This is a genomic window from Azonexus sp. MM2026_4, assembly GCF_055901855.1.
The window spans coordinates 169,306-225,259 of record NZ_CM148380.1 but is presented as its reverse complement, the minus strand read 5'-3'; the positions used below and the strand labels follow the sequence as shown (position 1 = coordinate 225,259).

General features: G+C 66.3%; 54 protein-coding genes (2 of these 54 running past the window's edge). 37 read left to right on the top strand and 17 right to left on the bottom strand.

All coding sequences use genetic code 11. The annotated features are described in order from the left end of the window. Positions 1–396 carry the 5' portion of an amino acid kinase family protein gene (locus AC0KWY_RS01005; RefSeq protein WP_474027796.1) on the bottom strand. 417 nt of this gene lie to the left of the window's left edge, so the window shows 396 of its 813 coding nt (coding positions 1–396); the start codon lies at positions 394–396; its stop codon lies beyond the left edge, outside the window. A 472-nt stretch (positions 397–868) separates the two neighbouring features. Between AC0KWY_RS01005 and AC0KWY_RS01000 the strand changes: the two genes are divergently transcribed. From AC0KWY_RS01000 to AC0KWY_RS00945, 12 genes are all read left to right on the top strand, one after another. Continuing rightward, positions 869–2,962 carry a TonB-dependent receptor gene (locus AC0KWY_RS01000; RefSeq protein WP_474027795.1) on the top strand — a complete coding sequence of 698 codons (2,094 nt, stop codon included), beginning with the start codon at positions 869–871 and terminating at the stop codon, positions 2,960–2,962. A 2-nt stretch (positions 2,963–2,964) separates the two neighbouring features. After that, entirely contained in the window at positions 2,965–3,996 is a 1,032-nt protein-coding gene (locus AC0KWY_RS00995; protein ID WP_474027794.1) for an ABC transporter substrate-binding protein, read from the top strand. A gap of 13 nt (positions 3,997–4,009) precedes the next feature. Beyond that, positions 4,010–4,633, top strand: coding sequence for a MotA/TolQ/ExbB proton channel family protein (locus AC0KWY_RS00990; protein WP_474027793.1), 624 nt, complete (start codon positions 4,010–4,012; stop codon positions 4,631–4,633). Continuing rightward, positions 4,630–5,055 carry an ExbD/TolR family protein gene (locus AC0KWY_RS00985; RefSeq protein WP_474027792.1) on the top strand — a complete coding sequence of 142 codons (426 nt, stop codon included), beginning with the start codon at positions 4,630–4,632 and terminating at the stop codon, positions 5,053–5,055. Before AC0KWY_RS00990 ends, AC0KWY_RS00985 begins: the two co-directional genes overlap by 4 nt. Beyond that, positions 5,052–6,122 carry a FecCD family ABC transporter permease gene (locus tag AC0KWY_RS00980; protein ID WP_474027791.1) on the top strand — a complete coding sequence of 357 codons (1,071 nt, stop codon included), beginning with the start codon at positions 5,052–5,054 and terminating at the stop codon, positions 6,120–6,122. Before AC0KWY_RS00985 ends, AC0KWY_RS00980 begins: the two co-directional genes overlap by 4 nt. Positions 6,123–6,133: 11 nt before the next feature. Continuing rightward, on the top strand, positions 6,134–6,928 hold the full coding sequence (locus AC0KWY_RS00975) for an ABC transporter ATP-binding protein (protein ID WP_474027790.1): 795 nt from the start codon (positions 6,134–6,136) through the stop codon (positions 6,926–6,928). Further along, positions 6,925–7,563, top strand: coding sequence for an energy transducer TonB (locus AC0KWY_RS00970; RefSeq protein WP_474027789.1), 639 nt, complete (start codon positions 6,925–6,927; stop codon positions 7,561–7,563). Before AC0KWY_RS00975 ends, AC0KWY_RS00970 begins: the two co-directional genes overlap by 4 nt. A 272-nt stretch (positions 7,564–7,835) precedes the next feature. Then, positions 7,836–9,263, top strand: a complete 1,428-nt coding sequence (gene vnfD, locus AC0KWY_RS00965; protein WP_474027788.1) for a nitrogenase vanadium-iron protein, alpha chain — start codon at positions 7,836–7,838, stop codon at positions 9,261–9,263. Next, positions 9,260–9,604, top strand: coding sequence for a V-containing nitrogenase subunit delta (vnfG, locus tag AC0KWY_RS00960; protein ID WP_474027787.1), 345 nt, complete (start codon positions 9,260–9,262; stop codon positions 9,602–9,604). The genes vnfD and vnfG overlap by 4 nt, the downstream gene beginning before the upstream one ends. 25 nt (positions 9,605–9,629) lie before the next feature. Then, positions 9,630–11,051 carry a V-containing nitrogenase subunit beta gene (vnfK, locus tag AC0KWY_RS00955; protein WP_474027786.1) on the top strand — a complete coding sequence of 474 codons (1,422 nt, stop codon included), beginning with the start codon at positions 9,630–9,632 and terminating at the stop codon, positions 11,049–11,051. Positions 11,052–11,153: 102 nt separating this feature from the next. After that, positions 11,154–12,041, top strand: a complete 888-nt coding sequence (locus tag AC0KWY_RS00950; protein ID WP_474027785.1) for a hypothetical protein — start codon at positions 11,154–11,156, stop codon at positions 12,039–12,041. Between the two features lie 23 nt (positions 12,042–12,064). Beyond that, a complete protein-coding gene (locus tag AC0KWY_RS00945) occupies positions 12,065–12,550 on the top strand; it encodes a NifB/NifX family molybdenum-iron cluster-binding protein (RefSeq protein ID WP_474027784.1) in 486 nt (161 codons plus the stop codon). A gap of 32 nt (positions 12,551–12,582) precedes the next feature. Here AC0KWY_RS00945 and modC read toward each other — a convergent pair whose 3' ends face one another. From modC to modA, 3 genes are read right to left on the bottom strand one after another with little or no spacing between them, the layout of a single operon-like run. Then, entirely contained in the window at positions 12,583–13,650 is a 1,068-nt protein-coding gene (gene modC / locus AC0KWY_RS00940) for a molybdenum ABC transporter ATP-binding protein (protein WP_474027783.1), read from the bottom strand. 1 nt (position 13,651) lies between these two features. Then, positions 13,652–14,341: a molybdate ABC transporter permease subunit gene (gene modB, locus AC0KWY_RS00935; protein ID WP_474027782.1), complete on the bottom strand. Its 690-nt coding sequence runs from the start codon at positions 14,339–14,341 to the stop codon at positions 13,652–13,654. Between the two features lie 22 nt (positions 14,342–14,363). Then, positions 14,364–15,134 carry a molybdate ABC transporter substrate-binding protein gene (gene modA / locus AC0KWY_RS00930; protein ID WP_474027781.1) on the bottom strand — a complete coding sequence of 257 codons (771 nt, stop codon included), beginning with the start codon at positions 15,132–15,134 and terminating at the stop codon, positions 14,364–14,366. Between the two features lie 330 nt (positions 15,135–15,464). Here modA and AC0KWY_RS00925 point away from each other — a divergent pair, with 330 nt between their 5' ends. Next, positions 15,465–15,659: a Nif11-like leader peptide family natural product precursor gene (locus tag AC0KWY_RS00925; RefSeq protein WP_474027780.1), complete on the top strand. Its 195-nt coding sequence runs from the start codon at positions 15,465–15,467 to the stop codon at positions 15,657–15,659. Between the two features lie 27 nt (positions 15,660–15,686). Next, positions 15,687–16,046, top strand: a complete 360-nt coding sequence (locus AC0KWY_RS00920; RefSeq protein WP_474027779.1) for a NifB/NifX family molybdenum-iron cluster-binding protein — start codon at positions 15,687–15,689, stop codon at positions 16,044–16,046. Between the two features lie 57 nt (positions 16,047–16,103). Here AC0KWY_RS00920 and AC0KWY_RS00915 read toward each other — a convergent pair whose 3' ends face one another. Next, a complete protein-coding gene (locus AC0KWY_RS00915; RefSeq protein ID WP_474027778.1) occupies positions 16,104–17,066 on the bottom strand; it encodes a LysR family transcriptional regulator in 963 nt (320 codons plus the stop codon). Positions 17,067–17,188: 122 nt separating this feature from the next. Between AC0KWY_RS00915 and AC0KWY_RS00910 the strand changes: the two genes are divergently transcribed. The 14 genes from AC0KWY_RS00910 to AC0KWY_RS00845 all read left to right on the top strand — a co-directional run bounded on the left by AC0KWY_RS00910 (position 17,189) and on the right by AC0KWY_RS00845 (position 28,325). Beyond that, positions 17,189–18,337: an iron-containing alcohol dehydrogenase gene (locus AC0KWY_RS00910; protein ID WP_474027777.1), complete on the top strand. Its 1,149-nt coding sequence runs from the start codon at positions 17,189–17,191 to the stop codon at positions 18,335–18,337. Between the two features lie 138 nt (positions 18,338–18,475). After that, entirely contained in the window at positions 18,476–18,934 is a 459-nt protein-coding gene (locus AC0KWY_RS00905; RefSeq protein WP_474027776.1) for an acyl-CoA thioesterase, read from the top strand. Positions 18,935–19,063: 129 nt separating this feature from the next. Next, positions 19,064–19,996: an MBL fold metallo-hydrolase gene (locus AC0KWY_RS00900; RefSeq protein WP_474027775.1), complete on the top strand. Its 933-nt coding sequence runs from the start codon at positions 19,064–19,066 to the stop codon at positions 19,994–19,996. Positions 19,997–20,100: 104 nt separating this feature from the next. Then, positions 20,101–20,376, top strand: coding sequence for a carboxymuconolactone decarboxylase family protein (locus AC0KWY_RS00895; RefSeq protein WP_474027774.1), 276 nt, complete (start codon positions 20,101–20,103; stop codon positions 20,374–20,376). After that, positions 20,367–21,077, top strand: a complete 711-nt coding sequence (locus tag AC0KWY_RS00890) for an RNA polymerase sigma factor (RefSeq protein WP_474027773.1) — start codon at positions 20,367–20,369, stop codon at positions 21,075–21,077. Before AC0KWY_RS00895 ends, AC0KWY_RS00890 begins: the two co-directional genes overlap by 10 nt. Positions 21,078–21,230: 153 nt before the next feature. Further along, entirely contained in the window at positions 21,231–21,386 is a 156-nt protein-coding gene (locus tag AC0KWY_RS00885) for a hypothetical protein (protein WP_474027772.1), read from the top strand. A gap of 161 nt (positions 21,387–21,547) precedes the next feature. After that, on the top strand, positions 21,548–21,724 hold the full coding sequence (locus tag AC0KWY_RS00880) for a hypothetical protein (RefSeq protein ID WP_474027771.1): 177 nt from the start codon (positions 21,548–21,550) through the stop codon (positions 21,722–21,724). Then, positions 21,721–23,175, top strand: a complete 1,455-nt coding sequence (locus AC0KWY_RS00875) for a diguanylate cyclase domain-containing protein (protein WP_474027770.1) — start codon at positions 21,721–21,723, stop codon at positions 23,173–23,175. The genes AC0KWY_RS00880 and AC0KWY_RS00875 overlap by 4 nt, the downstream gene beginning before the upstream one ends. Before the next feature lie 308 nt (positions 23,176–23,483). Continuing rightward, positions 23,484–24,047: a cyclin-dependent kinase inhibitor 3 family protein gene (locus AC0KWY_RS00870; protein WP_474027769.1), complete on the top strand. Its 564-nt coding sequence runs from the start codon at positions 23,484–23,486 to the stop codon at positions 24,045–24,047. Beyond that, positions 24,047–24,730 carry a hypothetical protein gene (locus AC0KWY_RS00865; RefSeq protein ID WP_474027768.1) on the top strand — a complete coding sequence of 228 codons (684 nt, stop codon included), beginning with the start codon at positions 24,047–24,049 and terminating at the stop codon, positions 24,728–24,730. Before AC0KWY_RS00870 ends, AC0KWY_RS00865 begins: the two co-directional genes overlap by 1 nt. Before the next feature lie 502 nt (positions 24,731–25,232). Then, entirely contained in the window at positions 25,233–26,033 is an 801-nt protein-coding gene (hpaI, locus tag AC0KWY_RS00860) for a 4-hydroxy-2-oxoheptanedioate aldolase (protein ID WP_474027767.1), read from the top strand. A gap of 64 nt (positions 26,034–26,097) precedes the next feature. Beyond that, positions 26,098–27,033 carry a catechol 2,3-dioxygenase gene (locus AC0KWY_RS00855; RefSeq protein ID WP_474027766.1) on the top strand — a complete coding sequence of 312 codons (936 nt, stop codon included), beginning with the start codon at positions 26,098–26,100 and terminating at the stop codon, positions 27,031–27,033. Positions 27,034–27,111: 78 nt separating this feature from the next. Then, positions 27,112–27,876 (top strand): SDR family NAD(P)-dependent oxidoreductase, encoded by a 765-nt coding sequence (locus tag AC0KWY_RS00850; RefSeq protein WP_474027765.1) that lies wholly within the window; start codon positions 27,112–27,114, stop codon positions 27,874–27,876. A 17-nt stretch (positions 27,877–27,893) separates the two neighbouring features. Continuing rightward, positions 27,894–28,325 carry a tautomerase family protein gene (locus AC0KWY_RS00845; RefSeq protein WP_474027764.1) on the top strand — a complete coding sequence of 144 codons (432 nt, stop codon included), beginning with the start codon at positions 27,894–27,896 and terminating at the stop codon, positions 28,323–28,325. 10 nt (positions 28,326–28,335) lie between these two features. On the opposite strand, the gene AC0KWY_RS00840 is transcribed toward AC0KWY_RS00845, so the two are convergent. Further along, on the bottom strand, positions 28,336–28,875 hold the full coding sequence (locus tag AC0KWY_RS00840; RefSeq protein WP_474027763.1) for an antibiotic biosynthesis monooxygenase: 540 nt from the start codon (positions 28,873–28,875) through the stop codon (positions 28,336–28,338). 33 nt (positions 28,876–28,908) lie between these two features. Next, positions 28,909–30,405 carry a class II fumarate hydratase gene (gene fumC / locus AC0KWY_RS00835; protein WP_474027762.1) on the bottom strand — a complete coding sequence of 499 codons (1,497 nt, stop codon included), beginning with the start codon at positions 30,403–30,405 and terminating at the stop codon, positions 28,909–28,911. 515 nt (positions 30,406–30,920) lie between these two features. Here fumC and AC0KWY_RS00830 point away from each other — a divergent pair. The 4 genes from AC0KWY_RS00830 (at position 30,921) to AC0KWY_RS00815 (ending at position 35,168) form a co-directional block, all read left to right on the top strand. Continuing rightward, entirely contained in the window at positions 30,921–32,204 is a 1,284-nt protein-coding gene (locus tag AC0KWY_RS00830; protein ID WP_474027761.1) for a helix-turn-helix domain-containing protein, read from the top strand. Between the two features lie 81 nt (positions 32,205–32,285). Next, complete coding sequence (locus AC0KWY_RS00825) at positions 32,286–32,546, top strand: DUF1840 domain-containing protein (RefSeq protein WP_474027760.1); 261 nt, start codon at positions 32,286–32,288, stop codon at positions 32,544–32,546. 7 nt (positions 32,547–32,553) lie between these two features. Then, positions 32,554–34,677, top strand: coding sequence for a chemotaxis protein CheB (locus tag AC0KWY_RS00820; RefSeq protein WP_474027759.1), 2,124 nt, complete (start codon positions 32,554–32,556; stop codon positions 34,675–34,677). Further along, positions 34,590–35,168 (top strand): PAS domain-containing protein, encoded by a 579-nt coding sequence (locus AC0KWY_RS00815; protein WP_474029689.1) that lies wholly within the window; start codon positions 34,590–34,592, stop codon positions 35,166–35,168. Before AC0KWY_RS00820 ends, AC0KWY_RS00815 begins: the two co-directional genes overlap by 88 nt. Here AC0KWY_RS00815 and AC0KWY_RS00810 read toward each other — a convergent pair. The 4 genes from AC0KWY_RS00810 to AC0KWY_RS00795 all read right to left on the bottom strand — a co-directional run bounded on the left by AC0KWY_RS00810 (position 35,151) and on the right by AC0KWY_RS00795 (position 47,302). After that, the gene (locus AC0KWY_RS00810) at positions 35,151–43,931 is read right to left on the bottom strand and encodes a GH36-type glycosyl hydrolase domain-containing protein (protein ID WP_474027758.1); all 8,781 of its coding nucleotides are present in this window, start codon (positions 43,929–43,931) and stop codon (positions 35,151–35,153) included. The genes AC0KWY_RS00815 and AC0KWY_RS00810 overlap by 18 nt on opposite strands. Positions 43,932–44,056: 125 nt before the next feature. Next, positions 44,057–44,371, bottom strand: a complete 315-nt coding sequence (locus AC0KWY_RS00805; RefSeq protein ID WP_474027757.1) for a BON domain-containing protein — start codon at positions 44,369–44,371, stop codon at positions 44,057–44,059. Positions 44,372–44,504: 133 nt separating this feature from the next. Then, positions 44,505–46,982 (bottom strand): sensor domain-containing protein, encoded by a 2,478-nt coding sequence (locus AC0KWY_RS00800; protein ID WP_474027756.1) that lies wholly within the window; start codon positions 46,980–46,982, stop codon positions 44,505–44,507. 41 nt (positions 46,983–47,023) lie between these two features. Then, on the bottom strand, positions 47,024–47,302 hold the full coding sequence (locus tag AC0KWY_RS00795) for an ElaB/YgaM/YqjD family protein (protein WP_474027755.1): 279 nt from the start codon (positions 47,300–47,302) through the stop codon (positions 47,024–47,026). A gap of 200 nt (positions 47,303–47,502) precedes the next feature. On the opposite strand from AC0KWY_RS00795, the gene AC0KWY_RS00790 reads away from it, so the two are divergent. The 4 genes from AC0KWY_RS00790 (at position 47,503) to AC0KWY_RS00775 (ending at position 49,416) form a co-directional block, all read left to right on the top strand. After that, entirely contained in the window at positions 47,503–47,661 is a 159-nt protein-coding gene (locus tag AC0KWY_RS00790) for a DUF3309 family protein (protein WP_474027754.1), read from the top strand. 29 nt (positions 47,662–47,690) lie between these two features. Beyond that, entirely contained in the window at positions 47,691–48,110 is a 420-nt protein-coding gene (locus tag AC0KWY_RS00785) for a BON domain-containing protein (protein ID WP_474027753.1), read from the top strand. Positions 48,111–48,144: 34 nt separating this feature from the next. After that, a complete protein-coding gene (locus tag AC0KWY_RS00780) occupies positions 48,145–48,432 on the top strand; it encodes a sll1863 family stress response protein (protein WP_474027752.1) in 288 nt (95 codons plus the stop codon). A 93-nt stretch (positions 48,433–48,525) separates the two neighbouring features. Then, entirely contained in the window at positions 48,526–49,416 is an 891-nt protein-coding gene (locus AC0KWY_RS00775; protein ID WP_474027751.1) for a hypothetical protein, read from the top strand. A 99-nt stretch (positions 49,417–49,515) separates the two neighbouring features. Here AC0KWY_RS00775 and AC0KWY_RS00770 read toward each other — a convergent pair whose 3' ends face one another. Further along, positions 49,516–50,079 (bottom strand): lipid-binding SYLF domain-containing protein, encoded by a 564-nt coding sequence (locus tag AC0KWY_RS00770; RefSeq protein ID WP_474027750.1) that lies wholly within the window; start codon positions 50,077–50,079, stop codon positions 49,516–49,518. 221 nt (positions 50,080–50,300) lie between these two features. Here AC0KWY_RS00770 and AC0KWY_RS00765 point away from each other — a divergent pair, with 221 nt between their 5' ends. After that, positions 50,301–51,029 carry a S1 family peptidase gene (locus tag AC0KWY_RS00765; protein WP_474027749.1) on the top strand — a complete coding sequence of 243 codons (729 nt, stop codon included), beginning with the start codon at positions 50,301–50,303 and terminating at the stop codon, positions 51,027–51,029. Positions 51,030–51,041: 12 nt separating this feature from the next. On the opposite strand, the gene AC0KWY_RS00760 is transcribed toward AC0KWY_RS00765, so the two are convergent. The 5 genes from AC0KWY_RS00760 to AC0KWY_RS00740 form a co-directional block, all read right to left on the bottom strand. Next, complete coding sequence (locus AC0KWY_RS00760) at positions 51,042–51,890, bottom strand: OmpA family protein (RefSeq protein WP_474027748.1); 849 nt, start codon at positions 51,888–51,890, stop codon at positions 51,042–51,044. Positions 51,891–52,000: 110 nt separating this feature from the next. After that, positions 52,001–52,384, bottom strand: coding sequence for a DUF4398 domain-containing protein (locus AC0KWY_RS00755; RefSeq protein WP_474027747.1), 384 nt, complete (start codon positions 52,382–52,384; stop codon positions 52,001–52,003). Positions 52,385–52,560: 176 nt separating this feature from the next. Further along, on the bottom strand, positions 52,561–53,265 hold the full coding sequence (locus AC0KWY_RS00750) for an alpha/beta fold hydrolase (protein WP_474027746.1): 705 nt from the start codon (positions 53,263–53,265) through the stop codon (positions 52,561–52,563). Between the two features lie 42 nt (positions 53,266–53,307). Further along, positions 53,308–55,707, bottom strand: coding sequence for a phosphoketolase family protein (locus tag AC0KWY_RS00745; RefSeq protein ID WP_474027745.1), 2,400 nt, complete (start codon positions 55,705–55,707; stop codon positions 53,308–53,310). Continuing rightward, on the bottom strand, positions 55,704–55,954 hold the 3' portion of the coding sequence (locus tag AC0KWY_RS00740; RefSeq protein WP_474027744.1) for a chaperone modulator CbpM. The gene runs 70 nt beyond the window's last position; 251 of the gene's 321 nt are visible here — the last part of the coding sequence; its start codon lies beyond the right edge, outside the window; the stop codon is at positions 55,704–55,706. The genes AC0KWY_RS00745 and AC0KWY_RS00740 overlap by 4 nt, the downstream gene beginning before the upstream one ends.

The following is a 55,954-nucleotide window of genomic DNA, read 5'->3' as shown; positions in this document are numbered from 1 at the left end:
GGACAGGCCGGCCCCGCCGACGACGGGAATGCCGTACTGGGCGAGCAACTGACCGAGCATGGCGGCGTTCTGGTCGGCGACCGAGGAGCCGAGCTGGGCGAGCACGCCGGCCGGCAGGTTGAGGCCGGCGGCGATGGAATAGAGGTGACGGGCGCGGGTGCCGGCACCGGTGCCGATGAGCAGCTTGTGCTGCTGGCGGGCGGCGACGATTTCCTCGATCAGCGGATAGACGGCGGCACGGCCGCGGTCGATGACGCTCTGGCCGCCGATCTTGAGGACGGTGGCGCTCGGCAGGATGCGGTAATCCGGCGCTGCCTCGGCAGCCGCCAGCAACTGCGGATCGGAGAGCGCGCGCTGCATGAGGAGCTGTTCGAGCTCAGTGGTCGTGATGCTCATGTTCTTCCTTTCAAAATTATTCCGGTCTTTTTCTTGATCGCCGCGCCCCCCCTCTGCCAAAACCCGGCCTGCCGGTGAGGGTTGATTTCGTCGCGGCGCAAAACGTCTAAAACTCTGCAACAGAGCGGACGATAGGACGATTCGTTATATAAATTCAACCACAGGCCGAAAATAACGCATATACGCCAAGACGCATCATGCCGGGGCCGACGGCGCAAGCTCGCCTGAGGCCACCCGCCGACTGCGGCTACCCATGCCCCGCCAGCGTACCGTTGCGTACCTTCGCGTGTTTCCCTGTCCCCCGGCGAACAGCCGTCCGCCGCCCGGGTAGCGCCGCCAGCGCGTTTTTCCGTTCCGCCAGGTACCAAGCCGAGGCTCCGTTCCGTCGGGTACGCCGGTCCGCCATGGCATGCCGCTTGCGCCATTGACCGGCGAGCGCCGCTCCGGCGCGGATCAAGACGAGGACTGCCAGATGCCTACCCCCCACTCCATGAACTGGGCTACCAGCGCGCTGATGCTGCTCGGCGCATCGCCAACCTGGGCCGCCGACGCCGAACTGTCGCCGGTCGTCGTCGAGGAGCAGCGCGTCGTCGCGCTGCCGGCCGCCGCGACCCCGGCCCACGCCCGCACCGCCCTGCCGACCAGCGTCGAGGCGACGCAGACCTTCACCCAGGAAGAAATCCGGGCGCTGCGCCCGCGCGACCTCTACGACCTGATGGAAACCGCGCTCGGCATGGGCATCAGCCGCCAGGGCTCGCGCATCAACAACTTCTCGACCAACCGGGGCGGCGCTGTCAGCTTCCTGATCGACGGCGTCTACCTGACCGCGACGCAGGCGCAGCGCATCGTCGGCGACATTCCGGTCGATATCGTCGAATCGATCCAGTTCGTCCGCGACTCGTCGGTACTCGGCATCCTGCCGGTGATGGGCTTCGGCAGCCGGGTCGGCACCCCGAACCAGGGCGTCGTCGTCATCAACACCCTGCGCCAGCCGGGCGGCCCGAGCGGCGGCCGGGTGCTCGCCGGCTACGCCAGCTTCGACACCTGGAAGGCGGGCGGCAGCTTCCATCACAGTTGGGCGGACGGCCGCCTGCAACTGAACGGCGGCTACCAGCACGGCGAAAGCCAGGGCCGCAAGCACTGGAACAACGGCTACACCAGCGACAGCCTGACCCTGAGCGGCGGCTGGAAGGACCGCGACTACATGGCCATGGCCTCGCTCTTCCTGAACCAGGGTGAGCGCGAGATCCAGCGCTACGTCGGCGTCAGCAACGCCGCGACCTCGGGGCTGAAGAAGGGCCAGTTGGGCGCCGAACTCTGGCGCTACGACCCGCGCGACACCCGGGTCCTGACGCTGAACCTGGCCCGCTACTGGAACGACCGCCATACCACGGCGCTGACCTGGGGCAGCAGCAAGGCCGACGGCAAGGGCTGGTTCATCACGACCAGCGCCAGCGATGTCCCGCCTCGCCGCTTCCGGGACGAATCGACCGACCTCAATCTCTCGCACACCGTCAGCGGCAGCAGCAACACCTTCAAGGCCGGCTTGCAGCGGATCGCCTACACGCAGGTCACGGAATACCTGCCGACGGCCCAGCCCGCCCCGCGCGAAGAGGAAATCTACGGCCTCTACCTGTGGGACGAATACCGCCTGACGCCGGCCTGGTCGATCGACGGCAGCGCCCGTATCGACCGCAAGCACATCAGCAAGGGCGGCGACAAGTACGGCGCCGACGGCAGCACGATGAAGCTCTCCGACGATAGCTGGACCGACCGCGCCACCCTGTTCTCGCTCGGCAGCGCCTGGCAGATCAACCCGGTCTGGCGCCTGAGCGGCCGTTACGCGTGGAGCCAAACGCCGACGCCGGACACCATCACCACGGTCGATGACCGGAGCCTGCCGGACGAACGCCTCAGCCGCTGGGAACTGGGCGTGGACGCCAGCCTGCATGCGGCCGTCAATCTCTCCTTCACGCCGTTCTACTACACCATCCGCAACGCCAAGGTGGTCGACAGCAGCGCCTCCAACATCCAGGTCTACAACCCCGAGACCGGCAACTACGAAAGCCTCGCCGTCTATACCACGGCGAGCAAGGTGAACCGGCGCGGCTTCGAACTCAGCCTGAAGGGACGCTTCGCCAGCGACATCCTCGGCTACGAGATCGGCTGGAGCCGCTTCAAGGATGATTCGGTCGGACTCGGGACGAGCAGCCTGGAGACGCCGAAGAACCGCTACAGCGCCAGCCTGAACGCCGCCTACGGCGCCTGGCGCGGCAGCCTCAGCGCGCTGCGCGTCAACCAGTACTGCCACTACTACAAGACCGGCAGCACGGGCAGCGCGCCGAACGGCGTCTGCCTGCCGACCGGCGACTTCACGACGGTCAATCTCAATGTCAGCCGCCGCTTCAGCCATGGCGTGACCCTGTCGCTCTACGGCCAGAACATCACCGACCAGCATTATTTCACCCGCCACAAGACCGGCTCCGGCGCCTCCTGGGCGACCACCAACGGCGCCATCGTCAACCCCGGCGCCACCTGGGGCGTCGATCTCAGCATGGAGTTCTGATCATGAAACAAGCCCGCCCCATCCTCCTTCTCGTGCTCGCGCTGCTCGCCGCCGCGCCCGCCCACGCCGAACGCCTGGTCACCGACCTGGCCGGGCGCCAGGTCCGCATCCCCGACCAGGTCCGGCGCGTCTTCGCCGTCGGCCACTGCGTGCCGGCCGTCGCCGCGCTGGCGCCGGACAAGCTGGTCAACGGCAGCAAGCTGACGGACGCCGCGCGGCGCTTCCTTGGCCCGGCGTTGCAGGCGGAGAAGGCCACGCCGCTGGCCGGCAAGATGTATTCCGACGAGGAAATCCTGCGCCTGGCGCCCGACCTGGTGGTCATGGAAAGCGCCAGCGTCGAGCAGGCGAAACGCATGGAAGCCCGCCTGCACCTGCCGGTGGTCCTGATCGACCAGGACCTGAACCGCTTCAAGGAAAGCTTCGCCTTCCTCGGCCAGGTTCTCGGCAGCGAGGCGCAGGCGCAACGTCTCAACGACTTCATCGTCCGCCGCCTGGAACCGGTCGGCGCCGCGGCGCGCCGGCTGCCCGCCGAGCGGAAGATCCGCGTCTATTACGCCGAAGGTCCGGACGGCCTGGCGACCAACCCGGCCGGTTCCAGCCATACCCAGGTGCTCGACTTCGTCGGCGGCATCAACGTCGCCCAGGTCGACAAACTGCCCGGCGAGGCGAGCAACACGGTGAATCTCGAACAGCTCCACCTCTGGCAGCCCGAGCTGATCCTGGTGTGGACGCCGGCGGCCGACCGCCTGACCACCTGGCACGCCATCATGGACAGCCCGCTGTGGCGCAAGCTCAAGGCGGTGCAGGAAAAACGCGTGCTGCAGATTCCCTGGCTGCCGTACAGCTGGTTCGACCGCCCGCCCGGCAGCAACCGCATCCTCGGCGTCTTCTGGCTGGCCAAGCGGCTCTATCCGGATTACTACGACTTCGACCTGGTCGCCGTCACCCGGGAGTATTTCCGCCTCTTCTACCACCGCGAACTGAACCCGGCCGAAGTGCGCGAGCTGCTCGCGCTGGCCGACCCGCAAAGCTGACCGGAGGCGCGCCATGCTCGACGATTCCCTGCCCGCGCTGCTGGCCAGCGCCACCCCGGTGGTCAAGGGGGTACTGTTCGTGCTGATCGCCGCTTCCGTGCTGGGCTGGGCGATCATCGTGGAGAAGGCCTGGCTGGTCTGGCGCCTGCGCCGCCAGGCGAAGCGCCTGGAAGGCGCCGGCGGCCCGCCGACGCCGGGACTGGCCGCCGACCTGCGCGCCACGGCGCAGGCCGAAGCCGGCCGCGCCCTGTCCGGCGAAGCGCCGGCGCAGCGCCGCGAACGCATCGAGCGGGCCCTGCGCGAGGATCTGGCGGCGGCGATGATGTACGCCGAACAACGCCTGAACCACCTGGCGACGATCGGTTCGGCGGCCCCCTTCGTCGGCCTGTTCGGTACCGTGTGGGGCATCATGCACGCCTTCACCGGCATCGCCAGCCGCCAGGACAACAGCCTGGCCGCCGTCGCCCCGGGCATCGCCGAGGCTTTGGCGGCCACCGCCATCGGCCTGCTGGCGGCGATCCCGGCGGCGATCGCCTACAACAAGCTGGCCGGCGACCTGGCCCTGCTCTCGCGCCGCCTGCACCTGGCGGCGTCGCGCCTGGCCGGGCGCCTGACGCTGCCGGAGGAAAAATCATGATGCCGCTGGACCACGTTGGCGACGGCTTGCGGCCAGTCGCCGAAATCAACGTCACGCCCTTCATCGACGTCGTTCTCGTGCTGCTGATCGTCTTCATGATCGCGGCGCCGCTGGCGATGGCCGAGGTGCCGCTCAAGCTGCCGCGCAGCGACGCCCGCCCGGCGCGCCAACCGGCGACGCCGGTGGTGGTCAGCCTGACCGGCGACGGCCGCCTCTTCCTCGACGCCGAGGAAATCGCCGCCGACGCCATCGGCGAGCGCGTCGGCCAACTACTGGCGGGCGACCCGGAACGCCTGTTCCAGGTGCGCGCCAACCAGGGCATCGCCTACGGCGAAGTGGTCGCCCTGCTCGGCCGCCTCGGCCAGGCTGGCGTCAGCCGGCTGGCGTTGCTCAGCCAGCCGGCGGCAGGAGCGCGGCCATGAACCCGGGCAGCGCTTCGTCCGCCCTGCCGCTGGCCGCTGCCGACGACGAACGCCGCCCCAGCTTCCGTCGTCAGCTCGGCGGACTGCTGGTGCTGCTGCTCGCCGTCGCCCTGATCTCCTTCGCCGTCGGCCGCTACCCGGTGACGCCGGGAACGGTGATCGGCGTACTCGCCGCCAGCGTTCTGCCGCTCACTGCCGACTGGCCGCCGGAGGTCGCCACCGTCGTCCTCGACATCCGCCTGCCGCGCATCCTCGCCGCGCTGCTCGTCGGCGGCGCGCTGTCGATCGCCGGCGCCGCCTACCAGGGGCTGTTCCGCAACCCCATGGTGTCGCCCGGCATCCTCGGCGTCTCGGCCGGCGCCAGCCTCGGCGCCGCCGTCGCCATCCTGCTCGGCTGGAGCATGGCGGGCATCCAGGCCGGCGCCTTCGCCAGCGGCCTGCTGGCGGTCGGCATCACCTGGGCGATCGGCGCCAGCTTCGCCCGCCGCGGCGACCCGGTGTTGCTCATGGTGCTGGCCGGCATCATCGTCGGCACGCTGTTCACCGCCTTCGTCTCGCTGACCAAGTTCGTCGCCGACCCCAACAACACGCTGCCGACCATCACCTTCTGGCTGATGGGCAGCCTCGCCTCGGTCACCACCGACGACCTGGCGCTGGCCGCGCTGCCGGTGCTCGGCGGCATGCTCCTGCTGCTGGCCATGGGCTGGACCCTGAACGTGCTCAGTTTCGGCGACGAGGAAGCGCGCGCCCTCGGCCTGGCGACCGGCCGCCTGCGCTTCCTGGTGATCGTCGGCGCTACGCTGGTCACCGCCGGCGCCGTGGCGATCAGCGGCATCATCGGCCTGGTCGGCCTGATCGTCCCGCACGTCGCGCGGTTGCTGGTCGGCCCCGACCACCGCCGCCTGCTACCGGTCTCGGCGCTGCTCGGCGCCACCTTCCTGCTCGCCGTCGACGACCTGGCACGCGCCCTGTTCGCGGTCGAGATTCCGCTCGGCATCGTCACTTCGGTGATCGGCGCCCCCTTCTTCCTCTACCTGCTGCAACGCAGCCGGCAGGCCTGGCACTGAGAAAGGCGAAGATGCTCGAAATCGACCGACTGCATTGTGGCTACGGCCGGCGCACCGTGCTCGCCGGCGTCTCCTTCACGCTCGCCGCCGGCGAACTGCTGTGCCTGCTCGGCCCCAACGGCGTCGGCAAGACGACGCTGTTCAAGACCCTGCTCGGCTTCCTGCCGGCGCTCGGCGGCGAGGTCCGCATCGCTGGCAGCAACGTCGCCGGCTGGTCGCGCCGGCAGTTCGCCCGCCGCGTCGCCTACGTGCCGCAGGCGCACACGCCGCCGTTCCCGTTCGCCGTCGCCGACGTCGTCGCCATGGGCCGCGTCGCCCACCTCGGCAGCTTCGCCGCGCCCGGCCCGGGCGACCGGCGGATCGCCGCGGCGGCGCTCGAACGGCTGGGCATCGCCCATCTCGCCGACGCCGCCTGTACCGAGATCAGCGGCGGCGAACGCCAGCTCGCGCTGATCGCCCGCGCACTGGCGCAGGAGGCGCCGATCCTGGTCATGGACGAACCGACCGCCAACCTCGATTACGGCAACCAGACCCGGGTCATGGCGCAGGTCCGCGACCTCGTCCGGCACGGCGAACGCGCCGTGCTGCTCACCACCCACCATCCCGATCACGCGCTGCTGCACGCGACGCGCGCGCTCTTGCTGGACCGGCACGGCGCTTGCACGATCGGCCCGCCGGCCGAGGTGATCAACGAGGACTACCTGCACCGGACCTACGGCATTGCCGCCGAAATCCACGAAATCGTCCGCCGCAACGGGCAGCCCGCCCGCCTCTGCGTACCCGGCGCGGCGCTGGCCACGCCATGAAGGCGGCGGCATCGCCTTTCGGCCGCCTGCTGCTGGCCTCGTCGCTGGCGCATGGCATCCTCCTCGCCTGGCCTGGCGCCGCCCCGCCCGGCACCCCGCCGCCAGCGCCGGCGATCGAGGTGGCGCTGGGCGTGGCACCGACCGCCAGCCCCCCGGCGACGCCGGCCCGCCGCGTCGCACCTACGGCAAAGCGCCTGCCAACGGCGGCAAAACCGCCGCCGCTGGCCGCGGCCGACGCGCTGGCGCCCACCGAACCGCCTGCAGAAACCACCGGCGACAAGGCGCCGACAGCGCCCGCCAGCGGCGACAGCGCCGCCCCGCAGGCCGCCGCCGCGACCCCGTCTGCCGGCGCCACACCGTCGCCGGACCAGTTGCCGTATGCGCGCTACGCACCGCGCCCGCCCTATCCGGAAACGGCACGCCAGCAGGCGCGCCAGGGCAAGGTCCGGGTCCGCGTGCTGATCGCCGCCGACGGCACGGTGTCCACGCTTAGCCTGGCCACCAGCTCGGGCGACGCAAGCCTTGACCGCGCCGCGCTGGAAACCCTGCCGCGCTGGCGTTTCTCGCCCGCCCTGCGCGACGGCGAGGCGGTCAGCGCCTGGGTCGTCGTTCCCGTCGTCTTCAACCTGCGTTGAGCCGGGCACGGCGCGTACGCGCCTGAACACCCAAGAACACTTCACCCAGGAAAGTACGCGGGCGAACCGGCGGCCGCCTGGCGAAGCCGTCGCCGCTCTCGCGCAAAATCGAGAAAACCCGGAAAAATCGCTGATTTTCAATGACTTGCAAAACAGCAAGGCGCCAAAAAATGGCTTGGCACGCTCCCTGCTGAACAGGTTTGCCGACGAATCAAAGCACTGGCAGCCAACCCTGATCCCCGCAAGGGGTTCCTTCTGCAAGGAGAACGAAAATGCCCATGGTCCTTTTGAAGTGCGACAAGGACATTCCGGAGCGCGAGAAGCACATCTACCTCAAAGCGCCCAACGAGGATACCCGCGAGTTCCTCCCCATCGCCAACGCCGCCACCATTCCCGGCACCCTGTCCGAACGCGGCTGCGCCTTCTGCGGCGCCAAGCTGGTGATCGGCGGCGTGCTCAAGGACACCATCCAGATGATCCACGGCCCGCTCGGCTGCGCCTACGACACCTGGCACACCAAGCGCTACCCGACCGACAACGGCCACTTCAACATGAAGTACGTGTGGTCAACCGACATGAAGGAATCGCATGTCGTGTTCGGTGGTGAAAAGCGCCTGGAACAGAGCATCAACGAAGCCTTCGACGAGATGCCCGAGATCAAGCGCATGATCGTCTATACCACCTGCCCGACGGCGCTGATCGGCGACGACATCAAGGCGGTGACCAAGAAGGTGATGAGCGAGCGTCCCGACGTCGATATCTTCACCGTCGAATGCCCGGGCTTCGCCGGCGTCTCGCAGTCGAAGGGCCACCACGTGCTCAACATCGGCTGGATCAACGAGAAGGTCAACACGCTGGAGAAGGAGATCACCAGCGAATACACGATCAACTTCATCGGCGACTTCAACATCCAGGGCGACACCCAGTTGCTGCAAACCTACTGGGACAAGCTCGGCATCCAGGTCGTCGCCCACTTCACCGGCAACGGCACCTACGACGACCTGCGCTGCATGCACCAGGCCAAGCTGAACGTGGTGAACTGCGCCCGTTCCTCCGGCTACATCGCCAACGAACTGAAGAAGCGCTACGGCATCCCGCGCTTGGACATCGACTCCTGGGGCTTCAACTACATGGCCGAAGGCATCCGCAAAATCTGCGCCTTCTTCGGCATCGAAGAGAAGGGCGAAGCCCTGATCGCCGAGGAAGAAGCGAAGTGGAAGCCGAAGCTCGACTGGTACAAGGAACGCCTGCAGGGCAAGAAGATGGCGATCTGGACCGGCGGCCCGCGCCTCTGGCACTGGACCAAGTCGGTCGAGGACGACCTCGGCGTGCACGTCGTCGCCATGTCCTCCAAGTTCGGCCATGAAGAAGACTTCGAGAAGGTCATCGCGCGCGGCCAGGAAGGCACCTACTACATCGACGACGGCAACGAGCTGGAGTTCTTCGAGATCATCGACCTGGTCAAGCCGGACGTCATCTTCACCGGCCCGCGCGTCGGCGAACTGGTGAAGAAGCTGCACATTCCCTACGTCAATGGCCACGCCTACCACAACGGCCCGTACATGGGCTTCGAAGGTTTCGTCAATCTCGCCCGCGACATGTACAACGCGGTCTACAACCCCCTCCGCCACCTGGCCGCGGTCGATATCCGCGACGCCAACCCCTACCAGGTGCCGGAACGCATCCGGGAGGCCGCATGATGCTCGAAGACAAACTCGACGACCTGTACGACTACGTCCAGGAACGCTGCCTGTGGCAGTTCTTTTCCCGCACCTGGGACCGTCAGGAAAACATCGACGGCGTCCTCGGCCAGGTGGAAACCCTGCTCACCGGCGGCCAGCCGGCGCGGACGACGCCGCTGGAAAAGCTCTTCTACTCCGACGCGGTGATCGTGGTGCGTGATTTCAGGGCGCGTTTCCCCTGGATCAACAGCAGCACCAAAGCCGAGGTCAAGCAACTGATGGACGGTCTCAAGGCCCGCCTGGTGGAAACGGTGATCACCAAATCCACCAACCGCGAACTGAATCACCACCTGTATTGATCGTCCGCCGAGAAAAGGAAAAATCATGACTACCTGTGACATTGCCGCGCAGAAGCCGGCCGAGGTCAAGCTGGTACCGCGCGAGCGGGCCGGCATCATCAACCCGATGTACGACTGTCAGCCGGCCGGCGCGCAGTATGCCGGCATCGGCGTCAAGGACTGCATCCCGCTGGTGCACGGCGGCCAGGGCTGCACGATGTTCGTCCGCCTGCTCTTCGCCCAGCACTTCAAGGAAAACTTCGACGTCGCGTCAACCTCGCTGCACGAGGATTCAGCCGTCTTCGGCGGTGCCAAGCGGGTCGAGGAAGGGGTGCTGGTGCTTGCCCGGCGCTATCCCGAGCTGCGCCTGATCCCGATCATCACCACCTGCTCGACCGAAGTCATCGGCGACGACATCGAAGGCTGCATCCGCAACTGCCAGAAGGCGCTCAAGGAAGAATTCCCGGACCGCGAAATCTTCCTCGCCCCGGTCCATACGCCGAGCTTCAAGGGCAGCCACGTCACCGGCTACGCCGAGTGCATGAAGTCTATGGTCAAGACGGTGGCCACCACCAAGGTCGCGCCGACCGGCAAGCTCAACGTCTTCCCGGGCTGGGTCAATCCGGGCGATGTCGTGCTGCTCAAGCACTACCTGAACGAGATGGGCGTCCCGCACCACATCTTCATGGACACCGAGGACTTCGACTCGCCGATGCTGCCGACCAAGGACATCGAAACGCACGGCCTGACGACGATCGAGGACATCCAGGAGAGCACCGGGGCGATCGGCTCGCTGTCGCTGGCCCGCTACGAGAGCTACTCGACCAGCAAGTACCTGAAGGACGAGTTCGAGGTTCCCGATCATCAGCTCGACACGCCTTACGGCATCGCCAACACCGACGCCATGCTGCGCAAGATCGTCAACATCACCGGCAAGCCGATTCCCGACTCGCTGGTCAAGGAACGCGGCATCGCCCTCGACGCGCTGGCCGACCTCGCCCATATGTTCTTCGCCAACAAGAAGGTTGCCATCTTCGGTCACCCCGACCTTGTCCTCGGCCTTGCCGAGTTCTGCCTCGAAGTCGAGCTGGAACCCGTGCTGCTGCTGATCGGCGACGATCAGGGCAGCAAGTACAAGAAGGACCCGCGGATCAAGACCTTGATGGAGAAGGCGCACTTCGACATGGAGATCGTCCATAACGCCGACCTCTGGGAACTGGAGAAACGGATCAAGGACGGCCTCAAGCTCGACCTCATCATGGGCCATTCCAAGGGGCGTTACGTCGCCATCGACGCCAACATCCCGATGGTTCGCGTCGGCTTCCCGACCTTCGACCGCGCCGGCCTCTACCGCAAGCCGACGATGGGTTACCGGGGGGCGATGGAACTGGGCGAGGCGATCGCCAACGCGATGTTCGCGCACATGGAATACACCCGAAACAAGGAGTGGATCCTGAACACGTGGTAAGCGGACAGCCTCCGGGCTGCCGTCCGCTTCCCGCGGACGGCAGCCACCGCCTTCCTTCGACAACCGCCGGGCACGCGCCCGGCGCCAGCCCAGGCGCATCCCATGCATACGCACCTCACCGCTTTCGCGGCGCTCGCCGGACAAGGCTTGCCGCGCACCGAATACCGGCAGATCGAGCTGTATTCCAAGAAGCGCAAGCTGGAATTCCTGCCGCCGCCGGCAACGACTGACGATCCGCTGCCGCAGTTGACGCTGGCCCGCCTCGCCGGGCAATGCCTGGACGAGCATTTCGCTGCCGCCGATCCCCTGCTGCAGGAAGGCAAGGGAAGCTGGCAGCGCTACCTCGACCTGCCCCGGCGCCACACCGGCGAGCGCGTCGTCGCCGAGCTTTACCGCATCCTGCGCATCATCCGCATCGCCAGCCTGCACGCCGACGCCCACCGCGAATGGCGCGAGGGCCAATACCGGCTGGCCTGCAATTTCAAGCGCTGCGCGCTGTCGCTGCACATCACCCCAGCCGGCCTGGAAATCCTGGTCGGCGCCGTCGCCTGCTATCTCGACAGCCGACGCCAGCCCTACCCCGACGCCTACGTCGAGGCGCTGCTGCTGCAGTACTTCTTCGACCTGGTCGGCGAAATCCGCAAGTTCGCCGACGAGGACCGCGTCCTCTACCAGTTCCGCCAGAAATATCCCTACTTCAACCGGCATTTCCGCTACGACTGCGACAACCCGAAGTTCAGCCGCGACGAATCGCGGCTCGTGCTCGAGATCGGCAACGGACAACGCGACGCCGCCCGCTTCCCGATCGACTTCTATCTGTCGCTCGGCGACCACCTGCACATCGTTCCCGTCGAAGCCCTGCAGGAACGGACGATCGCCCTCGCCGACCTCGAAGCCTGGCGCATCCGCGCCGGCGGCAACGCGCTGCCCGCCGATTTCGCCCGTCGTTTCAGCCGCGAGGAAATGATCGTCGGCCTGCCGATGACCTGACCCCACCCCACCAGGAGCCCATCATGACCCAGCCCGGACACGTCAAGATCGCCATCACCACCAACGGCCTGACCAAGGTCGATGCCAATTTCATCAGCACGCGGCAGATCGTCATCTACGACATCGGCCCCGACAGCGCCGACTTTCTCGACTGCCTGCAGTTCAAGGGCGGCAAGGGTGGCGGCGGCGGCAAAGGCAAGGCCGGCGGCGGCTGCTGGATGGAAGAGATGGCCGCCGACGAAGCCGCCGGCGGCGAAGACCCGCTGAGCGCCCGCGTCGATGCGGTCAGCGGCTGCCAGATCCTGTTCACCAAGGCGCTGAGCGACCCGGCGGCGGTGCGCGTGTTCGAGCGCAAGGTTTTCCCGGTGAAGATGGAGTTGGCGCGCGACATCGACGAAGTCATCAGCAGCCTGCAGAGCATGATGAAGGCACCGCCGCTGTGGCTGCGCAAGGCGATGGGCCTGCACGTGCGCAACGCCGAATTCGACCTCGAAACGCAAGCGGTCTGAGTCAGCCCGCCCCCGGCCCGGCCGGGGGTGTCTCAGCCGAGCGCCACGCCCTTGATCAGCGCGTACAGCGACTGCCCGGGCTGCAGCTTCAGACGCCGCGCCGAATGGACCGAGATGCGCGAGAGCAGCACCTGCTCGCCGAGTTGCAGGCGCACCAGCAACTGGGCCGGAACCAAGCCAGGCTGCAGGTCGAGCAGCCTGACTGCCAGGCAGTTGAGGAAACTGGTGTCGGCCGGCGGCTGCAGCGCCAGGCCGACGTCGCGTGCCATGATCTTGAGTCGCAGGCGGCTGCCTGCCGCCAGCGGCTGACGCGCCATCAGCAGCCGCTGGCCGGCGAGCGACAGCTCCATCAGTCCGTCGCCGGCATCGTCCCGGAGCAGCTCGCCATGTAGCATGGCCGAGGCGGCCTCGGTGCGGACGAAGGGCAATTCACGGTTGATCAGCAGTTCCTGCAACCCGCCCTGGGCGATCACCTCGCCGTTGTCGATCAGCACCATGTGGTCGGCGAGGCGGATCACTTCGTCGATCGAATGGCTGACGTAGATGATCGGGATCGCCAGTTCGTCGCGCAGCCGTTCGAGGAAAGGCAGGATTTCCTCCTTGCTGGCGGCGTCGAGCGAAGCCAGCGGTTCGTCCATCAGCAGGAGGCGCGGACTGGTCAGCAGCGCCCGGCCGAGCGCGACGCGCTGCCGCTGGCCGCCGGAAATCTCGTCGGGATAACGGTCGAGCAGCGTCTGCAGGCTGAGCAGGCGGACCACTTCTTCGACGTGGATGCGGCGCTCGGCCGCCGGGACGCGCCGGTAGCCGTAGCTCAGGTTCTGGTGCACCCGCAGATGGGGAAAGAGGCTCGCTTCCTGGAAGACGTAGCCGATCGGCCGTTGCCAGGTCGGCCGGTTGTAGCGACCTTGCTGCCAGACTTCGCCCTTGAAGCGCAGGAAGCCGCCCGGCTGCCGCTTGAGCCCGGCAATGCAGCGCAGCAGCGTGGTCTTGCCGGAGCCGGAGCGGCCGAACAGGGCGCTCACGCCCTGGCTGGGCAGGGTCAGACTGGCGCGCAGGATGAAACTGCCGCGATCCACCGTGAAGTCGAGTTCGAGGCTCATCTCAGGCGGCTCCGACAACCTTGAAGCGGCGGTTGAGCGCGAAGATCAGCAGCAGCATGGCGAAGGAAGAGATCACCAGGACCGCCGACAGGGCATGGGCGCCGCCGTAGTTCATCGCCTCGACGTGGTCGTAGATGGCGATCGAGGCGACCTTGGTGGCGCCGGGAATGCTGCCGCCGATCATCAGGATCATGCCGAATTCGCCGAAGGCGTGGGCGAAGGAGAGCACGAAGGCGGTCAGGAAGCCGCGCCGCGCCAGGGGAACGATGACCGTGAAGAAGCGGTCGAGGGGCGACGCGCGCAGCGTGTTGGCGACCTCGGAGACGCGGATGCCGGTGGCGGCAAAGGCGTTCTGCAACGGCTGCACGACGAAGGGCAGCGAGAAGAACATCGAACCGACGACGATGCCGGTGAAGGTGAAGGCCAGGTGGTGGAAGCCGAGCGCTTCGAGCAGGCCGCCGACCCAGCCGCGCGGGCCGAGCAGGACGAGCAGGTAGAAGCCCATCACCGTCGGCGGCATCACCAGCGGCAGCGCGACCAGGGTCTCGACCAGCAACTTGAGTCGCGACTTGCTCCGGGCGAGCCACCAGGCGAGCGGCGTCGCCAGCAGCAGCAACAGGATGGTGCCGACTGCCGCCAGCTTGAAGGTGATCCAGAAGGCGACCAGGTCGCTGTCGCTGAGACCGAACATGGGAAACTCCGCCGCGCCGCGCTTACTTACCGGGCACGCTGTAGCCGGCCGCCTTGATCACCCGGGTCGCTTCCGGGCCCTTGATCCAGGCCATGAACGCCTGGGCCAGCGCCGGCTCCCGGGTCGATTTGACGATCAGTGCCTGCTGCACGATCGGCGCGTAGCTGGCGGACGGCGGAAACCAGGACGAACCGGGAATCGAACCGTCCTTCTGGATGACCTGGGAGAGCGCGACGAAACCGAGGTCGGCGGCGCCGGAAGCGGTCTGGCTATAAACCTGGCCGACGCTGTTGGGCTGGACGATGCGCTGCTCGGCCTTGTACTTGTCGAGCACGCCGGCCTTCTGCATGACCTGGTGGGCGGCGAAACCATAGGGGGCGATCTCCGGGTTGGAGACGGCGATATGGCGCCATAGCTGATCCTGACGCAGGATTTCCCCCTGGTCGTCGACCAGGCCGGGTTTCGCCGACCACAGGACGAGCACGCCGACCGCGTAGTCGAAGCGCGAACCGGGCAGCGCCAGGCCATCCTTGAGGTCGAGGGTTTCCGGATTCCGGACGTCGGCGGAGAACCAGACGTCGTAGGGGGCGCCATTGACGATCTGGGCGTAGGCCGGACCGGCGGAAACCCCGCTCAGGGTGATCGTGTGCCCGGTCTTTTCCTCGAACATCCGCGACAGGGTCTGCAGGGTTCCCTGGAAATTCGTGGCAACCACCACCTTCAATTCCCCGGCCTGGACCGACGCGCTACAGAGCAGGGCACACAGCAGGGTGGCAAACAGTTTTTTCTTCATGGCGACAACTCCTCGGATGGACAGACAGACCAGTGTTCCGCCAGCCTCGGCGCAAGGCGCATGCCATCGCCCACGGGCGTACCGCCGGGTACGAAGCCGGCATTTCGCACGCCTTCGTCGGCCGAACGGCGGGTGCCGGCCGGCTCGGCGCCCGGCGCCCTGTCCCGATCCGTAGTTTTGGCAACGCAAACGTACCAAACCGAACAAGACCAGCGGCGCAAACCCGGACTGCCACGTCGCTCCCGACATGGCACGCATTTCGCTGCGCACGGCAGGCGGGCGCCGCGCCGGTGCCCATCGAATCAACCCTCAGCCCAGGAGCCAAACACCATGTCCGTGGAATCCGCAATCGACTACATCAAACGCATGCGCAGCGACGATGCCTTCCGCCAGACCGTCAACGGATTCGACGGCAGCGATGCCGGCTGGGAATTCCTGAAGCAGGAAGGCTACGCATTCACGATGGAAGAATTCCGCAAGGGCCAGGACGCCATCTACGCCGAATACGGCATCACCCCGATGTAAGCCGCCTCCCCTACCCGAAAGCCAACCATGAGCACTTCCCCCTCCCCGCTTCGCGTCGCCGTCGCCACCAAGAACCAGAGCCAGATCGACCTGCACTTCGGTCACGCCGACGAATTCAGCATCTACCTCATCGATCAAGGCCAACCCGTGTTTTCGGAAAAACGCCTGGTCGAGCACTACTGCCAGGGCGGCCACGGCGACGAGGACAAGCGCGAGGTCATCCTGCGCGCCCTCGCCGATTGCCGCGCGCTGTTCGCCGCCCGCATCGGCGACGGCCCGAAATCGCGCCTGGCGGATGCCGGGATCGAACCGGTAGACGACTATCCCTATGGCGCGATCGAGGAATCGATCAGCTTGTGGCTGGATTCCCGTGTCGATCCCGCGTAGGACCGATGCCCCAGCTCGCCGCCAGGACGCCGGCACCGCCGGCAAGACCTTCGCCCATCAAGCCGGCGTTGCTGCGCGGGCCTGCGCCGCTGCCAGCTCGGCGGCGGCGAGCACGAATTCGCGGCTGTCGCTGAGGCGCTCGACGGCGAGGTCGATGAAGCGGCGCACGCGTGCCGGCTGGGCGGTACGGCTGCCGTAATAGAGGTAAAGCTGGTAGTTGTCGGTCAGATGCTCGAGCAGCAAGGGCACCAGGCGGCCGGCGCGCAGGTGGGCGGCGGCGGTGGGTACGGCGAGCTGGCCGATGACCTCGCCGGCGAGCACGGCGCGCAGCTCGAAGGCCTCGTCGTTGGTACATAACGCCGGGCGCACCGGCTGCTCCTGCAGGTTGCCGTCGACGCGCACCAGCCAGGGAACGATGCGGCCATCGCTGGCGCGGCGGAAGGCGCTGCAGCGGTGGCCGTCGAGTTCGCCCAGCGATTGCGGCGCGCCGTAGCGCCGCAGGTAGCTCGGTGCGGCGCAGATGACCAATTGCATCGGAAACAGGCGACGGGCGATCAGCCCTTCGCCGGGCGGGCTGCCCAGGCGAAAACCGACATCGACGCGGTCGCGCACCCAGTCGCCGGGGCGGTCGTCGAGCTGCACGTCCGGCTGCACTTCCGGGTACAGCCGGCAATACTCGTCGAGCACCGGCCCGATCACCGCCTGCAGCACCGTGCGCGGGCCGACGATGCGCAGCGGCCCGTCCAGATCCTCGCGCGTCTGCCGCGCCGCCTGCAGTGCCTGGTGCACGCCGGCCAGCGAGGGCTGTACCGCCTCGAAGAAACGCTGCCCCTCCTCGGTCAGCGCCATGCTGCGCGTGGTGCGGTGGAAGAGGCGGACGCCCAGATACTGCTCCAGCTGGGCCAGCGCCTTGCTCGCCGCCTGCGGCGAAATCTGCTGCGCGGTCGCCGCCTTGCTCAGGCTGCCGAGTTCGACCGTACGCACGAAGGTGCTGATCGAACGCAGTTCGTTGATGGCCATCGCCGCCTCCATTTACATCATATGGTTGTAAATAATACAAGCGATTTGCCGCTAGTTTGCGGGCAGGGCAGCGCCTAAAGTTCGTCCATCGCTTCTTTCCACTTCTTCACCAAGGACAGCACATGCACAACTTCACTTTCCACAACCCGACCCGCATCGAATTCGGCACCGGCAGGGAAACCGAGATCGGCCGCCATCTCGCCGAGCACGGCAGCAGGAAGGTGCTGCTCTGCTACGGCAGCGAGCGCATCAAGCGCGACGGCCTGTTCGCCGTGGTCAGCAAGAGCCTCGCCGAACACGCCATCGCCTGCGTCGAAGTCGGCGGCATCGTCAGCAACCCGGTCATCTCCAAGGTCCGCGAAGCCATCGCCATCGCCCGCGCCGAGCAGGTCGACGCCATCCTCGCCGTCGGCGGCGGCTCCGTCCTCGACAGTTGCAAGGCCATCGCCGCCGGCGTCGTACACGGCGGCGATGTCTGGGAACTGTTCATCGGCCAGGCCAAAATCAACGGCGCCCTGCCCGTCTTCGACATCCTCACGCTGGCCGCCACCGGTAGCGAGATGAACGCCGGCGCCGTCGTCACCAACGAGGAAACCCGGGAGAAGTTCGCCATCTTCTCCAGTCACCTTTTCCCCAAGGTGTCGATCGTCAACCCGGCGCTGATGAAGACGGTCTCGCGCGATTACCTGGTCTATTCCGCCGCCGACGTCATCGCCCACTGCATCGAAGGCTATTTCACCGCCAGCGTGCAGCCGCGCTTCCAGTCGCGCCTGGTCGAGGCGATCATCAAGACGGTCATCGACAGCACCGGCATCCTCCTCGCCGACCCCGACGACTACGCCGCCCGCGCCGAATTCGCCTGGGCCGCGACGCAGGCGCTGAACGGCCTGACCTACGCCGGCACCACCGGCTACGGCTATCCCAACCACATGATCGAGCACTCGCTGTCGGCGCTGTTCAACGTGCCGCACGGTGCCGGCCTGTCGGTGGTGATGCCGGCCTGGATGCGCTGGTATCAAAGCCGCAACCCCGGCCAGTTCGAGCGCTTCGCCCGGGAAGTGTTCGGCGTCGACGGCGGCGAACAAGGCATCGCCGCGCTGGAAAAATGGTTCGACCAGATCGGCACGCCGACCCGCCTGAGCCAGCTCGGCATCGGCGCCGACGACCTGCCGGCGGTGGTCGACAACGCCTTGCGCAGCGCCGCCCACTTCGGCCTGGCCGAGCTGTACACCGCCGAGGTGATCGACGACATCCTGCGCCGCGCCCTGTAAGTCCGGCGCCCGGCACGGCGCAAGCCGCAGCCGAGGGGATGTGCGGCAACGCCCATCCCCCTTGCCATTGCAAACCGTCACAGCGCCCGGCATGCCGATCGCCTACACTGTCGCCCTGCCGCATTCGCCCCGCCCACCATGCCCAACACCGCCCTGCCCTGGGATCATCCGGGTCCCTTTGTTGCCACGCTGTCGCCATCCCGCGAGGACATCGACGGCCTCAACCACACCAACAACGCCGTCTATGTGCAATGGTGCGAGAAGGTCGCCTGGGCGCATTCCGCCTCGCTCGGCATGGACCTCGACGCCTACCGCCGGCTGAACCGCGCCATGGCCATCCGCCATGCCGACTACGACTACCTGCTGGCGAGCACCCTCGGCGACGAACTGGCCATCGGCACCTGGCTCACCGCCAGCGACGGCCGGCTCTCGCTGGTGCGCAGCTTCCAGATCGTCCGCCCGGCCGACGGCGCCACCATCCTGCGCGCGCACTGGAACCTGGTCTGCATCGAACTCGACAGCGGCCGCGCCCGGCGCATGCCGGCCGAGTTCTGCGACGCCTACCTCGGCGCCCTGGTCACCCCGCTGCCGGCCTGAAAAAATCACCTTTTTTGGGCGTCAACCGCAGGATTTTGCTGCGGCACCGTATCTCCCGCCAGGGAATCCCCGTCTCAATGGGCAGAGCGCCAACCGGCCCTCTGCCCATTATTTTCGACAGGAGTTCCCATGGCTGCCGCAGCAAATCATTCGCCCGCCCTCTTATCACCCCAGGCTGTCCTTGGTGCCGCCCCCCGCCGCACCCTGACCACCCTGTTCGGCAATACCCAGAAGCTCGATGGCGGCGCGATGTTCGGCAATGCGCCGCGCAGCCTGTGGCAGCGCTGGTTTCCCGCCGATGGACAGAACCGCATCCGGCTCGGTTGCCGTGCCCTGCTGGTCCAGGAGGCGGAACGCAACATCCTGGTCGAAGCCGGCATCGGCGCATTTTTCGACCCGCAGATGAAGGAACGCTATGGCGTCGAGGAAAACGGGCATGTCCTGCTTGAGCGCCTGGCCGAATTGGGGCTGGGCGATGCCGACATCGACGTGGTGGTGCTCACCCACCTGCACTTCGACCATGCCGGCGGCTTGCTGGCGCCCTGGTCTGCCGGCCAGCCGCCGCACCTGCTCTTCCCCAAGGCCCGCTTCGTCACCGGCCTGCGCCAATGGCTGCGCGCCCGCCAGCCGCATGTGCGCGACCGTGCCTCCTACATTCCCGCCCTGCTCGATCTGCTCGAAGCCAGCGGCCGCCTGGAACTGATCGAGGACGGCGGCGACTCGGCCGTGCTCGGTGACGGCTGGCGCTTTCATTTCAGCGAGGGACACACGCCGGGGCAACTGCTGCCGGAAGTCGCGATGCCCGACGGCCCGGAGCTCTTTGGCGGCGACCTGATTCCCGGCGCGGCCTGGGTACATCTGCCCATCACCATGGGTTACGACCGCTGCGCCGAAAGTCTGATCGACGAAAAGACCCGCCTGCTGCACGACCTGCTGGCGCGCAACGGACGGCTGGTATTCACCCACGATCCGCACATCGGCATCGGCCGCCTCAGCCGCGACGACAAGGGCCGCTTCGGCCTTGGCGACAGCAGCCAGGAAGCCGTGGCCCTGGCCGCCTGAGGCCGGCGGCAAAAAAAAGTGTATCTACCGGGACGCCGCTTGCGTCCAAGACACAGGGAGGCAGAAAAGTCTGCTCCCGCAAACCTACAAGGAAAGGAAGTCACATGGAAACACTCAGCCTGCGTGAACGCGAACTGGTTGCCCTCGGCGCGGCCCTGGGCAGCAACTGCATCCCGTGCATCGAGCACCACATTCCCGAGGCCCGCCAGGCCGGTCTGAGCGACAGCCAGATCCGCGAAGCGGTGGAACTGGCCGACAAGGTGCGCCAGGTGCCGGCGCGCAATGTGCTGAAAACCGCGCAGCAGCAGCTTGCCAGCAGCAGCCTGCCGGAAGCCGCGCAGTGCGTCGATCTGGGCAAGCACAGCGCGCAGTGCTGCTGAAGCAGCGGGCCAGCCTGGCCCTGCCCGGCAACACGGCGGTGGCTGCAAAGGCCACCGCCGGTTTGTGGCCCGGGCGGGAGTCAGTCATCATCGGCCTTTCTCAAGCCCATGCCGGCCAGCCCCCCCGACAAAGATCATCGATGAACACGACAAGCACGCTTGCGCTGGAGAATGCACTGGCCGACATGCGCCAGCCGGTTCTGCGCTATCTCCAGCGCTACACGGGCAACCACGCCCTGGCCGAAGACCTGCAACAGGAGACCCTGCTGCGCATCGCCCGCGGTTTTGCCGGCTTCGACGGCCGCGCCTCGCTGAAAACCTGGGCCTTCGCCATCGCCAACCGGGTGGCTGCCGACTACTTTCGCCAGCCGGAAAAGCAGAAACAGATCGTCGACCTGGACGAAGCCGACGAGATTCCCGATCCGGATCGGGACATCGGCCAGCGCCTGATCGAGGACGAAATGAACCAGTGCGTCCGCCAGGTCATCGACAGCCTGCCCGCCAACTACCGCGCCGCGCTCATCCTCTACGACCTCGAAGCCCTGTCCATCGAGCAGACTGCCGAAATCTGCCAGTGCTCAGTGGCCAACGCCAAAATCCGCCTGCACCGCGCCCGCCAGCGCCTGAAGGAAGCCCTGCAAAAGCAGTGCGCCTTTTACCGGGACGATGAAGGGGTGTATCGCTGCGACCGCAAGACTTAGCCGCCCCGGCCGCGGCAAAAAGTCGCTTTTTTTTGCGTTGACCGCAGGATTCCGTTTTTTTGCCCAAGCAGCCGGTTTTCGCCGCCCGGCTTGCCTCGACGGCGGCTTTCCCCGTGCAGTGCAGCGCGCATTGCCCAGCCACGGAGAGCAAGGATGTCCGGCCCCCGCTCCAGCCTGACCCATCCGCTAGAAATTGCCGAAACCGCCTTCACCCTGGTGCGCCGGCTGGATGCAGATTCTCATGGTCAGCGCCCGGGCGTCCTTGTCGATGTCGGGCGGGAATGGGGCGAAGGTCGAGCGTGGCGCTGACGGGAGAAGCCTGAGGAACATCGCCGGCATTTTTGGGAGGCATCCGGCAACTGGCTGTAAGGAAATGCTGTTTGCGGCTGATCGACTCGTTCAGGATGCCATTGCCGAAAAGGGGATGCTTTTCCTGAACAGCGCGATGGGAGAAAGTGATCGCTCAACACATGGCACTGGAAACCTCCGGCGAGGTCAACGACAATCCGGCCATCCGCTTTTCCGCCGTGAAACAAGCCGACAGGCACTTCGTCCATGCCGGAGTTCAGCTCTTCCCGGGAATGCCTTGCACCATGTCGAGTGACATGATTCGCGATTGCTGTTCCAGAAACGAGTATTTCCCATGACTTCAAACGTCCTCTGTCCGGACCGCCATCGCCTGATTCGCGCGTTGTTTGACCAATACATCGAGCTGTATGCCTCACGCGATGATCGGCTGACAACGCTGTTCAGCGAAAACTTCAGCGGTTACACGGGGGGCGGCAGCGTTCTCGTCACGGATCGAGACGAATGGGTAAGAATCACGCGCCAGGATTTTTCCGAAGTGCCAGGAAGTATCCGCATCGACATGCAGGACGTCGCCTTACAGGACTTGAGCGACCAGGTTGTTGCGGTGACGGCCTTCTTCAACATTCACCTGCCGGTTCCGGAGAACGTTCTCTCGCGGGAGGTAGCACGACTGGTTCTGATCTTCCGTCGGGAAGGCGAGGACTGGAAAATTGTTCACAGCGGCATCTCGATTCCCTATCACCTGGTGCAGGACGGTGAGGTCTATCCCCTCAACCGTTTGCGGGAACGCAACCGGGTACTCGAAGCCCTGGTCGAAGAGCGCACCCGCGAACTCAATGAACGGGAAGCGTTCTACCGGCTGCTCACCGAAGACACCATGGACGTGCTCTGGCGGGCCGATAGCCAGTTCTGCATTACCTACATCAGTCCTTCGGACGAGCGCTTTCGCGGCTACAAGGCGGAGGAGGTAATCGGGCACCATGTTTTCGAGCTGTTCAATGAAGAGGGTATCGCCATCGTTACCGAAGCCATGCGCAAGCGGCTGGAAAGCGAGCAGGACGGCAATCACCTGGGCTTCGTCAGCTTCGAAGCCCCCCATCGCTGCAAGGACGGCAGCGTGATCTGGGGAGAGGTTTTCTCGAAGGCCGTGCGCGATGAGGCTGGCGCGATTACCGGTTTTCACGGCGTCACCCGGGAGATCACCAAGCGCAAGCAGATGCAGGAGCAGGTTCAGCGCCTGGCGTTTTACGATGCGCTGACCCAGCTTCCCAACCGTCAGCTGCTTTACGACCGCTTGAGCCAGTCCCTGGCCGCCAGCAAGCGCAGCGGGCGCCATGGTGCCTTGATGTTTGTTGATCTGGATAATTTCAAGCCACTGAACGACCAATACGGGCATTTCGTCGGCGACCTGCTGCTGATCGAAGCGGCCAATCGATTAAATGGCTGTGTGCGCGAGATGGACACGGTGGCGCGCTTCGGCGGCGATGAGTTCGTGGTGATGCTGGGTGAGCTGGATGCGGACAATGCGAGATCCGTTACCCTGGCCAAGGTCGTCGCAGAAAAAATCCGCGTCAGGCTTTCCGCGATCTACCAATTGAATGTCGCACACGAAGGGATGCCCCAGAGCACCGTTGAACACCACTGTTCGGCAAGCATCGGTGCAGTCGTGTTTCTGGACCATCAAGCCAGCCCGGACGATATTCTGCGCTGGGCTGACAAGGCCATGTATCAGGCCAAGGCAGCGGGGCGTAATGCGGTCCGGTTTTATGGGGCAGAAGGCGAGGAATGAACGCTTGAACGCCTGTATCCTCGGTTTGCGCAACAAAGCCCTCAACAGCACCAGAATGAAGGAAAGCACACCGGGAAGGCGCCAAAGGGGAGGATTGGCGAATCCGTTTTGCGGCTTGCCGCCCCGCAGCCGGCCCGACGAGGCAAAATCGACCGAGCCCGGACAGGAAAATCACCCCTTTTCTGGCGTTGACCGCAGGATTTTGCCTTTCCCACCCAGGCAGCCGTTTGCTGCCGCCCGGCTTGCCTCGACGGCGGCTTTCCCCGTACAGTGCTGCGCGCACGCCCGCCCAGCCACGGAGACGAAGGATGTCCGGACCCCGCACCAGCCTGACCCACCCGCTGCAGATCGCCGAAGTGCGGTTCAGCCCGGCACACGGGCGGATCGGCATCACCTTCTGCCCGGGCAAGCAGGACAGCATGGCCAGCACCGGCGCCTGGGCGCGCGACCTCGGCACCGACCTTGACGCCATCGCCGCCTGGGGCGCGCAACTGGTACTGAGCCTGGTCGAATCGATCGAACTGCGCCAGCTCAAGGTGCCCGACCTCGGCGCCGAAGTCGAACGGCGCGGCATGCAGTGGCGGCACCTGCCGATCGCCGACTACTCGGTGCCGGGCAGGCGTTTCGAGGAAAGCTGGCTGCTTGAGGGCCGCCACATCCGCCAGATCCTGCGCGCCGGCGGCGACGTGGTGGTGCATTGCAAGGGCGGTCTCGGCCGCGCCGGGATGATCGCCGCCCGGCTGCTGGTCGAACTCGGCATGCCGCCGGAAGAGGCCATCGCCGCCGTCCGCCAGGCCCGCCACGGCGCCATCGAAACCCCCGGCCAGCTCGGCCTGGTGCGGCGCACCGTCGCGCTGACCGACGAGCAATGATGGAAGTCCTCGACAGCGCCAGCCTGCACCAGGTCGGCAGCCGCCTGGGCAGCAACCCGGCCGGCATCTTCGCGGATGAGCAGGGCCGGCGCTTCTACATCAAGTCGCTGGAATCGCCCGCCTACGCCCGCAACGAGCTGATTGCCGCCGGCCTCTACCAGCTGGCCGGCGCACCGACGCTGAACTACCTGCGCACCACACGGCCGAACGAAGTCGCTACCGAAATGGTGCACCTCGACAAGAAGAGCGTCGGCCACCTCAGCCCGGCAGAGCGCCGGCAGGCGCAACGCTGGTTCGGCGTGCATGCGTGGACCGCCAACTGGGACGCCGCCGGCTTCCAGGGCGACAACCAGGGCGTCGTCGGCGGCCGCGTGCTGACGCTGGACGTCGGCGGCGCCCTCGCCTACCGCGCCATGGGCCACCCGAAAGGCCGTGCCTTCGGCAGCACGGTCGGCGAACTCGACCGCCTGCGCCAGGATCCCGACAACCCATACGCCGTCCGGCTCTTCGGCGACATGGACGAGGCGGCCCTGGAAGCTGCCATCGGCATCGTCACCGCGATTCCCGCCGCCCTGATCCGCCAGGCCATCGCCGACCACGACGGCAGCCCGGCGCTGGCCGACCGGATGATCGCCCGCCAGGCGGACATGGCGTTGCGGCTGACGGGCGCATTGCCCGGATAAAGACCGGCCGGCAGAAGCATTGCCGCCCCTGAGCAGCGGCGGGAAGCGAGCCGAAAACCGCAAACGCCGGCGTTTTGCCCAAAAAACAGGCAAGCGAATTTTTTCGTTGCGGATCATTGGCATCGCTCGCTTGTCCCGAGCTTATCCACAGACTTGCCAAGCATTTCCGGGGATTGTCCAAGCGCCCGTAACGAGTGCGCGACCAGCGCGCACAGGAGAGCACGCGACTGCGGACAGCGACCCGGCCGCCATAAGCCCGGCGCTTCGGAAAGAGACATCCCCGGCGCCAGCTAGCGGGCGCTTTTCAAGCTGCAGAGAAAGCCCGCGCTCGAGTTTCGGCCGAAGCCCCCCCGAGTTGCGGGCAGGCCCGCCATACCCCAAGCGTATCGAACCCTGACAGCAACGGTATTGGACGGTATGTCACGCCTCACGTTTAATTGCTCGAACACCCCGCGCAAGACACTCCAGGGACACCGGGGCAATCAATTCAAGGCGAGTCGCAATGGACATTCCCCTCAACCAGTTCAAGCAGGCACTGCGCGCCGGACGCGAGCAGATCGGCCTGTGGCTTGGGCTGGGCGAAACCTTCAGCGCGGAAATCTGCGCCGGTGCCGGCTTCGACTGGTTGCTGATCGATGCCGAACACGGCCCCAACGACCTGCGCAGCATCCTCTCGCAACTGCAGGCGCTGGCGCCCTATCCGACGCAGGCGGTGGTCCGCCCGCCGCAGGGCGATCACGTGCTGATCAAGCAGTTGCTGGAAACCGGCGTGCAGACGCTGCTCATCCCGATGGTCGATACGGCGGAACAGGCACGCGGCCTGGTCGAGGCGATGCGCTATCCGCCGGCCGGCATCCGCGGCGTCGGTAGCGCGCTGGCCCGCGCCTCGCGCTGGGGGCGGATCGACAACTACGCGCAACTGGCCGACGCCCAGATGTGCCTGCTGGTGCAGGTCGAAACGCAGACCGGCTACCGCAACCTGGACGCCATCCTGGAAGTGGATGGGGTCGATGGCGTGTTCTTCGGCTCTGCCGACCTCGCCGCTTCCTACGGCTATCTCGGCCAGTCCACCCATCCGGAGATCGTCGCCGCGATCGAGGACGGCCTGCAGCGCACCCGCAGCGCCGGCAAGGCGGGGGGCGTGCTGTGCAGCGACCGCGCGCTGAACGAACGCTACCTGCAGGCGGGCGCCAACTTCGTCGCGGTCGGCGTCGACGCCCTGCTGCTCAGCGCGGCGACCTCGGCCCTGTGCCGGAGCTACAAACCCGAGGCGGCGGCGTCCGGCCCGCCCGGCGCGTACTGAATCAGAGAAACCAGGGAACAAGCCATCGCCGAATGGCCCATTTCACATACCGAGGAGGAAGACAATGGCAATGACAGGCGTTCTGCGCCCCGGACACGGGGCTATCCGGGTGCTCGACCTCGACGAGGCCGTGCATCACTACCGCGACATCATGGGACTGGTCGAAACCGGCCGCGACGCCCAGGGTCGCGTCTATCTGAAATGCTGGGACGAGCGCGACCACCACAGCGTCGTGCTGCGCCAGGCGGAGCGCGCCGGGATCGATTTCTTCGGCTTCAAGGTGCTCGACCAGGCGACGCTGGACAAGCTCGACGCCGACCTGCGCGCCTACGGCATCAACACCGAGCGCATCCCGGCCGGCGAAATGCTGGCCACCGGCGAACGGGTCCGCTTCGAGATTCCGTCCGGCCACCTGATCGAGTTGTACGCCGCCAAGCAGGCGGTCGGCAACGGCCTGCAGGTGCCGAACCCGGCGCCGTGGACCAAGGCCTCCGAGAACGGCATCGCCCCGGTGCGTCTCGACCACTGCCTGCTCTACGGACCGAACATCGCCGCCGTCCAGAAGCTGTTCACCGAAGTGCTCGGCTTCTACCTGGTCGAGCGCGTGCTGGCGCCGGACAACGAGAACAGTGCGGCGATCTGGCTGTCCTGCTCGCACAAGGTGCATGACATCGCCTTCGTCGAGCACCCGGAGCCGGGCAAGCTGCACCATCTGTCCTTCCTGCTCGACTCCTGGGAGGAGGTGCTGCGCGCCAGCGACATCCTGGCGATGAACGGCGTACCGCTCGACATCGGCCCGACCCGCCACGGCATCACCCGCGGCTGCACGATCTACGCCTGGGACCCGTCCGGCAACCGCTTCGAGACCTTCATGGGCGGCTACCAGCCCTACCCCGATTACGAACCGACGACCTGGACCTTCGACGGCCTGGGCGCCGGCGGCGGCCTCGATTACCCGCAGCGCAAGCTGCACGAGACCTTCCTCACCGTCGTCACCTGAGTTGCCGGCGGGCGGTCGAGAGCCCTCGACCGCCCTCAGCAAAAGCCGACTCCCGATCAATTCTCCCGGATGTGCATGATGAAACCTTATGCGGAACGCGCAGCCTGCGCCGTGCTGGTCGGCGCCACCGGCGCCTTCGGCACGGCGATCAGCCGGCGCCTGCTCGACACCGGCCTCGGCGTCATCGCCGTCGCCCGCTCAGCCGATAGCCTGCAGGCACTCGGCGCGCAACACCCCGGCATTCGCGCCTGCGCCGCCGACATCGGCGACGACTCGGCGATCGCCGCCATCGCCGCCGCCATCGACAAACCGGTGCGCATGCTCGTCCATGGCCCGGGCGTCGCCGTTGTCGGCGGCATCCTGAGCGCGCCGACGGCCTCGATGGTCGATGCCGTCAACATCAAGGTCGGCGGCCTGCTGCGCCTGGTCCGCGCCGCCGAAGACCACCTGGCGGCCGGTTCGCGCATCGTCGCCATCGGCGGCCACTACGGCCTGGAACCGACCGCCTACGCGGCGGCGGCCGGCGTCGCCAACGCCGCCATCCTCAACGTCGTCCGCCAGTTGAGCCTAGCCTACGGCCCGCGCGGCATCACCGCCCACACCATCGTCCCCGGCCCGGCCGACACCGACCGCCTGCGCCGCGTCGCCGCCAGCCGCGCCGAACAGCGCCAGTGCAGCACGGACGACGTGCTCGACGAAATGCGCGCCGAATCCTCGCTCGGCATCCTCAGCACGCCGGAACAGATCGCCTGGGCGGTCAGCCTGCTGCTCGCCCCGGAAGCCGACGCGATGACCGGTTCCTGCCTGATGCTCGACGCCGGCCGCCGGCGCGGGCTCCCCTGATCGTTACGGAGAAAAACATGCCCGTCGCCAACCTGCACGTCCTCGCCGGCCACCCACGCGACAAGCTCAAGCAGTGGGTCCGCGAAACCTCGAACGCCCTGGCGGAAATCCTCGCCGCGCCGCTCGACCGCCTGGAAGTCTGGGTCACCGAGATCGATCCTGATCTCTGGGGAATCTGCGGCGTCCCGGCGAGCGAGGCGCTGCAGCAGACCCCCCGCCACGACGCCGAGATGCCCTTCATCCGCATGGTCCTGATGGAGGGCCGGAGCGTCGCGCAACTGCACCGGGTGATCGCCGAACTGAACGCCATCACCGCCCGCCTGCTCGACGTCGATGCGCAGCGCATCCGCATCTACATCGCCCACGCCCACCCCGACCGCTGGGGCATCGGCGGCGTCCCCGCCAGCGTCCGCCGCGCCGCCGAACTGGCCGCCCGGCAGACGGGCTGACGCAGCGGCGTCAGCGGCCCAGCCAGTCGGCGGCCAGCCGGGTCAGGCGCGGCATGATGACGTAGGACATGAGGACGGCGACCAGCGCCGTCACCACCGCCGTGCGCAGCAGAAAAGGCAGGTCGCCCAGCAGCGGGGCGACGAAGGCGAGCAGCAGCGCCACCGTCGGGAAGATGCCGCACCAGCTGAGCAGCGTCATCTTCCAACGCCGCAGCATCCGCTGCGCCGGCACCAGGGTCGGCCCGAACCAGGCGTCGAGACCGTGCAGCAGGCGGTACTCGGGCTCCCCCTCGGCCACCGCCGCCAGCCGCGCCATCCACTCGGCGCGGACCGGCGACGCCTGCCAGCGTTCGAGATCCGCCTGCTGCGCGAAGCGCTGGATGATCTGGTACTCGCCGCCGACCTCGACCGGCGGAATCAATTCGGCCGCCACGTAGCCGGGAAAATGTCGCGCGTCGGCAAACATTGCCCCCACCAGGGCCTCGTAAGCATCGGCACAGCCCGGCCTGGCCCGCCGGCGTACAACCCGGAACACCGTCTCGCCACCCATGTCAATCTCGATAAAATAATTAATATCGAGATTTTACAAAGCCAACTCGGGAAAGCACCAGCAATTTTTCCGGCCGCGCCCCGTTGGCCTAACGAGCGACTCATGTTGCGGGGGGACGCTCCCCGATTGACCCGGCTCGGGATAGGAAGATGGCAACAGGATTGAACGCATCTGCCGGTCGAACTCATCCCCGCTAAGGTAGCCCAGCGCCAAGGCGGCATCGCGCAGCGTGCCGTTTTCCCGCTGCGCCTTGCGCGCAATTTCGGCGGCGCGTTCGTAACCGACCCGCGGCACCAGCGCCGTGACCAGCATCAGCGAGCGCTCAAGCTGTTCGGCGATGCGCTCGTGGCGGGCTTCGATGCCGCGGACGCAATGCAACTCGAAACTTTCCATGCCGTCGCTGAGCAGGCGGATGCTCTGCAGCAGATTGTGGGCGATCAGCGGTTTGCTGACATTCAGCTCGAAGTTGCCCGAGGCGCCGCCGAGGCTGACCGCCACGTCGTTGGCCAGGACCTGGCAGCAGAGCATCAGGAGGGCCTCGCACTGGGTCGGATTGACCTTGCCGGGCATCATCGAACTGCCCGGTTCGTTCTCGGGAATGCTGATTTCGCCGAGACCGGAACGTGGCCCCGAGGCCAGCCAGCGGATGTTGTTGGCGATCTTCATCAACGCCACGGCCAATGTCTTGAGCGCGCCGTGCATGGCGACCAGTCCGTCGTGCGCGGCGAGTGCGGCAAACTTGTTGGCGGCGCTGGTGAATGGCAGGGCATGCACGCGCGAGAGCTCGGCGGCCACCCGCGTGCCAAATTCCGGAGCGGTGTTCAGGCCCGTCCCGACGGCGGTTCCGCCAATGGCCAGCGGGTAGAGCGAATTCAGCGCCTGGGCGATGTTCGCCCGCGCCTGATCGAGCTGCGCCACGTAGCCCGATAACTCCTGGCCCAGTGTCAGCGGCGTGGCATCCTGCAGATGGGTTCGACCGATCTTGACGACGCCGGCAAACGCCGTCGCTTTGTCGTCCAGCGTCACCCGCAAGCGGACCAGCGCGGGCAGCAGCTTGCGCGCAATGCCCAGGGTGGCTGCCAGGTGCATGGCGGTCGGAAACACGTCGTTCGAGGACTGGCCGAGGTTGACCTCGTCATTGGGATGGACGCAACGATCTTCGCCGCGCCCGGCGTGGAGGAGTTCCGAAGCGCGATTGGCGAGCACCTCGTTCATGTTCATGTTGGTTTGGGTGCCGGAGCCGGTTTGCCAGACCGACAGGGGAAATTCATCCGGGTGGTGGCCGGCAAGGATTTCGTCGGCGGCGGCGATGATGGCGTCGGCCTTGTCCGGCGCCAAGCGGCCAAGATCCGCGTTGACTCTGGCGCAGGCGCGCTTGACGGCGGCCAGCGCGGCGATCAGCTCGATCGGCATGCGTTCGGTGGATATCGAGAAATGCGCCAGCGATCGTTGCGTCTGCGCGCCCCAGAGCCGTTCGACGGGAACGGCAACGGTACCTAAGGAATCATGCTCGTTGCGAGTGGTATGCATGGTGGCTGACGACTCCCATGTTCTGAGGCTCTCGGTCGATGGCGCGGCGAGCTGCCGGCCATGGCTTGACCCTGCGCCTTTGCGGAACTTCCAGACGGTGCATCGAAGCAAAGCCGGCGGGTTTCGCCGAGTCTGCCCTCGATGCAAAGAACGGCACCTCATTTTCAATCTAGCACCTGCGGTGGACAACACGTCGAACATATTTCGGACATCGCCCGCCAGAAAGCTTACGCTCGAAAATTGCGCGCCTGAGGATCGCAGCGATTCTTCCGACGTTTGAGGATAGGATGTCGAAGCTAGCAGGAAGCCGGATGCGCGTATGTTGGCAAGCGCACATATCTTCTTCGCATCATTTTCTATGATGTACCGAGCTCGGGATTCATTGACAACCGGGCAGCAAAAACGACCAGCGGTCAAATCGAGGGAGTACCGACAAACTCCCCTTGCCTATCGACACCCGCATCCGGTGTCGCCATCCGCCAGGAAGCTTCTGGCGGAAACCCCGTGGAGATGCCATGCCCGACGAAATGACCTACAGCCCGAAACAGAACCGGATTCTCGGCGCCCTGACCACGAACAACTACGCTCGCCTGCAAGACGACCTGGAACTGGTACACCTGGAACTCGGCCAGGTTCTCTACGAGTCCGGCGATGCGCCGGGCTACATCTATTTTCCGGTCACCTGCATCGTCTCGCTGATCTTCACCACCAGGAAAGGCGGCACCGCGGAACTGGCCATCACCGGCAACGACGGCATGGTCGGCATTCCGCTGGTGCTGGGCGGCGATACGACGACGCACCGGGTGGTCGTGCAGAGCGCCGGGGCCGCCTACCAGGTCAAGGTTGAAATCATCCGCTGGGAACTCGACCAGGGCGGCGAGTTGCAGCATCTGGCGCTGCGCTACACCCAGGCGCTGATGACGCAGATGGCGCAAAGCATCGTCTGCAACCGCTTTCACACCGTCGACCAGCAACTGTGCCGCTGGCTGCTGCACAGCCTCGACCTGCTGCCCGGCAATCAACTGAAGATGACGCAGGAACTGATCGCCAACATGCTGGGCGTGCGTCGCGAGGCCATCACCGAGGCGGCGGGCAAATTGCAGGCGGCCCGCCTGATCGAATACAACCGCGGCCATATCACGCTGCTCGACCGTCCCGGCCTGGAAGCCCGCGTCTGCGAATGCTACGCGGTGGTCAAGAGCGAGTACGAGCGGATCTTCCGCCTGAAAACGGATATCCGCCCCGCCCGCCGCATCCGGCCCAATCCGGCCAACCTGCGCAGTCGCGCCGAGGCCCGCCTGCTGCGCTCGCCGCATCCGGAACCGAAAACCGCCTGGGACAACGCCCAACTGGTCCATGAACTGCAAGTGCATCAGATCGAACTGGAAATGCACAACGAAGAACTGCGCCATGCCTATGAAGAAGCCGACAACCTGCGCGAGCGTTACGCCGACATCTACGACTTCGCGCCGGTCGGCTACTTCACGCTGGATACGCTCGGCGTCATCATCGACATGAACCTGGCCGGCGCCGTGCTGCTCGGCACCAAGGGTTCGCAGAAAAGCCGGCATCGTTTCGCGGCTTTTCTGGAAAACGATCGGGTGCCGGCTTTCAATCGCTTCGTCGATGAAGTGCTGCACACGAAAAGGAAGCTGCACTGCGAATCCGTACTGATGGCCAACGCCCATCGTCCGGCAACGGATATCCGGATCGAGGCCGTGCCGGATGCCAACCAGCAGGAATGCCGCATGGTGGTCATCGACATCGCCGACGGCATGGGCAGAAACAAGCCCAGCTAGTCCCCGGCATCGGCCCCACCCACAGGAAGGAACACCGATCATGCTTTTCACCTTCAAATCCGCCGCCAGCGCCACCTGATCATGCATGAAGCGAACGGCAGGGAAATCCTTGCCCTGCTCGGCAAGAACCCGGAAGACGCCCGCGGCATCATCACCGTCGACCAACTGCCGGCGGCAATATCAACCTTGCACCAGGCCATCGCGCGCCAACCGGGCGGCGCGGCGGAGGCCAGCGAAGTTGACGGCGAGCCGTCGGTCGGCCTCGCGCAGCGCGCCGTGCCCTTCGTCGACATGCTCGAACGCGCCGCCCGGGACGGCGAACCGGTTGTCTGGGGAGTATGATCCGGCGATGCCGCCCAAAAGAAAGCACGAGCATGCTCCCCTCTCCGCCGCCGATGCCGACGACCTGAGCTTTCCGATCGTCGGCATCGGCGCATCCGCCGGCGGCCTCGAAGCACTCGAGCAGTTTCTCGGCGGCGTCCCGCTCAACAGCGGCATGGCATTCGTCATCGTCCAGCACCTCGACCCCAACCGCCACGGCATGCTCCCGGAACTCCTGCAACGCGCCACGCCGATGCTCGTCAGACAGGCGGGAAACCGGATGAAGATCAGGCCGGACTGCGTCTATGTCATCCCGCCCAACAAGGATCTGTCGATCCTCCACGACACGCTCCATCTGCTCGACCCGGTGGCGCCCCGCGGCTTGCGCCTGCCGATCGACGCTTTTCTCTGCAGCCTGGCCGACGACCGGCGCGAACGGGCGATCGGCATCATTCTTTCCGGCATGGGCGCCGATGGCACCCGCGGCCTGCGGGCGATCAACGAACGGGGCGGCCTGGCGCTCGTCCAGGACCCCGCCACCGCCAAGTTCGACGCCATGCCGCGCAGCGCGATCGACGCCCAGTTGGCCGACATCGTCGCCCCGCCGGGCGAACTCGCGCGACGGATCGTCGCGCACCTGCAGCACCCTGCGGCGCCGTTCGCCCCCGGCCCCGCGACAACGCCGGAGAACGAAGCCAGCCGTTCGGCCTTCGACAAGATCTGCATCCTGCTGCGCGCCCAGACCGGGCATGATTTCTCGCTTTACAAGAAAAGCACGATCTACCGGCGCGTCGAGCGCCGGATGGGCATTCATCGGCTGGGAAGAATTGCCGATTACGTCGGCTTCCTGCAGAGCAATCCGCAGGAGATCGACCTCCTCTTCAAGGAGTTGCTGATCGGCGTCACCAGCTTCTTTCGCGACCCCGCCGCCTGGGCCTGCCTGCAGGAAGACGTCTTCCCCGGCATCATCGGCGGCGAAGCCCATGACAAGCTGTTGCGCGCCTGGGTGGCCGGCTGTTCGAGCGGCGAGGAAGCCTACACGCTGGCCATGCTCTTTCGCGAGACGATCGACCGTCTCAAACCCGCGCACCGGGTGGACCTGCAGATTTTCGCCACCGACCTCGACCCCGACGCGATTGCCCGGGCCAGGCAGGGACTCTACCCGTCCACCATAGGCGCCGACGTCTCGCCGGCACGGCTGGCGCGTTTCTTCGTCGAGGAACACGGCCGCTACCGGATCTGCCAGGAAATACGACAGATGGTGGTGTTCGCGCCGCACAACGTGACGATGGACCCGCCCTTCACCCGGCTCGACATCCTCACCTGCCGCAACCTGCTGATTTACCTGGGAACGGATTTGCAGAAGCGCCTGCTGCCGCTTTTCCACTACAGCCTGAAACCCGGCGGCACGCTTTTCCTCGGCTCCGCCGAAAGCATCGGCAACTTCGGCGACCTGTTTTCCCCACTGGAAGCCAAGGCAAGAATCTATCGACGGAAGGACGTCATGCAGAAACCCCTCGATGTCGATTTCCCGACCCGCCATACCGACGATTCCCCCGCCGCCGGCTCGCCCCCTACGCCCCACATGCCCCCTGCCAACCTGCAAACCCTGGCCGACCAACTGCTCCTGCAGAAATTCTCGCCGGCCGCCGTGCTGACCAATGCCGACGGCGACATCCTGTTCATCAACGGACGCACCGGAAAATATCTCGAACCGGCGGCGGGCAAGGCGAACTGGAACATCCACGCGATGGCCCGCGACGGCTTGCGCCAGGAACTGATGCTCGCCCTGCCCAAGGCATTGCGCAGCGCCGAAGCGGTGACCCTGCCCAACCTGACGATCGACGACAACGGCGGCAATCACTCGGTCGACCTGACCGTCTATCCGATCGCCGACCCCGAACCGCTGCGCGGCATGGCGATGATCGTTTTCGCCGAGGCTGCCGCAGTCGCCAGACCGGCCAGCGGGCGCCGTTCGAAAAACAGCAGGCCGACGCCCGGGTGGCCGAACTGGAGCAGGCCCTGCTCAAGGCCCGCGAAGAGTTGCTGCGCGTCCGCGAGGAAATGCAGGCCGCGCACGAGAAACTCCGCTCGGCCAACGAGGAACTGCAATCGACCAACGAGGAACTGCAGTCGACCAACGAAGAGCTGACCACGTCCAAGGAAGAAATGCAGTCGCTGAACGAGGAACTGCAGACGGTCAACGCCGAGCTGCAGTCGAAAGTCGACGAATGGTCGGCCACCAGCAGCGACATGAAGAATCTGCTGAACAGCACCGACATCGCCACCGTCTTTCTCGACGACCTGCTGCAGGTGCGGCGCTATACCTGCCAGGCGACGCAGATATTCAAGTTCATCCCGAGCGACCTCGGGCGGCCGCTGGCCGATATCGTCCACCGCCTCGACTACCGGGAGTTGCAGGACGACGCCCAGGAAGTGCTGCGCACGCTGGCCTTCTGCGAAAAGAAGATCGCCAGCGACGACGGGCACTGGTACCGGGTGCGGATCATGCCCTACCGGACGCTGGAAAACGTCATCGACGGCGTGGTGATCACCTTCATCGACATCAGCGAGGCGACGCGCCTCGAAATCGAACTCCGCGCCGCCCGCAATCCCGACCCTGCGTCAGCCGACGGGCGCTAGCCGGATCACCACCTGGTGGTCGACCCGGTCGTCGACCAGGGCGATCGCCTGCCCGGCCTGCTCGACGCCATCGACCACGAGCGTGCCTGCGGCGGCAGCCGAGCCGGCCGTCGCTTGCCAGACGGCGATATGGAATGTCGTCTCCCGGTAGCGGTAGCGCATCCTGAAACCCGGCCACTCGGCGGGCAGGCAGGGTGACAGGTGGAGCCGGTCGCCCTCCCGGCGCACGCCGAGCAGCGATTCGACGCACAGCCGGTACATCCAGCCGGCCGAGCCGGAATACCAGCTCCATCCGCCGCGTCCGAGATGCGGCGCGACGGCGCAGATGTCGGCGGCAAGCACGTAGGGCTCGAGCTTGTAGGTTGCGCACGCGGCCGGCGATCGGGCGTGGTTGATCGGGTTGATCATGGTCGCCAGTTCCCAGGCCTGCGCGCGTTCGCCGAGCGCGGCAAAGGCCATGGCGGCCCAGATTGCGCCATGGGTGTACTGCCCGCCGTTCTCCCGCACGCCCGGCATGTAGCCGCGGATATAGCCCGGATCGAGCGGCGATTTGTCGAACGGCGGATCGAGCAACTGGATCAGCCCGGCCTGGCGGCGCACAAGCAACCTATCGACCGCCTGCATCGCCTCTAGCCCGCGCGGCCGCTCGGCCACCCCGGAGAGCACGGCCCAGCTCTGGGCAATCGAGTCGATCCGGCATTCGGCGCTGCTGCTCGAACCGAGCGGCGTGCCATCGTCGAAATAGGCGCGCCGGTACCAGGCGCCGTCCCAGGCATGGCGCTCCAGGCTCTGGTGCAGGCGCGCCGCTTCGCCGACGCAGAACCCGGCGAACGCCGGATCGCCCTGCCCCGTCGCCAGCTTGCCGAACTGGCTGAGCACTTCGTGCAGGAAGAAGCCGAGCCAGACGCTCTCGCCCCGGCCCTCGATGCCGACCCGGTTCATGGCGTCGTTCCAGTCGCCGGAACCCATCAAGGGCAGGCCGTGCGCACCAAAACCAAGGCCGTGCCGGATGGCGCGCACGCAATGCTGGTAAAGGCTGGCGCTGTCGGGGGAAAGCAGCGGCAACTCGTAGTAGGAATCGGCCTCCGGGTTGATCGGACGCCCTTCGAGGAAGGCGACGGGAACGGCAAGCACCTCGCTGTCGCCGGTCGCCTGCACATAGCGGCAGACCGCCAGCGGCAGCCACAGATAGTCGTCCGAGCAGCGGCTGCGGATGCCGCGCCCGGACGGCGGATGCCACCAGTGCTGGACATCGCCTTCGACAAACTGGCGGCTGGCGCAGCGCAGCAGATGTTCGCGGAACAGCGCCGGTGCGCAGTGAATCAGCGCCATCGCGTCCTGCAACTGGTCGCGGAAGCCGAAGGCGCCGCCCGACTGGTAATAGCCGCTGCGCGCCCAGATCCGGCAAGCCAGCGTCTGGTAGAGCAGCCAGCCGTTGGCCAGCAGGTCGAAGGCCGGGTCCGGCGTCTCCACCTGCACCGCGCCGAGCGTCTGCGTCCAGTACTGGTCGACGGCGGCGAGCGCCGTGCGCGCCGCCAGCGGCGCCCGGAAACGCGCGATCAACTGCGCCGCTGCCTCGCTGCTGCGTGCCGCCCCCAGGCGGAAGACGATCTCGCGCGACTCGCCGTCGGCCAGCTCGCACGGCACCTGAATGGCGCCGCAGGGGTCGAGCCCGGCGCCGACCCGGCCGGACAGACGCGCCCGTTTCAGGGCGGCGGGCGCCTGCAGGCTGCCGTTGCGGCCGATGAATTCGCTGCGGTCGCCGCTCAGGGTGCAGGCGGCTTCATCGACGTCGAAAAAGGCGACCTGCCCGGCGAACTCGGGACCGTAGGGATTGCGCGCGAGCAGCGCGCCGCTGCCGGCGGCGACCTCGGTGCTGACGTGCATCGCCGTTTTGCTGCGCAAATCGCCCAGCACCCACTCGACGTAGCCGGTGACCGACAGCTTGCGCGGTCGCCCGGAAACATTGCGCAGTTCCAGGCTTGAGAACTTGACCGGGGCATCGATCGCGACGTAGATCGTCAGCTCCGACCGAATGCCGCCGAGCGTGGTCTGAAAGCGGCTGACGCCGAAGCCGTGGCGAACTTCGTACGGCATGCTGCCGCGCACCGGCCACGGCGTCGGCGACCAGACCTGGCCGCTTTCCTCGTCGCGCAGGTAGAGCGCCTCGCCGCCGGTATCGCCAACCGGATCGTTGTGCCACGGGGTGAGGCGGAATTCGTGGGCGTTTTCGCTCCAGGTATAGGCGCTGCCGCTTTCCGAAACCACCGTGCCGAATTCCGGGTTGGCCAGCACATTGACCCAGGGCGCCGGCGTAGTCTGACCGGCGGCCAGGGTGATGACGTATTCCCGGCCGTCGGCGGCAAAGCCCCCGAGGCCGTTGTCGAAATGCAGTGCCGACCGCGCCGCGTCGCTTGTCGGTGCCGCTTCGGGCGCCGGGCGCCGGCTCGGCTGGAGCAGCGGCAGGCGGCTTTCGGGCGGATTGCGCAATTCCAGTTGCTCGGCCAGCGTCCCCCGGCAGTCGTTGATCACGGCGCGCGCCACCGATTGCAGCAGGATCCGGTCCTCGCTCGAAATCTGCTCGGCCAGACGCACGAAAATGCCGCCCGGGCGGTCGATGACGCTGGCTTCGATGCCCGAGGCGATGAGCCCCATGATCTGCTCCTGCAGCCGCTGCCGGTAGCCGGCGTGATCCTCGTTCCAGATCACCAGGTCGACGGCCAGGCCCTTCTGCCGCCAATAGGCGTGGGCCTGCACCAGCTGGCGGACGAGATCGATATTGGCGGCATCGCCGATCTGCAGCAGGACGATCGGCAGGTCGCCGGAAATGGCATAGCTCCACAGCCCGGACTGGCCGCGCTGGTTGCGCAGGAGCAGCGCGGCCTCGGCGCGCAGCGAGGCGTTGGCGTGGATGACCGAGCCGGCCAGGTGCGCGTAGAGCTGGGCGTCGGCCTCGCTGGCGTTGAGCTGGCGCAGGACCACCTGGCTGTGCGTCCAGGCCAGTTCGAAGACGCGATCGGCGAGGTGGCGGTCCTGGTATTTCTCGATCAGTGCGAGCGCCGTGGCGCGGCTCTCGGCCACCCCCGTCACCAGGTCGATGGTCACCGATTGCTCCGGCTCAAGGACGATGCCATGGCGGATGGCGACGATCGGGTCGAGCACCGGGCCATCGCTGCCGGAGAGCGGGCCGGGCTCGTCCATAGCCAGCGGATTGGCGGTGCTGCGGCTACGCCCGATGAAACGCAGACGATCCGTTTCGGCCGACACCGCCACCGACTGCGCGTCATGGACCGCCATCAGATGCAGCAGCCAGGGCGAGCGCTCGTCCGCCGAGCGGGGGCGGCGGGTGCACAGCACGGCGTTGCGGCCGGGCTGGATCTCGGTGTGCACGAACAGCTTGCTGAACGCCGGGTGCAGTTCGTCGGCGGCCGGCAGCGCGATCACCACCTCGGCATAGCTGGTGACTTCAATCTGCCGGCGCTGGCGCGAATGGTTGGTGATGCGGGTGCGGCGCAGTTCGATGTCGTCTTCCGGCGAAACGACGATGTCGGTATAGGTTTCGAGGCTTCCATCGCCACCGTCGAGCGCGTCGCGCCGGCGGAACTCGGCCCGCCCTTCGGAAAAAATCGCTTCGTAGTGCGCGGGCGGCCTGAGCGTCGGTTGCCAGGTGGTCGACCACGACAGGCGCGTGCCCGACTCGCGGACGTAGCAGAAGCTGCCCCGGTTGTCGCAGGTGGGGTCCTCGCGCCAGCGGGTCACCGCCAGGTCGTTCCAGCGGCTGTAACCGCCACCGGCGTTGGTCACCATCACGTGGTAGCGGCCGTTCGACAGCAACTGCACCTCGGGCACCGGCGTCTGCGGGCTGCCGAACACCCGGATCGGGGTTTCCTCGGCGCTCGCCGCCGAGCGCGCCTCGGCCAGTTCGGCGGTATGCGAGAACAGCGTCGCGACCTTGGGAATGCGCTCCTGGAGTAGCAGGAGAACGGCCTGGAAGAGGCGGTCGGCGACAAAGCGCCGCTGCATCGGCTGATCGTGCAGCAGGTGATCGAGCGCCAGCAGGCTCATGCCCTGGTGGTGCGCCATGAAGGAGCGCACGACGACATGCGACTGGCCGCGCCGCTGGCGGGCCGGCGTGTAATCGACAGCTTCGAAGAATCCGTACTTGCCGACGACGCCTTCCGCGGCCAGGCGCTGCAGGTTGAGGCAGGCGGCTTCCGGTTCGACCATCAGGGCCAGCACCGAGGCATAGGGCGCGATCACCAGATCCTCGGCCAGCCCGCGCTTGAGCCCCAGCCCCGGCACGCCGAAGGCGCGGTACTGGTAGTTGAGATGGACATCGACGGTGTTGTAGCCGGATTCGGAAATCCCCCACGGCACGCCGCGCTGCCGACCGTATTCAATCTGCCGCGCGACCGCCGCCTTGCAGGTCTGGTCGAGCAGGGTGTTGGCGTAGTTGGGCATGACCAGCATCGGCATCAGGTATTCGAACATCGAGCCGCTCCACGACAGCAGCGCCGGCTGACCGCCGGTGGCGGTGAGCAGGCGACCGAGCGAGAACCAGCTTTCCTGCGGCAGTTCGCCCTGGGCGATGGCGACGAAATTGCACAAGCGCGCCTCGGAAGCGAGCAAGTCGTAGTAACTGCTGTCGACCCGTCGTTCGCCGACGTTGTAGCCGATGGTCAGCAGGTGGCGCGCAGGGTCGAAGAGGAAGCTGTAGTCCATCTCCGCCAGCGCGCCGGCCTGGCGCGCCAGCGCCTCGATGCGGGCGCTGCGCTGGCGAGCGAGATCGCCGGCCAGCCCGAGGCGCCACGCCAGTTCGCGCAGCCAGTCGCGGTGCTCGGCCGTCGCCGCCACGGCCAGTTGCGCGTCGATCTCCGGCGCGCGTTCGGCCGCCAATCGGGTCAGCCCGCGCAAGCTCGGCATAGCCGCCTCGCTGGCGATCCGGGCGAACCCTTCGAGCCCCGCCGGGGGCGGCGGCAGGGTCAGCCAGGGCGCCAGTTTCGTGAGTTCGTCATGCAGCTCGGCGAGTTGTCGCAGCAATGCCTGCGCCCATTCCAGCGACTCGTTTTCCACCGGCGTCAGGTCGCGCCCGGCCAGGCTGCCCTCGACCGCCGCCAGCAGTTCGCCGGCGCTGGCCTGCAAGGTCTGCAACAGCCGTTGCATGGCCGAGAGATTCGGCGGCGGCTTGGGCAGCGCCGCCTCCAGCAGCTTGCGCAGGGCGGCCAGCGGGCCGGCGACGGCGGCATCGGCGGTTTCGGCCAGCAGGCCGAGGGTGTCGTTGACGCCGGCCAGCGCGCGCGCCGGCAGGATCGGCGCATCGGCCAGCGCCAGCAGGCCGCCGCGCAGGGTCAGCAGATGCCCGGCCAGGTTGCCGCTATCGACCGTCAACACGTAGAGCAGCGGCAAGGGCTGCAGCGTCTGGGTGTCGTACCAGTTGTAGAAATGGCCGCGATGGCGTTCCAGTTTCGCCATGCTCTGCAAGGCGTTGGCCGTGCGTTCGAGCAGGCGACCGCTCGAAATGTAGCCGAAATCCCAGGCGCTCAGGTTGGCCAGCAGCGACAGGCCCATGTTGGTCGGCGAGGTGCGATGGGCAATCGCGGCGACCCGGTATTCCTGGTAATTGTCCGGCACCAGCCAATGGTCGAGCGGACCGGCGAAGTGCTCGAAGAAAGCCCAGGTCCGGCGGGCGATCCGGCGCAGGAACCAGCCCTGCTCGGCGCTCAACTGCGCCCGGCGATCGGCCAGCGGCCGGCCGAGCCACCAGGCGATGAGCGGCGAGGCCAGCCAGAGCAGCAGCAAGGGGCCGGCGAGCAGCAGCATTTCCGGGTCGCTCTGCAGCAACCAGGCCGCCAGAGCGCCGGCCAGCAGCGGGCCGATCCACATGCTGCGCAGGCAGGCGGCGAGTTCGCCATGGCGGCGCGCGGCCAGTTGGCGTTCGACCTCGCTCGACGGATTCCATTCCAGCAGGTGCCGGTGTGAAAGCAGCAGGCGCCAGGTGGTACGGGCAATGGCATCGAGACTGAAATAGGCTTCGTAGGGCAGGCAGGCCAGTTCGAAACCGAGTTGCCGGAAATGCCGGCCGGCACTGCCGGCGACGGCGGCCAGATGCTGGCGGTAGAGGATTTCGGCGGGCTTGCGGCCGGCTTCGAGGAAGGCGGAGAACAGCGGCGGCACGATCAGGATGCCGAGCATCGCCGCAGTCCACCAGGCCAGCGGCGCCAGCACCGTCCACCCGAGGACCAGCAGCACGCTCAGGGCGCCCGGCAGCAGGCTGCGCCGCAGGTTGTCGATCAATTTCCACTGCGCCAGCGGCGACAGCGGGTTGCGCTGCCGGCAGCGGCCGGCGCCCGGCACGCGCCGGAACAGCCAGCCGGCCAGTTGCCAGTCGCCGCGCAGCCAGCGGTGGCGGCGGATGACATCGGCGCGGTAGCTGGCCGGACAGTCTTCATACAACTGCACGTCGCTGAGCAGGCCGGAACGGGCGTAACAGCCTTCGAGCAGGTCGTGGCTGAGGATGCGGTTTTCCGGGAAACAGCCGCCCAGGGCGAGCTCGAAGGCGGCAATGTCGTAGATGCCCTTGCCGATGAACGAGCCTTCGCCAAAGAGATCCTGATAGACATCGGAAACGACGCGCGTGTAGGGATCGATGCCGGGTTCGCCGCCGTAGAGCCGGGCGAGCAGCGAGCGGTTGGTGCCCGGCAGGCTGACGGCGACGCGCGGCTGCAGGATGCCGTAGCCGCTCACCACGCGCTGCCGCGCCGGGTCGAACTGCGGGCGGTTGAGCGGGTGCGCCATGGTGCCGACGAACTGGCGCGCGGCGTCGCGCGGCAACTGGGTGTCGGTGTCGAGCGTGATGACGTAGCGGGTTCCGGCCAGCGCGGCGAGATCGCCGACGATCAGCGAAAAGCCGTCGCGCCGGCCGTTCATCAGGTAAGCATTGAGTTCGGCCAGCTTGCCGCGCTTGCGCTCGTGGCCCATCCATACGCCTTCCCGGGGATTCCAGCGGCGCGGCCGGTGGAACAGGAAAAAGCGGCCGGCGGCGCTCGCCCCGTCACCTGACCCGAATTTCAGGTTCAGCTCGTCGATGCCGGCCTGCGCCAGTTGCAGCAGCGTGGCGTCGCCCGGCAGCGTTTCCTGGTCGGCGTCGAGGAAATCGGTCAGCAGCGCGAAATGCAGGCTGGCGTCGCGATTGGCCAGGAAACGCACTTCCAGCGCCTCGATCAGGCCGTCGAGACCGGCCGGGCTGCCCAGCATGGTGGGGACGACGACCAGGGTGCGCGAGGCGGGCGGGATGCCCTTGGAGAAATCCATCTTCGGCAAGGGCTGCGCCGCCACCAGCAGGCCAGCCAGCCGGTTCGCCAGCGCCACCGCCAGTTGGCTGGTGGCCAGCAGCAGCGGCAGCGTCAGCAGGATCATCGCCGCCAGCGGCAGGCCGAGCGGCAACGCGTAGATCAGCAGCGCGCCGGTCAGCGCGACGGTGAGCAGGCCGATGCCGCCCAGGTAGAGGGTCAGCGGCAGGCGGCGGGCCGCCCGCGCGATGCTTTCGCCGAGCGTATGGCGGGCTTCGACCAGCCGTTCCAGCAACGGCCGACCGGCGCCGATCAGGTAGAAGCCGACGTGCCCGGCCGCTTCGCCCGCGCCATCCGGTTCGGCGCGACCGGCCAGGTCGACCGCCCGGGCAGCCAGCTCGCCTTCGGACAGCGTCGTCCGCCGGGCGATCGCCTCGGTGGCGTGGCGATAGCGGTCGCGGGTCGCAAAATCCATCGCCCCGTAAACGCCGGCGGGATCGCCGAGCAGGGTTTGCTCGACGACGCTCTGGCTTTCGACGAATGTTCGCCAGTCCATGGCGCCGATGACGCGCAGGCTGCCGATGCTGTTGCTGATCGACACCTGGTCGGCCGCCTGCAACTGGTTCTCGGCCTGCACCATCAGGGCGATGCTCTGTCCGGATTCGGCCAGGTGCTGCTCGATCCAGGTCAGCGGCAAGGACAATGCCGGGCCGTGCCCCTGCAGGCGACGCGCCAGTTCGGCGACGAAGGCGCTGCGCATCGGCGGCGCGGAACGCGCCATGTCGGCGATGACCAGGATCAGGTTCTTCGGATCGCTCTCGGCGGCTTCGAGCATCCGCTCGGCCCAGAGTTCGGCGAGGTTGCGCTCCTCCCAGCCGGCGGCGATGCGCACGCCAACCCGGCGCAGGTTCTCGATGACGGCCAGGCGCAGCATGATCGGGATCGCCCACAACTCGCCCAGGCGCAGGTCGGCCACACTCTGGTAGGCGGCGACGAAGCGGCTCAGGGTTTCCGGATCGACCCGCCCGTCGCCATGCGCGACGGTTTCCAGGGCGATGTCGTAAACCCGCGGCTGACCGCTGCCCAGACGCGGCAGTTCGCGGCTGTAGCCCTTCGGGAAATGCCGCTTGGCGGTGCGGATCTGCTCCTCGATCAGGTAGAAGTTGTCGAGCAGCCACTCCCCGGCCGGCGTGATCCGGCGCTTCTCGGTGGAGCCGGAAGCCAGCCGGCGGCCGATATCGACCAGCGCGTTCTCGTTGTCCGCCAGACGACCGAGCAACTGATCGGCAAAGCGGCCCGCCACCAGCCGGTGGGCGGCGGCCAGCGCCTTGCCGTGCAGCGCCATCTGGTCGGCGCTGTACAAGGCGGCGCGCAGCGGCGGCTCTTCGGGCTGCGGCTCGGCCAGGCATTCGACCGCGAAGCGGCCGGCGAGCAGCCGATGAAGATAGTCCAGGAGCGACTTGCCGAATTTCAAATCTGATCGCCTTTCCGTGCCCAAAAAAAATCTCACGGCGCTTGCCGCGCCGTGAGATCAACTTCATCTACCGACCGACCGGCGCCAGGGGAAACGCCGGCATCGGCAGCAGGCCTGAAGATCGATTACTTGACACGCATGTCGTTCTTGACCGAAGTGACGCCCTTCACCGCCCGGGCGAGCCCGACGGCCTTGTTGATGGCGGTCTGGCTGCTGACGAAACCGCTCAACTGGACGACGCCCTTGAAGGTTTCGACATTGATTTCGGCCGATTTCAGGGTCGGTTCGCCGAGAATGGCGGCCTTGACCTTGCTGGTGATCATCACGTCATCGACATATTCGCCGGTGCCTTCCTGCTTCGCGGTGGATGCACAACCGACGACGGTCAGCAGCGTCAGGGACAGGAACAAGGCGGACAGATACTTGCTGAATTGATTCATGATTGATTCTCCTGGTAGGGGAACACGGGATTTCCCGATTCCGGCACCGTTTCCCTGCGGAACTTCGACGCCTCGGAACCGAGACTAACGGGACGGGCCGCAGGCATCTGTGCGGTGTCGCACATTGGCGGCATCAGTCGCCGTCATCGGGGGCCTCGCTACGCAGCAGGCGGGCAAACTCCGCCGCCGGCAGGGGACGGCCGAACAGGAAGCCCTGCCCTTCATCGCAGTGCAGCTTGCGCAGGAAGGCGAGTTGCGCCTCGGTTTCCACCCCTTCCGCGACGACGCGCTGCTTGAGGTTCTTCCCCATGCTGATCATCGCCCTGACCAGGCTGGCATCGTCGGGGTCGTTGGCGATGTCATGGACGAAGGACTGGTCGATCTTCAGGGTATCGATCGGGAAACGCTTCAGATAGCTGAGGCTCGAATAGCCGGTGCCGAAATCGTCGATGGCCAGTTGCATGCCCATGGCCTTGAGCGAGGTCAGCAGCGCAGCCGACGATTCGGCGTCAGTCATCAGGATGCTTTCGGTCACTTCCAGCTCGAGATAGCCGGGCAACATGCCGGTTTCCTTCAGTATTTTCGCCACCCCCTGCAGAAACCCCCGGTGGCGGAACTCGACGGCGGAAATATTGACCGAGACGGGAACCACGAGCAGCCCGGAATCCTGCCAGGCCCGCACCTGCCGGCAGGCTTCGCGCAAGACCCAGCTGCCGATCGGGACGATCAGGCCGGACTCCTCGGCAATCGGCACGAACTGCCGCGGATGGAGCAGGCCATGCTCCGGGTCCTGCCAGCGGATCAGGGCTTCGCTGCCGATCATCAGCCCGGACGCGATATCGATCTTCGGCTGGTAATAGAGCAGGAACTCGCCCTGGCGCAGCGCGCGGCGCAGGTTGCCTTCGACAAACAGGCGCCGGACGGCGAGGATGTTCATCTCCGACGTGAAAAACTGGTAGTTGTTCCGGCCGTTGGCCTTGGCGTGATACATCGCCGTGTCGGCGTTCTTCATCACCGTATCGGCATCCTGCCCGTCATCCGGAAAGATGCTGATGCCCACGCTCAGCGACACATGCAGCTCATGGCCGGCGATCAGGCAAGGCTCGGCGACGGCGGCGAGGAGCTTGTCGGCGATCGGTGCGGCGTCGGTGGCCTGCTCGATTTCCGCGAGCAGGATCACGAACTCGTCCCCGCCCTGCCGGCAAACCGTGTCGGTATCGCGGATGCAGGCGATCAGTCGCTCGGCGACCCGTTGCAGCAAGAGGTCGCCCAGCGCATGCCCCAGGGAGTCGTTGATGTGCTTGAAATAGTCGAGATCGACGAACAGCAGGCCGACGCGCTTGTCGTGCCGGCGGGCCTGCCCGATGGCGCGCGACAGGCGCTCGGTGAGCAAGGCGCGATTGGGCAGGCCGGTCAGGAAATCGTGCTGCGCCAGGTAGGCCATCTTCTGCGCGATGGCGCGCGATTCGCTGACATCGTGAAAGACGATCACCGCGCCGGCGACCTGGCCATCCCGGTTGTGAATCGGCGCCGCCGAATCCTCGATCGCCGACTCGCAGCCATCGCGCCGCAGCAGGACGCTGTCCGCCGCCAGGCCGACCGTGCGGTTCTCGCTGATCGCCCGCTGCGCCGGATTGGGCGCGGCTTCGCGGGTAACGCCATCGACGATCCGGAAGACTTCCGACAACTGCCGACCAACCGCTTCTTCCCGGGACCAGCTGGTCATCTGTTCGGCGACCTGATTCAGATAGGTGACGTCACCCACCAGGTTGGTCGTCAGCACCGCATCGCCGATCGAGTTGAGCGTGACCTGGGCCCGCTCCTTTTCTTCGAACAGGGCATCCTCGGCCGCCTTGCGCTCGCTGATGTCCTCGACGGTCTGGACATGGCCGCGCGAACGCCCTCCTTCACCCATGGCAGCCGCATTCAGCCGGGCCCAGACGACACTGCCGTCGGCACGCAGGAAGCGGGCTTCCGACTGGAAGGCCGCCTCGCCGAGCGCCGCCGTCCGCCATTCCTGCAAGACGCGCTGGCGGTCGTCGGGATGGATCGCCATGCTCCAGTTGGTGCCTAGCGTCTGCTCGAGCGTGAGGCCCGATATCTTGTGATAGGCCGCGTTGGTATACACGCATTCGCCGGCGGCATCGGAAACGAAGATGCCGAGCGGCGAGGCATCGCTCATCGCGCGGAAGCGGGCTTCGCTGAGCAGCAGCGCCTCGCGGTTGGCCCGGCGCTCGATCAGGTAGCGCAGGGTACGATTCAGGACGAAGGGATCGAGCTGACTCTTGACGAGGTAATCGTCGGCCCCGTGCTGTTCGGCCTGGCGTGCCGTTTCCTCGTCCTCGGCCGCACAGAGGATCACGATCGGCGTATTTGCCGCCGCCCGCGCCACCTGCTGGATAACGGCCGCACCCTGAGCATCGGGCAGGTCCAGGTCGAGCAGGATGATGGCGAAGCTCGCCCGACCCAGCACGGCCACTGCCTCGGACAGGCTGGCCACCTGCTCGACCAGATAGCCCCCCTCGTTCGCATGCGCCAGCGCCGCTTCAATCAGGCGGACATCGTCCGCCTTGTCTTCGATCAAGAGAACACGCAGCACGCTCTTTGCCATCACCTGCCCTCCTGTCTGATCCGGAAACTGGCGAGCAGAAGTCAACGCCGCCGCAGCATGCTGCCAACCAGCACGCCGACGACGGCTGCGGCGCCGACGATTTTCCAGGGGTTGGCCCGCACGTAGTCGTGGGTGACATTGGCGGCACTGCAGGCCTTCTGCGAAATCGCCTGGCGTGTTGCCGAAAGGCTGTCGGCAACCGAATGGCCGACGTCGTCGAGCAGACGGTCGGTCTTGCCGGCCATTCCCTTCAAATCCCTGACCAGTTTCTCCTTCGTGTTTTCGCTCGGCGGGGGCGGCGTGTTGATTTCTGTCGTCATGATTTCCTCGATATCCACATTGCGTTGCAGCGAGGAAGAGCGACCGCCCGACGGGAAAGCCTCCTCGTTCCTCTGACGGTCATCTTTGCCAGGATCGGAGGGCGGGTCTGTGCGCTGGCAAACAGACGTCCGCCACGGTCTGCGTAGCATGCGACACAGGGCATCGACACCAGATGCCTGCAATTCTGAGGAGAACAAAGATGTCCCTGGGAAGCATTCTGCTGGTCGTCCTGATCCTGTTGCTGATCGGCGCCATTCCAAGTTGGCCACACAGTCGTAGCTGGGGCTATGGCCCCAGTGGCGGCATCGGCCTGCTGTTCCTGATCCTGCTCATCCTGGTTCTGCTGGGCAAGATCTAAGCTCGAAAATCACTCTGGAGAATCAATTCATGATCCCGAACAAACCCACCCTGATCGTCGCCTCGCTGCTCCTGGCGCTTGGCCTGAACGCCTGTGACAAACCCGGCCCGGCCGAGGAGGCTGGCAAGAAACTCGACCAGGTTGTCGAAGACACCGGCAAGAAGGTCGGCGACACCGTCGACAAGGCCGAGAAGAAGATGGACGAACAAGGCGAAAAAGCCGCCCTGGCGATCGACGACACGGAAATCACGGCCCGGGTCAAAGGCGCGATCCTGGCCGAATCCGGGCTGAAATCGCTGCAGATCAGCGTCGACACCGTCAAGGGCGTCGTCACGCTCACCGGCAGCGTCGACTCGCAGAGCAACAGCGACAAGGCCGGGAGCCTGGCTGCCGCCGTCAAGGACGTCAGCGAAGTCCGTAACCAACTGGTCGTCACGCCCAACAAATAAGCCGGCACTGTCGTCGGCGAATCAGGAGAAAACCATGGAAGCGCAGAACGCCTACAAACAGAAGATGGCTGCACAACTCAAGGAATGGGGGAGCCAGATCGATCTGCTGGAAACCCGGATGGACAGCTTTGCTGCCGACATGAAGATCATGCGCATCGAGGAAATTCAGGCCTTGCGCACCAAGCAGCACGCTGCCGCCGACAAGATGAAGGAACTCGGCAAGGCCACTGGCGACGCCTGGCAACAGGTCAAGATCACCGCCGACAGGATGTGGGACGACCTGAAAAGCGGCGTCAACGACGCCCAGTCGAAATTCAAGTAAGCAGCCCCCCTCTGGCGCCTCGCGGCGCATCCATAGCGGTGGCAGGCTGGCGCATGCCATGCCTGCCGGCCCCCTCTTGAAACCGAGAAGACAATGCGCAAACCACTGATTGCCTTGGCAATGCTGCTCCAGTTTTCCGTTCCGGCGCCAGCCCAGGTCAGTTTCGGCTTTGGCTATCAGACGGAGAATGTCAGCATCAGCCTGTCGACCTTTCCGGAGCTGGTCCGCGTCCCGGACTACCCGGTCTATTACGCCGCCGACCTGAACTCGAACTACTTCTTCTACGACGGCATGTACTGGATTTTCGAAGCCGAACACTGGTACTCGAGCGCCTGGTACAACGGGCCATGGCAGGCAGTCGATCCCGAGTCGATGCCGCTCAACCTGTTGCGCGTACCGGTACGCTACTACCGCCGTCCGCCAGCGTTTTTCGCGGGCTGGCGCGCCGCCTCGCCGCCCCGCTGGGGCGACCACTGGGGCCATGACTGGACGCGCCAGCGCAGCGGCTGGGAGCGCTGGAACCGGCGCGCGATGCCGGCCCCGGCACCGCTGCCGACCTATCAAGGCAGATATACCGGCGATCGTTACCCGTCCCGGGAAGAGCAGCCGCTGTTGCAGCAGCGGAACTATCGCCACACCGCCCGCGATCCGCTGGTTCGCCAGCAATCGGCGAGACCGGCGCCGACGATCGATCGGCCGGAACCCGAGCGGCACGACAGGGCGCCGCCGCCCCCGCGCAGAAATGCCGAACCGCCAGCGCCGCCAAGCGGCCGGGATATGCCGGCCGACACCCGGCCATGGCCGCCGCAACAGACCCCGGAGCGCCGGGAGCAGAGGCAGCTTCCGGCCGCCCCCCGGGCCGCCGCGCCGCCGCGACAAGAAGCGCCGGCCGAACGAGAGGCGCAGCGCAGGCAGCCCGCCTCCCACCCGGAGCAGCAACGCAATCGCGAGGACGCCGGCGGCGGCCGGGAACACAGCCGATGAGACTCAATCGCCGCATGGCAGCGACCGATCAACCCCCCAAAGCATGACGGCGGGAAAGGCGACCGACCCCGCCAGCGGCATCGGTCGCCAACGCCGGAGTCAGCGCTTGATACGGCTGATCTTGGTGCCTTCGATGCTGAGGCTGGCCATCAGGCCCTGCTGGTCGAAGATGAAGGCATAGGCGTCGTTCTTCAGGGTCGAGGTGGACAGGTTCTTGGCGACCCCTTCGTTGACCACGACGATGCTCGGCCCGACGCCGAATTCCCAGCCCTTGGAACTGTCGAGATACTTGACGGCCTTGCTGCTCATCAGGAACACAACGTAGCCGTAGGACTCCGCACCCGCCTGCCAGCCCCAGGAGGCGGACACCGAATTGAAATAGCCGGCCTGCTGCGAATTCTTGAGCAGCACCCCTTCGCCGTAACTGCCGCCAAACACCAGCCCGGCCTTGAGTATCTTGGGAAAGACCAGGATTCCCTTGGCTTTGCTGGCCAGGCTTTCGGCGAGCGGGTTGCTCTTGTAGAGGATTTCCAGGGCCTGCGCGGCATCCCGATCGAGATCCTCGGCACTGACGGCAAGCGCCTGGGTGTTGAATGCACTCAATGAAAATGCAGCGGCGGAAATCAGCAGAAACTTTTGCAATATGTCACGTCTGGCAGTCATGGTCATATCCTTTCAGAGCTTGAGGGAATGCCGATTCGGGGATCGGCAAGTCAGCTTAGATTCGGCAGCCGGGCGTTACCGTTCGCCAGCACACAGAGCCAATGCGCCTGGCATCGCCCCGCGAGACTTGCCGACGAGCGTGTGCCAGCGCACGGAACGATCGAGCAAAGACGGCTATACCTGCCTCTCCCGCTTGCCGAAACCTGCCCGCCCCTGCGCTGATGATCGAATCCCTTCTGCTGACCACCCCTCACATCTCGACCTTCAGCGAGCAATCGCTGCTGACCAATGCCACCGGCTTCTTTTTCGAACGCGACACCAGGCTCTATCTGGTGACCAGCCGCCACGTCCTGTACGGCAAGGCCAGCAAGCATTTTCCGAACCGGATCGAAATCGAGTTGCACACCAATGCGGTCAACATCGCCGAATCGACGAACTTCTCCATCCCGCTCTACCGCGATGGCAAACGGCTCTGGCGCCAGGGGCAGGACGCCGCCGGGGATATCGACGTCGCGGTCATCGAAATCGACCGCCAGGCCTTGCCCGGCAAGGTGCTCTACCGCGCCTTCAACCCGAGCCACCTGTTGAGCAAGCTCGACCAGGTGGAAGTGGGCACCTCATTGCTCATTGTCGGTTTTCCGCTCGGCTTCCACGATGCCCTGCACCACACCCCGGTGGTCCGCCACGCCATCATCGCCAGCTCGTTCGGCCTGCGCTTCCAGGGCGAGGGCTTCTTCCTGACCGATGCGCGCACCCATCGCGGCAGCAGCGGCGCGCCGGTGGTGATGCGGATTGCCGAGCCGCTGCCGGCGCATGACGATCTGCCGTGGATGCTGCTCGGCGTTCATTCGTCGCGCTTCGACATCGGCAATCGCGACCGGATCGCGGACGAGGCGCTGGGGTTGAACGGCGCCTGGTACGCGGACATCCTGCTGAAACTGACGGTCTAGAAAACCCCGCTTTCAGCGCGGCTTGATCCTGCCGCCATCCTCGGAAAGCACGATTTCGACGCGCCGGTTCAACTGGCGGGCGGTCGGCGTGGCGTTCGAGGCCACCGGATAGGCCTCGCCGTAGCCCCGCGTTTCGATGCGCTGGCGGGCGATTCCCAACTCGCTCAGGCTACGCGCCACGGCGCCGGCACGACGCTCCGACAGGCGCTGGTTGTAGCGGGTGTCGCCGGTGGTATCGGTAAAGCCCTCGATCAGCACGCTGCGTTGCGGGTACTGCTGCAGGAACTCCGAGAGTTTCAGGATCGTGGACTGGCCCTGCGCGTTCAACTCGTGGCGGTCGCTGGCGAACAGCACATCGCCCAGGGTGATGACCATGCCGCGCTCGGTCTTCTTCGCTGCCAGATCGGCCAGTTGCGCTTCCAGGCCGGACGCCCGGGCGTTGGCGTCGGCGGTGTCGCGGCGTGCCGCAGCGGTCGCCTGGTGCGCCCGATCGGCTTCATCGGTACGTTGCGCCAGGCGTTTCTCATCGCGCAGCCTGCCCGAGTCGGCGACTTCGCTTTCGGCGACCCGGCGCTTGGCCACTTCCTGGGCCAGCGCGGTCTTCTGCCGGGCCAGATAGGCCAGCCGGTCGATCTCTTCCGCACTGTCGTTGTTGGCTGCGGCGGCGTTGGCGAGGGCCAGCGCGTCGCCGGCCTGTTTCAGTTCCAGCCGGGCATGGCTGCCGACCGCGGGACTGTCCTGAGCCGCCCGGTACTCGACGCGCGTCTGATCCAGCAGACTGGTCGTCCGCGGCATGGTGTTGCAGGCGCCAAGCAGGGTGGCGATGACCAGCATGGCTGGCATGACGATACGAGTTTTCATGATTTTTTCCTTGGTGAATTCTGCGGCTTGCTCATTGCTTCAGCGGCGGCTGCGTTGCAACCGAGATCAACTGGCGAGACAACCCGTGGTTCCCGGGCTTGCTCATTGCTTCAGCGGCGGCTGCGTTGCAACTCTTCGTCGAGCACCCGGATATCGGATTCCAGCGCGCTGGCGGCGGCCTGGGCCTTGGCCGAATTGGCCTTGCCCTGGGCCAGCCGGGCATCGGCGCGGGCTTCCTTGGCCAGTTGGGAAGCCAGCTCGTAATCCTTGTCGCGCAGCGCCTTGTTGGCCAGCGCCAGTTTCTCGCGGGCCAGCCGCATTTCGACCGGCGCGTACTCCGCGCCATCGGCACTGGCGGCGTTATCGACGGCCGCGCTGGAAACCGCGACGTCGGCGGTAGCCGGGGTTTTCAGGCTGCTGCAGCCGTAAATGCCGAACACGCTCGCGGCGCACAACAATGTCATCGCGACCCAGGGTCTCGAATTCAGTTTCATGGCTATTCTCCGTTACGCCCTGTCGCCAAATGGACAGGCTGCGATGCTGCTGTACGGAGTTATAGCGCGCCGCCCCGCAGCCATCGGTGCGGCACCGCGCTTAGTGCCCATTGGCGGCGTCCAGTCGATGCCGCCTGCGTCAATGAACGCCAGGCGACTTCAGCAGCGCGGCAGGTTCAGAACTTGTTGTCCTTGATCCAGTCGAGCAGGAGATCGCTAACCAGCGCCGGCTGATCGAGCGTCGCCAGGTGGCCGCATTGGGCGATGGTCTCGAGCCTGGCGTGGCGGATTCCATCGGCAATTTCCGCCGCCAGTTCCGGTGGCGTGATCTGGTCATCCTGGCCGCAGACCACCAGGGTCGGGCAGGTGATGTCTTTCAGCGTCGGCCGACTATCGGGGCGGCCGCTGATGGCCCGCTGCTGACGCGCGAAGACCTCGTGGCCGAGACCGCTCGCCATCGACTGGATGACGCCGCGCACGGCGGGAAGGTTCATCCGTTCGGGATGCGAGAGCAGAGGCAGCAGTTGTTCGATCACCGCGTCGAGATCGCTCGCCGCCAGTTCGATCAGCGCTTCCCGTTTGGCGCTGGCCTCTGCCGTATCCGGGCGCGCCGTCGTATCCATCAACACCAGTCCGCTCACCCGCTGCGGGGCCTGGCGCATGATTTCGAAGGCGACATAGCCGCCCAGCGACAAGCCGAGCAGCACAAAATGCCTGGCCGAGACTGCTTGAAGAACGCTGGCCGCCAGTTCGGCGATCGACTCGGCGATGGTCAGGTTGCCGACTTCGACGCGAGCCACCGTGGTCAGGGCGGCAACCTGATCCGTGAATACGCTCGCGTCATTGAGCAAGCCTGGTAACAGCAATATGGTCGGTTTCATGGTTTGTCTCCTCGAAAGATTGGCTGGCGCCTGCGCCAGGGATTACCGGGATGCCGCCCTGGCGCCCGACCATTGCCAGTCCTGGATTTCCGGCATGTCCTCGCCGTGTTCCAGGATGTAGTGGGTGTGCTCGTTGAGCTTGTCGCGCATCGCCTGCTTGATGTGCGCGGCCTGCGCGTGCAGCTTCGGCACCCGGCTGGCGACGTCGATGACCAGATGGAAGCGGTCCAGGCTGTTGAGCACGACCATGTCGAACGGCGTGGTCGTCGTCCCCTCCTCCTTGTAGCCGCGGACATGCAGCTGGGTGTTGTTGCGCCGATAGGTCAGGCGGTGGATCAGCCACGGGTAACCGTGATAGGCGAAGACGATCGGCTTGTCGGTGGTGAACAGCGAGTCGAATTCGTCGCTAGCCAGGCCGTGCGGGTGCTCTTCCTGCGGTTGCAGGGTCATCAGGTCGACGACGTTGATGTAGCGGATTTTCAGCTCGGGGGCGACTTGATGCAGGATGTCGATGGCGGCCAGCATTTCCAGCGTCGGCACGTCGCCGGCCGAGGCCAGGACGATGTCGGGTTCGCCCGGCTGGTCGTTGCAGGCCCATTCCCAGAGGCCGATGCCGGCGCTGGCGTGGTTGATCGCCGCTTCCATGTCGAGCCACTGCCAGTCCGGCTGCTTGCCGGCGACGATGACATTGACCAGGTTGCGGCTCCTCAGGCAGCGGTCGGTGACGTAGAGCAGCGTGTTGGCATCGGGCGGCAGGTAGACGCGGATGATGTCGGCCTTCTTGTTGACCACGTGGTCGATGAAGCCCGGGTCCTGGTGCGAGAAGCCGTTGTGGTCCTGGCGCCAGACATGCGAGGTGAGGAGGATGTTGAGCGAGGCGATCGGCCGCCGCCAGGGAATCTCGCTGCAGGTCTTGAGCCACTTGGCGTGCTGGTTGAACATCGAATCGACGATGTGGATGAACGCCTCGTAGCAGGAGAACAGGCCGTGCCGGCCGCTCAGCAGATAGCCTTCGAGCCAGCCCTGGCAGGCGTGTTCCGAAAGCACTTCCATGACCCGGCCATTCGGCGCCAGGTGATCGTCATCGACAAAGCGCTCGGCCATCCAGTTGCGATCGGTGACGTCGAACAGCGCGCCGAGGCGGTTGGAGGCGGTTTCGTCGGGGCCGAAGATGCGGAAATTGTCGGGATTCCTGGCCATGACGTCGCGCAGGAAGACGCCCATGGCGCGCGTCGCCTCGGCCACCGTCCCGCCCGGCTCGGGCACCGCCACGGCATAGTCGCGAAAGTCCGGCAGGCGCAGATCGCGCAGCAGGCAACCGCCGTTGGCATGCGGATTGGCCCCCATGCGTTGCTTGCCGCGCGGCGCCAGGGCGGCGATCTCGGGCAGCAACCGGCCATCGTCGTCGAACAGTTCGGCCGGCCGGTAGGAGGCCATCCACTCGGCCAGCGCCTGCACATGCTCCGGCTTGTCCATGTCGCTCAAGGGGACCTGGTGCGAGCGCCAGGTGCCTTCGCTTTGCTTGCCATCGACGATTTTCGGCCCGGTCCACCCCTTGGGCGAACGCAGGATGATCATCGGCCAGCACGGACGCGTCATCTCGCCACCTTCGCGAGCCCGGCGCTGAATGGCTGAAATGTTGCCGATCGCCCGGTTGACCGCCACTGCCATCAACTGGTGCATGCGGGTCGGGTCATCCCCCTCGACGAAGATCGGCTGGTAGCCGTAACCGACGACCAGGGATTCCAGTTCATGGTGGCTGATCCGGGCCAGGATCGTCGGGCTGGCGATCTTGTAACCGTTGAGGTGGAGTATGGGCAGGACGGCGCCGTCGGTACAGGGATTGAGGAACTTGTTGGAGTGCCAGGAAGTCGCCAGCGGCCCGGTTTCCGCCTCGCCGTCGCCGACCACGCAGCAGGCGATCAGGCCCGGGTTGTCGAAGACGGCGCCATAGGCATGAAACAGCGCGTAACCGAGTTCGCCGCCCTCGTGTATCGACCCCGGCGTTTCCGGCGAGGCATGGCTGGGCACGCCGCCGGGAAACGAGAACTGCCTGAACAGCCGGCGCATCCCCGCTGCGTCCTGCGGGACGTCCTGGTAGAACTCGCTGTAACTCCCCTCCAGCCAGGTGTTCGCCACGACGGCCGGACCGCCGTGACCGGGGCCGGCGATGAAGATCATGTTCAGGTCGTGCCGATTGATCGCCCGGTTCATGTGCACGTAGATGAAGTTCAGCCCCGGCGTCGTGCCCCAGTGCCCGAGCAGGCGCGGCTTGATGTGGGCCAGGGTGAGCGGCAACTTGAGCAGGGGGTTGTCGAGCAGGTAGATCTGTCCGACCGACAGGTAGTTCGCCGCGCGCCACCAGGCGTTCATGCGTTCGAGCTCATCGGCGACAAGCGGCATCGGGGTGGTCAGCATTGCGTTGTCCTCGCTACGGTTCATGGGACGCCCGCCCCACGCAAACGGGCGTGCAGGATTTCCAGTTCTTCCAGCAACTGCACCGCCAGTGCGGCGCCGGCCAGGTTGACGCCGAGATCGCGTTGCAGACGGCAGGCGACCATCGCGCGATGCAGGTGGAGGCCGCTGAAGCGCCAGTGGTGCATGACGCGGCCACGCGGCGAAAGCACGCCTTCGTCGACCAGTTCGAGAATGGCTTCGATGTGGACGGCGCAGGCCTGGCTGAGCTCGC

Bases quoted from the DNA above. Each gene is read 5' to 3' on its own strand.
- AC0KWY_RS00875 (WP_474027770.1), top strand. From the start codon at position 21,721: ATGACTTCAAACGTCCTCTGTCCGGACCGCCATCGCCTGATTCGCGCG.
- AC0KWY_RS00745 (WP_474027745.1), bottom strand. From the start codon at position 55,707: ATGAACCGTAGCGAGGACAACGCAATGCTGACCACCCCGATGCCGCTT.
- AC0KWY_RS00995 (WP_474027794.1), top strand. From the start codon at position 2,965: ATGAAACAAGCCCGCCCCATCCTCCTTCTCGTGCTCGCGCTGCTCGCC.
- AC0KWY_RS00770 (WP_474027750.1), bottom strand. From the start codon at position 50,079: ATGACTGCCAGACGTGACATATTGCAAAAGTTTCTGCTGATTTCCGCC.
- AC0KWY_RS00990 (WP_474027793.1), top strand. From the start codon at position 4,010: ATGCTCGACGATTCCCTGCCCGCGCTGCTGGCCAGCGCCACCCCGGTG.
- AC0KWY_RS00780 (WP_474027752.1), top strand. From the start codon at position 48,145: ATGGAAGCGCAGAACGCCTACAAACAGAAGATGGCTGCACAACTCAAG.
- AC0KWY_RS00815 (WP_474029689.1), top strand. From the start codon at position 34,590: ATGCAGGCCGCGCACGAGAAACTCCGCTCGGCCAACGAGGAACTGCAA.
- AC0KWY_RS00870 (WP_474027769.1), top strand. From the start codon at position 23,484: ATGTCCGGACCCCGCACCAGCCTGACCCACCCGCTGCAGATCGCCGAA.
- modA (WP_474027781.1), bottom strand. From the start codon at position 15,134: ATGAAGAAAAAACTGTTTGCCACCCTGCTGTGTGCCCTGCTCTGTAGC.
- AC0KWY_RS00825 (WP_474027760.1), top strand. From the start codon at position 32,286: ATGCATGAAGCGAACGGCAGGGAAATCCTTGCCCTGCTCGGCAAGAAC.
- AC0KWY_RS00805 (WP_474027757.1), bottom strand. From the start codon at position 44,371: ATGAATCAATTCAGCAAGTATCTGTCCGCCTTGTTCCTGTCCCTGACG.
- modB (WP_474027782.1), bottom strand. From the start codon at position 14,341: ATGTTCGGTCTCAGCGACAGCGACCTGGTCGCCTTCTGGATCACCTTC.
- AC0KWY_RS00765 (WP_474027749.1), top strand. From the start codon at position 50,301: ATGATCGAATCCCTTCTGCTGACCACCCCTCACATCTCGACCTTCAGC.
- vnfG (WP_474027787.1), top strand. From the start codon at position 9,260: ATGATGCTCGAAGACAAACTCGACGACCTGTACGACTACGTCCAGGAA.
- AC0KWY_RS00840 (WP_474027763.1), bottom strand. From the start codon at position 28,875: ATGGGTGGCGAGACGGTGTTCCGGGTTGTACGCCGGCGGGCCAGGCCG.
- AC0KWY_RS00920 (WP_474027779.1), top strand. From the start codon at position 15,687: ATGAGCACTTCCCCCTCCCCGCTTCGCGTCGCCGTCGCCACCAAGAAC.
- AC0KWY_RS01000 (WP_474027795.1), top strand. From the start codon at position 869: ATGCCTACCCCCCACTCCATGAACTGGGCTACCAGCGCGCTGATGCTG.
- AC0KWY_RS00785 (WP_474027753.1), top strand. From the start codon at position 47,691: ATGATCCCGAACAAACCCACCCTGATCGTCGCCTCGCTGCTCCTGGCG.
- vnfD (WP_474027788.1), top strand. From the start codon at position 7,836: ATGCCCATGGTCCTTTTGAAGTGCGACAAGGACATTCCGGAGCGCGAG.
- AC0KWY_RS00950 (WP_474027785.1), top strand. From the start codon at position 11,154: ATGCATACGCACCTCACCGCTTTCGCGGCGCTCGCCGGACAAGGCTTG.
- fumC (WP_474027762.1), bottom strand. From the start codon at position 30,405: ATGCATACCACTCGCAACGAGCATGATTCCTTAGGTACCGTTGCCGTT.
- AC0KWY_RS00880 (WP_474027771.1), top strand. From the start codon at position 21,548: ATGGCACTGGAAACCTCCGGCGAGGTCAACGACAATCCGGCCATCCGC.
- AC0KWY_RS00945 (WP_474027784.1), top strand. From the start codon at position 12,065: ATGACCCAGCCCGGACACGTCAAGATCGCCATCACCACCAACGGCCTG.
- AC0KWY_RS00850 (WP_474027765.1), top strand. From the start codon at position 27,112: ATGAAACCTTATGCGGAACGCGCAGCCTGCGCCGTGCTGGTCGGCGCC.
- modC (WP_474027783.1), bottom strand. From the start codon at position 13,650: ATGAGCCTCGAACTCGACTTCACGGTGGATCGCGGCAGTTTCATCCTG.
- AC0KWY_RS00830 (WP_474027761.1), top strand. From the start codon at position 30,921: ATGCCCGACGAAATGACCTACAGCCCGAAACAGAACCGGATTCTCGGC.
- AC0KWY_RS00755 (WP_474027747.1), bottom strand. From the start codon at position 52,384: ATGAAACTGAATTCGAGACCCTGGGTCGCGATGACATTGTTGTGCGCC.
- AC0KWY_RS00820 (WP_474027759.1), top strand. From the start codon at position 32,554: ATGCCGCCCAAAAGAAAGCACGAGCATGCTCCCCTCTCCGCCGCCGAT.
- AC0KWY_RS00845 (WP_474027764.1), top strand. From the start codon at position 27,894: ATGCCCGTCGCCAACCTGCACGTCCTCGCCGGCCACCCACGCGACAAG.
- vnfK (WP_474027786.1), top strand. From the start codon at position 9,630: ATGACTACCTGTGACATTGCCGCGCAGAAGCCGGCCGAGGTCAAGCTG.
- AC0KWY_RS00790 (WP_474027754.1), top strand. From the start codon at position 47,503: ATGTCCCTGGGAAGCATTCTGCTGGTCGTCCTGATCCTGTTGCTGATC.
- AC0KWY_RS00975 (WP_474027790.1), top strand. From the start codon at position 6,134: ATGCTCGAAATCGACCGACTGCATTGTGGCTACGGCCGGCGCACCGTG.
- AC0KWY_RS00760 (WP_474027748.1), bottom strand. From the start codon at position 51,890: ATGAAAACTCGTATCGTCATGCCAGCCATGCTGGTCATCGCCACCCTG.
- AC0KWY_RS00865 (WP_474027768.1), top strand. From the start codon at position 24,047: ATGGAAGTCCTCGACAGCGCCAGCCTGCACCAGGTCGGCAGCCGCCTG.
- AC0KWY_RS00855 (WP_474027766.1), top strand. From the start codon at position 26,098: ATGGCAATGACAGGCGTTCTGCGCCCCGGACACGGGGCTATCCGGGTG.
- AC0KWY_RS00980 (WP_474027791.1), top strand. From the start codon at position 5,052: ATGAACCCGGGCAGCGCTTCGTCCGCCCTGCCGCTGGCCGCTGCCGAC.
- AC0KWY_RS00800 (WP_474027756.1), bottom strand. From the start codon at position 46,982: ATGGCAAAGAGCGTGCTGCGTGTTCTCTTGATCGAAGACAAGGCGGAC.
- AC0KWY_RS00885 (WP_474027772.1), top strand. From the start codon at position 21,231: ATGTCCGGCCCCCGCTCCAGCCTGACCCATCCGCTAGAAATTGCCGAA.
- AC0KWY_RS00795 (WP_474027755.1), bottom strand. From the start codon at position 47,302: ATGACGACAGAAATCAACACGCCGCCCCCGCCGAGCGAAAACACGAAG.
- AC0KWY_RS00925 (WP_474027780.1), top strand. From the start codon at position 15,465: ATGTCCGTGGAATCCGCAATCGACTACATCAAACGCATGCGCAGCGAC.
- AC0KWY_RS00900 (WP_474027775.1), top strand. From the start codon at position 19,064: ATGGCTGCCGCAGCAAATCATTCGCCCGCCCTCTTATCACCCCAGGCT.
- AC0KWY_RS00985 (WP_474027792.1), top strand. From the start codon at position 4,630: ATGATGCCGCTGGACCACGTTGGCGACGGCTTGCGGCCAGTCGCCGAA.
- AC0KWY_RS00750 (WP_474027746.1), bottom strand. From the start codon at position 53,265: ATGAAACCGACCATATTGCTGTTACCAGGCTTGCTCAATGACGCGAGC.
- AC0KWY_RS00915 (WP_474027778.1), bottom strand. From the start codon at position 17,066: ATGGCCATCAACGAACTGCGTTCGATCAGCACCTTCGTGCGTACGGTC.
- AC0KWY_RS00905 (WP_474027776.1), top strand. From the start codon at position 18,476: ATGCCCAACACCGCCCTGCCCTGGGATCATCCGGGTCCCTTTGTTGCC.
- AC0KWY_RS00775 (WP_474027751.1), top strand. From the start codon at position 48,526: ATGCGCAAACCACTGATTGCCTTGGCAATGCTGCTCCAGTTTTCCGTT.
- AC0KWY_RS00970 (WP_474027789.1), top strand. From the start codon at position 6,925: ATGAAGGCGGCGGCATCGCCTTTCGGCCGCCTGCTGCTGGCCTCGTCG.
- AC0KWY_RS00910 (WP_474027777.1), top strand. From the start codon at position 17,189: ATGCACAACTTCACTTTCCACAACCCGACCCGCATCGAATTCGGCACC.
- hpaI (WP_474027767.1), top strand. From the start codon at position 25,233: ATGGACATTCCCCTCAACCAGTTCAAGCAGGCACTGCGCGCCGGACGC.
- AC0KWY_RS00895 (WP_474027774.1), top strand. From the start codon at position 20,101: ATGGAAACACTCAGCCTGCGTGAACGCGAACTGGTTGCCCTCGGCGCG.